This window comes from Paenibacillus sp. MABNR03 (assembly GCF_050455445.1).
GTDB classification, from domain to species: Bacteria; Bacillota; Bacilli; order Paenibacillales; family Paenibacillaceae; genus Paenibacillus; species Paenibacillus xylanilyticus.
In genome coordinates this window covers 57,672-115,342 of record NZ_JBCIYR010000006.1, presented here as the reverse complement: position 1 = coordinate 115,342, position 57,671 = coordinate 57,672, and the positions used below count along the sequence as shown (strand labels likewise).

Below are 57,671 nucleotides of genomic sequence, written 5' to 3'. Positions count from 1 at the left end.
TGAACAGCATCGACGATCTCTTGGTCGGCATCAACAAGTGCCTTTTTGTTGGCAGTGTCATAGATTGGACGCGCCTCAACTGCGGAGTCCACCACATTCCATTTGCCGTCTACCAGTTCCAGATCCAGGTCGATGATCCCGAGGTGGTCACCCCAGAAACCTGGCTCAACGGAAGGAACACCGTTAATAGTACCCTTTTCAAGATCTACGCCTTTTTTGCCGGCAAAATCAGCACTTGGGAACACTTTGTGGGCATGTCCAAACAAAATGGCGTTAATGCCTTCCACCTGACTCAGGTATAACACCGAGTTTTCCATCAGATCCGTTTGAGGAATATCCTCAAAACCGGAGTGGGGAATCGCCACGATAATGTCTGCGCCCTCAGCCTTCATTTGCGGGATGAACTTTTTAGCGGTAGCGATAATATCCTTGGCAATGACTTTGCCTTCCAGATTAGCGCTGTCCCACTGCATGATTTGTGGCGGTACAAATCCAATGACACCTACCTTGATGGTGTGCTCTTTGCCACTTTCATCCGTTACTTTTTTGTCCAAAATTTCATATGGCGTGAAGTAGTTCTTGTCATTGGTTTCATCGTCGTCACCGTCATCCACATAGACATTGGCATTAATATAAGGGAAGTTCGCGCCTTCAAGCGTCATGTCCAGGAAATCCAAACCATAGTTAAACTCGTGGTTCCCGATGTTTCCTGCATCATAATCGAGCAGGTTCATTGCTTTATATACAGGGTGAGTCTCACCCTTTTGAAGTGGATCGATTTTGGCTACATAGTCTCCAAGCGGGTTACCCTGAATCAGGTCACCATTGTCGAACAGCAGGCTGTTTTTCGCTTCATCACGCGCTTTTTTGATCAGCGTGGCTGTTTTGGCCAAGCCATACTCATCCGTCTTTTTATCGGAATAGTAGTCATAGTTAATCAGATTGTCATGAATGTCTGTAGTTTCCATGATCCGCAATTTTACCTTGGCAGCATCTGCAGCCGATACAGGTACCGGAAATACTGCAAGCACGTTTAATGCAACCAAAGCGGCAGTCAGGCTCGATAATACTTTTTTGTTCTTTCTCAAAATAACCCCTCCCGGTTATGTACATTGAATCATGCCTTAGTATGCAAACGAATAGGCGCAGAAATAGGATAGATTTCATGGGTTGTGCGTACTGGAACCCCCGGTCTCTACCAGCAGAATTTCAGGTTAGTTTATCTCACATGAACATCTATTCATATCTGTGCGTATCGTTTACATTCCAAATCATAACGCAATGTGAAGCGGTTGAAAAGCATTATTTTTTACTTTATCCGCACATATGGAGATAACTTTACATAATCATGCGGAATTTCGACATTTTTCTCGCTATTTTTGTTAATATATAGTTTACGTTTGGTGTTAAATACGTATATTACACGCGGCTTACATGTATATCCAATTTCCCTTGTTCTTTTCCATAGAAAAACCGTGAAGCCACTTGGCATCCACGGTTAATATGTCCTTTTAGATATAGCTGGGGCCGATCATCCCTTCTACTCCAAAAGGTGCTTTATTGGGATTATGTTACTGTTCCCACACCTGATGTTCATGATCCTTGCCTGTGTATTCAATCCGAACCGGTGTAATATCCAAAATGACATAATTCGGATCGTTCGGACCGTCAAACCAGGCTTTCAGTTCATCATTCCATACTTCTTCGCGCAGGTTCTCATTTTTGGTCACTTCACAGGTTCCCTCAATCTCTACCACTTCTTTGGAACCACCTGCCTCGTAGCCGAGCAAAAGACTTACATTCGGGTTGTTCTCAAGCTCCTCCACCTTATGGGTACGGCGGTTCGTCGCCAGATGAATATTCATGCCATCGTTAAAAAGCGCCATATAGCGTGATTTCGGTTTACCATTTTCCACAGTGGAGAAGCTGCAAAAAGGGTTGTTTTCCAATGCCTTTACAATGTTTTGTTCCAGTTCAGTCTTATTCATGGGACATGCTCCTTCCGGTTTGGGGTTTGTTTTGATGAGCATATGGGCAATTGTTACGGTTACGGATCGTTCTTCCGATCGCTGTTGTCTCTAAATTTTCTTGATTTGATCTTTATAAGGTTATAATTCAGAGACAAACGCGACCGCTCACGCTTCTTCAGAATCGATTCCGTCCCCTTCACTACTCCCCAGCTCTTCAAATCTGGGATTGCTAGGCCAAGTGCATTAAATATGCTTATTAATCACCCGTCTTGTGGGCTTCCTCAGTTCTTCATGTTATCGCATAACCATCGGCCTGCTTATATAAGTTGTTGTGACATAAAAGCCTGTACTTATAGTGTACCCACCCCACCTATGGTGAATCCATGAATCTGTTCTTAAACGTGACAATATTGGAAGAATACTAGTTCAGATCCCCCAGGTAAATCCGTGATGGCAAATGCTTCAGCAGCAATTCGCCAATGGTTTTGGGGTACAGCCGGACTGAAGGCAGATCTTCAAGTGCAATCCACTCCACCGCGACCTGATGATCATCCGGATTGGAGCCTTCGAACACTGTCGCGCCTGCATCTTTCAGGGTGCATTCGAAATAAAATTCAACCTGGTGGACGTCTGCGTCCCACTCGGCAAATTCATGATTTTTTCCGATATACTCTCGGATATGCAGCAGCTCTCCTACCGTCACTGCCTGTCCAATCTCTTCCAGACACTCGCGGGCAACTGCATCCTTGAGTTCTTCACCCTTCTCCTGTCCTCCCCCGGGGAAAACATAGGCTGTACCGTATTGGTCCTCCAGTCGAATCACAAGTAAACGTCCGTCCTGTACAATGACCGCCTTAGCTGAGTTGCGTATGGGTTTCATCGTGTTCATCTACTCCTATTCATTTCATATGTATTGCCGATAGTCCGCCTCCGAACCACTCTTAAGGCGTTCCGGCAGCAACGAGGATCATCCCTTCAGCTTCAAGTCGTATGCGGATCTCCCTCGCAAAAAAAAGGGCATGCTCCCCATCACCATGTATACATATGGTCTCAGCCTTTAGGGGAACCTGTGCGCCTTCCGTGGAAACAACGATTCCTTCCCTCACCATACGCAGAACTTGGGCCAGCGCCAGTTCGGTCTGCTGAATAACTGCCCCGGCTTGACTGCGAGGTGTCAGTTTCCCATCCGAACCATAAGTACGATCTGCAAACACTTCGCTCACACTGCGCAAACCGATGCGATCCGCTGCCTGTATGAGCTGGCTGCCTGCTAGACCATATAAGTACAGTTCAGGCCGCACGTTGTAAACAGCCCGGGCAATAGCCTCAGCAAGCACCATATTCTCTGCAGCCATATTGTACAAAGCGCCATGTGGTTTTACATGATGCATACAACCACCGTATGATCGGACAAAGGCATCAAGCGCGCCAATTTGGTATACCACCATGTCATAGGCTTCCTGTGGTGTAATTTCCATACGTCTCCTGCCAAATCCCTGCAAATCCGGCAATCCGGGGTGGGCTCCAATTGCAACCTGATGTTCCAAGGCCCGCTCCACGGTTGATCGCATGGTCGCCGGATCCCCCGCATGGTATCCGCAAGCGATATTGGCGGAAGTAATCAGCGGCAGTACCGCTTCATCCCACTGCATTCGATATACACCATAACTTTCGCCCAGATCACAATTGATATCCACCGTCTTCATTAATGGTCCCCCGTTTCAATTAATCTTCTGCGGATGAATGCTGCACTCAACTGTAATTCCCGTTCCTGGTAAAGGAACAATTGCTGGGCTTTTTCGTGTGTAATTGGCTGAAAAGCTACCCGTGTCCCTGGCCTCGCCTGGGCCAATACGGGCAAATCCACCCGGACCACCTGAGCAATGACAGGATACCCTCCAATGGTTTGATGATCTGCCATTAATATGATAGGCTGACCATCTGCAGGCACCTGTACTGTGCCGTAAGTAACGGCTTCCGATAACCGGCTCAGGGGTTGTTCAAGCTCTAGCCTCGCGCCTTCCAATCGGTAACCCATCCGATCCGACTGGGGACCAATGACATATCGCCCCTTATAAAATTGCTCCAGACTAGCCCCGGAAAACCTGGAGTCATCCATGCCTGGCATAACACGGATCACAGGCTCAGCCTGATATGAGGGCCATTCCCTGCTTGATAGAAACCACGCAGCTGCCTTCATTGGTAATTTTTCCATCTTGGCCTGTCTCAGCAATTGATTGAGCATGGCTTGCGCTTCGGGAGAGGCCTCTCCCGTTGGCAACATATCTCCTGCACGCAAGGCACGGCCGTCCAACCCACCCATACCGGTTTTGAGATCCGTACTTCGACTTCCCATAATCTCAGGCACCACAATCCCCCCGGCAATCGCCAGATATGCCCTTAATCCAGATCGGCACTTTCCTAATTTCAATACACTCCCAGCCATTAGCGCGACCGGACGCCAGAGCGGAACCGGCTGGCCATCTACAGATGCCGACAAGTCCGCTCCACATAAGGCGATCAGCTGATTCTCTTGAAATCGAAGCTCAGGTCCCGTCATGGTCATTTCCAGCACGGCTGCACTACGGCAATTATTAACCAGCATATTGGCCGCTCTGGCGGCAAATGTGTCCATGACCCCGCCGGGATGAACTCCATGCCGTCGATACCCGTATCTTCCTTCATCCTGAACCGTGGACATCAACCCTGGGCGAATGACTTCAATCCTCATCCTTCGCTCTCCTTCCATTCCTTATAATCCTGCTCGGTAATCGGTTCAAAACGAACCCGATCACCTGCCTGGAGCAGGCTTGGCGGATCATGTTCGGGGCGAAACAGCGTCAGAGGCGTTCGTCCAATACATTGCCATCCACCCGGAGTGGCTACTGGATATATTCCCGTTTGCTCGCCGCCGATGCCTACGGTTCCAGCCTCCACCCGCAGCCTTGGAGTTGCCCTTCGGGGTGTAGCAATCCGTTTAGATAAACCGCCAAGATAGGGAAATCCCGGTGCAAATCCGATCATGTGAACCAGGTAATCCCCCGATGTATGGATGGCAATGACTTCATCTGACGTCAACCCATGTTCTTCTGCAACATGCTTCAAGTCAGGCCCAAATTCACCACCGTAGCAAACTGGAATCACAACGGTTCTGGCGTGATCATGTACCGATTCTTCCAGCATGTTTAACCGGGCTAATAACATAGTGCACACATCTTGATAAGGGGAAGATATTCTTGCTCCTTTTCCTGCCGTTGATACAGCAGTCGATGCAATAATGAGAGGATCATAGAACAGTGCGACTGATGCAAACGATGGCACCAACTCGAGCATGCCCGGAAAAGGATTTTGTTCCAGTAAAGTACAGACCGAGATCACTCTGCGATGAACCTCATCCGATATCGTTTCTCCACACCGAATCATCACTCCAGCCTCACCCAGTGGAGACAGCATCTTTTCTGTCCACGAATACTTGGTTTTGCTCATGTCATCTCCCCCCTTGCCGGCAAGTTTAATCACATTCCGTTCTATTTCGGATTTAGATGCATACTGCAATTATACAGTTCACATGCCCAAGCTCCGGCTTTCTTTTCAATCCGGGTAATTGAAGTGTTGGACAACTTGGTACTAATATCGAGGGCAGGGACCAAGCCTCTGAGGGTATTCCGCAGAATCGCCCCATGACTGACTACAATCACTTTGCCATCAGGGTGCGCCTTACAAATATCCTCGATCGCTGCACTTCCGCGCACAGTTCCAGCCTCTGCAGCTTCCCGTCCCAGCTCAAGGCTGCTCCAGTCCGCGCCCCATTTGGCTATACGCTCTGCTTCCGTTGTTCCTTCCACTTGTCCACCGCCCATCTCACGTAACCTTGAGTCCAGGTGGATCTCGTTAATCCCCAGCCGCTGTCCAATGATCCTTGCCGTCTCACCTGCACGCTCCAAGTCACTCGCATATATCGCATCCCACGACTCTGTACTCAGCCTTTCAGCAAGCAAAACGGCCTGTTCTCTTCCTTCCTGATCCAGAGGATTGTCCGTCTGTCCCTGAGACCGCTTTTCCTTATTCCACGCTGTGCTTCCGTGACGTATTAATGCAAACTGTGTCATAATGTTCCTCACTTTGTTCTGTAATAGGCGTTTAATTCATATTTATCGATCAATCCTTGTCTAACTCATCCTCGGTAAAATGCCTGCGCGCTTTCGGCTTGGCAAATTTGCCGCCATTGTATACTGCGGATCCATTCCTTGGAATGGAAAGGCTGTTCCACGGTGTTTCTTTGAGCATTTTGGCCGCGTAGATGATCTGCCCCACATGGTATGGATAATGCGCCAATTGCCGTGTAATGGCCTCCATGAGGGTATGTCCTTCGTTGCGGATGTATATGTTATGTGAGAGTTGTTCCGGTGTAAAAGAACGAATGGCATTCAGCAAACAGTTCCAGCCTTCTTCCCATTTGTCCAGCAGTTCTTCACGGGTGGAGATGTCATTCACGAATTCGGCATCACGCTCCCGCCATGACTTTTCTCCATCCGTTGTGAGCACGTCCGTCCAACGGGATAACATATTGCCCCACAAATGCTTCACAATGACAGCAATGCTGTTGGTGTCTTCATGCCATGCCTGAAATAATTGCTCGGTCTCAAGCTGTTCCATTGCCTTTTCTCCGAGCTGTTTATAGTATTGAAATTGCTTCTCGGCTGTCTCCAGAAATGCCTGGTTCATATTCATATCCAATATGCCAACACCTTTCTGTATCAATGATCGCGTTTCAGGGATTGCATTACTCCGGAAAAGAAAGTACTCCCTCTTTATTGTGCTCAAAAGGAATAACCTTCTGCACCGCATCCAGATTAAGCTCTCCATAAATATGAGGGAACAGTTCATTCAATTCATACAGGTCTTCATATACAAGTTCAGGCTTCAATGCTTTCTCATCAATACCGAGCAATAGCAGATCCGTTCGCCCGGCGTAGTATTGTGCAGCTACCCATGGAATTTGCTCCTTGGTGGAACAATGAATGAATCCATCCGTCTTCAGGCTGTCTGGTGCGTACACGTTCTCCTTGGATACCTGCTCCCATACCGACCGGGAAATAATACTGTAGATCATTGTTCCGCCTCCTTATTATTTCTTCTATGTACTCTGTGCATCATTGAACGTATTATAGATCATCCCGGATACGGGAGTACAATTTCTGATCCGTGAACACACCTTTGATCTTCAATTGTTTGCGAAGCAAGCCTTCATATGACATGCCCAGTTTCTCCATAACCCGTGCTGATCCAATATTGCCTGCGTTGCACCTGCCTTCCAGCCGGTTGCAGTCCAATTCCTGAAAACAATAATTGACGATGGGCTGCATCGCTTCCGCAGCAATCCCTTTGTTCCAGTGGGCGCTGGCAATGGCATATCCCAGATCAGCACTCTGCATCAATTCATTAAAATGAAAAATCCCTCCTCGACCTATCAGGCGCCCGTTATCTTTCAGAACAAATCCCCACAGATATACGAACTTCTTCTCATAATTGTCCAGTGCCCGTTGAATGTATTGAACAGACTCATCCACCGTCTCATGACAGTTCCACAGACTTTGTGCACTCACTCTTGGATCGGAGGCAAATGCAAAGTAATCCTGTGTATCCTCCAGCGTAAGACGTCTCAGCCTCAATCTCTCGGTTTCGAATTCTGGTGACTCGGCAAACAGCTTTTCGATATTCATATTAACTCCTCCTATTGCTCAGGAAATAATGGTCTATCACAAACATGCACATAATTCCTACCGTGTACCTGATTAGATCTACCACAAGAAATCCGCGTCCCAAGATCAGAGCTCCGAACATCGTTGAACGCAACTCATTAAGCCAAGGGGTCTGGATCATTTGCGAGAACTCGATCGCCGAGCTGAATATTACGCCAAACATGATGGCCCAAACCCTGCTGCGACTGATCCAAATCATACGTATCCCGAAATAGACCATGCCTGCCCACAACGCGTCACCAGCATGTTCATGCAAGAAAACAGGCAGCATTCCCCCAAAATGCCGGGAGGCTAACCCGGCTGCCATTGTAATTACTGCGGCAATAAGATACATCAATCTTCCTCTGATCAGCATCACCTTCCTAGATGGTTGAATTCCAAATGTACTCTTACACAGGAGCCTGTTATTTAGCCGCCCTCCCTTTTGATCGGACTTCAAATGGTAGCCTGTTTTGTACTTTTTATATGCACTTTGCTTCATGCCTTCAACCCGGGTGCACAGCAGGCAATCAACCTCTGGGTGACTTCGAATTTTTGTATCTAAAAAGGGGCGTATGTCTACGCCCCCTCTGCTGTCTATTGCTTTAATAAAAAATAATGGTGTCAATCACTATTGTTAATGAAGCTTTATTTTACCGTTACCGGTATCGTCACTTTCTTGTTGTTCCATTTGGCCGTTATGCTTGTTTTTCCTTTGCCCACAGCCACAACTTTGCCATTCGTTATTGTAGCAACACTTGGTTTCGTACTGCTCCAGACTGCACTGTTTGTAACAACCGACGTTTTACCAGTGTCATATTGTGCCATGACCGTCAGCGTAGTGCTTCCCTGACGGGATAATACAAGCTTCTTTTGACTTGGAATCAGTTTTTTGAGCAGCGGAACAACAGTAACTTCTGTCTTTATTGTCTGATTTTGATAGGTTCCTGTCAAGGTCGCCTGACCTTCCGCCAGTGTTTTGACCGTCCCATTTTTAACGGTTGCCACCGCATTATTCGATGAAGTCCAGGTCACCTGCTTCGAGAGATTAATGGTTTTTCCATTCGCATATGTACCAATAACCTTAAGTGCTTTGGATTTCTTGATGTTCAGCTGCAATGCAGTAGGTGTTACCTCGACTTTGGTAATAATGTCAGTGATAGCGACTGGTACTTTAACGGTTTCCGAGCCGTATTTGCCTTGTAACAGCACTCTGCCAGGCGTATTGCCTTTGATCTTTCCATTTTCAAGCACTGCCAAATCATTCGATACCGTCCATACGATCTCTGACGTAACATCTTCTTCTTTGCCGTTCGCACGTACAATGTTGACTTTGGGCAGCGTGCTTTCACTGCCTTTGACAAAACTGTAGGATTTGGGCGAGGCTTTTATGCTTTTGATTTTCTCGGAAACCTGAACAAGGATCTGGGCCTTTGCTCCATCGACCTCGGCATATATGGTTGCCTCACCAGCTGCTACCGCCTTTACTTTACCCTTCACAAGGGTTGCAACGGCTGCATTACTCGTAGACCACGTGACACCTGCAGTCACATCCTGCTTGTTATCAAACCCTTCCACTTCAGCCATCACCTTAAGCGCAACGGTCTGTGACACACTTAACTTCTGCGGACTGCTGTTGGTAATTTCAATGGAGGTCACATCCCCCGCAGCCGCCAGAATGTGTGACGGAGCCAGTACGGTACATACTATGATGAGTGCAAGCAATCCTCGAAGTGTTATTTTGATTCTGTTCATTTCAATCTCCCATCTCCTATAATCCAATATTTTACTTCTATTATATTATATCGGAGATTGGATGCATAATAATGAATATTATAGCAATAAAATGATAAAAGGAGTGAGATTCGGCAAAGAATACAGGTGAACTATGGAACATATAGAACTGGCAGCTAGGCTTGAACAAGAATATCTGTGGGTAACAGACCATATTTTGATTAAACGGAACCCCGATTCGGGGTTCCGTTTAATTTTACAATTTTTCACAATACATTACTTCTGGTTTTCTTCATCTAGATTCGGCAAAATCAAATATTCAGCGCCGCCCATGTAAGGCTGGAGGGCCGCCGGAATGCGAATGCTTCCATCCTCCTGTTGATGATTCTCCAGCAAGGGGATAAGAATTCGCGGTGAAGCTGCAGCCGTATTGTTCAGCGTATGGCAGTACGCCAATTTACCCTCGGCATCACGGCAGCGAATATTCGAACGACGCGCCTGAAAATCATGCAGGTTTGACGACGAATGGGTTTCTCCATAAGCCCCCCGGCTCGGCATCCATGTTTCGATATCATATTGTTTATACGTTTTCTGGGACATATCTCCTGTGCACACCGCGACTACCCGATAAGGCAGCTCCAGCAGCTGCAGCAACTCTTCAGCGTGGCCGGTAATTTCCTGCAGCATGCGCTCCGATTCCGCCGCATCTGGTGCACAGAGAATGACCTGTTCGACTTTGGCAAACTGATGAACCCGGTATAACCCTCGCACATCACGACCGCCTGATCCAACCTCACTGCGGAAACATGTCGATACCGCAGCCAGCTTGATCGGCTTCTGTACATCCACAATCTCATCGGCATAGTACGATACGAGCGGCACCTCCGAGGTTCCGACCAGCCACTTGCCCTCACCTTCCAACTCATAGACCTGATCGCGTCCTGTCGGGAAAAAACCCGTGTTCACAAGTGCATCCTCTCTGACCATTAAAGGCACTTCCATGGGTGTAAATCCATGCCTCAGCAGCAAATCCAGCGCAAGCTGCTGTACAGCCCGGTGCAGAAGTAGCCCTGCCCCTTTCAGCACATAGCTCCTTGTTCCACCGATCTTCACCCCGCGCGGAATATCAATCAGATCGTGGAGCTCTCCGAGTTCCACATGGTCCTTGGCTGTGTAATCGAATTTCGGTGTTTCTCCCACGCGCCGCAGCTCCACATTATCCTCGTCGGATGCTCCGTTCGGCGTATCCGGCGATACAACATTGGGCACCAGCCATTGCAGCCTGGTCACTTCCTCCTGCACGTCTGCAAGCTTCGCTTCGACCTGTTCCAGCTGCTCATTCAGCTGTTTTACCCGAGCTCTCAGTTCTTCGGCCTGTTCCCGATCCCCGGATTGCATCAGTTTCCCAATATCCGCTGATAATGTGTTTCGCATTCTGCGCCCTTCTTCCGTTTCCTGCAAAAGAGCTCTGCGTTCCTCATCCCGTTCCAGCAATATGCGAATGCTGATATTGATTTTTTTCCCGTCGGCCGCTGCCTGTACCTCATCTGCATGTGCCCGAATCCACTTCATGTCCAACATGGTCACCGTCTCCTTTGGCTGTAAAAATGCAAAGAGCGCCCTCATCCCTTGGGACGAGGAGCGCTCTGCTCGCGGTGCCACCCAACTTGCCGAATCAGGATATCCTCATTCAGCCTCTTGGTCCGCGATAACGGGCGGTTCCGGTTAACTTGGGGATATATTCGCTCCCCTGGCGATAACGCCTCCGAGTTGGATGCTCTTCAACGGCATGGTTCCGATCTGTAATTGTTGTGTCTCAGTATATACGAACGCCGGACCTAATTGCAACCTTCTGTATCGATCCGGAATTCATGGCATAACTTAACATGTCCTGTTATGATAGACTTTGTCTCCAAGATTGCGCTTTATTGTGATCCTCATTTTATGTATAAAAGTAGAAGGAGTTCTTTATGAAAAAATTACTTTGGATCGGATGTCTATCCTATTTCCTGATTGGACTTGCCCACGTTGTGCTCGGTTCCATTCTGCCGGTTGCACTTGAACATTATGGCAAAGATTATAGCCAAGGCGGAACGCTGATCTTCGCTCAATTTGCCGGATTCCTGGGTGGTGTATTGTTATCTCCATGGCTGAACAGACGCTTTGGTAAACGGGGAGGCCTGTTAATCGCCACAGCACTGCTCTGTATCGCAGAATTATCCTATATGCTGCTGCCACCGTGGGGCTGGATGTACGTCATCGCACCCGCAGCCGGCTTTGGATTCGGAATGGTTGAAGCTGTCATTGGTACCATTATCATTGCTGCAATCAAAGACAATACAGCCGTTGCCATGAGTCGACTTGAAGTGTTATTCGGGATCGGGGCGATGGTCATGCCGCTCATTGCCAGCGGTCTGATTGCTGCCGGATACTGGCGCCTTTCCTTTCTCGTTGTTGCGATCTGCGCAGCGCTGACCTTTGTTTTCTGGGCGAAAGGATCATTCGGTGAACTCGATGAGGTTCTAGAGAGACGTAGTTCTAATAACGGTTCAATACATGCCCACACTGCCGGGGCATCAGGTGAGATGCATCCCGTAGCTGTCAGCACACCCGGTCCAACCTATCGTGGCCGTAACATGACTCTTCTGGTATTATTCGTGCTTTTCTTCTTCCTTTATGTTGGTACGGAGATGAGTCTTGCGAACTTCATGCCAGCGATTCTGATTGAGAAAATGAACATGAAGGAAGCCGGAGCAGCGCTTAGTGTCACCTGTTTCTGGATTGCCATGTCTGTGGGACGACTCTTCGCCGGGTATATCGCAGAGAAATTCCAATACCGCGTCTATGTCCTGTACAGTTGTCTCGCATCTGTTCTCTTGTTAATGGTATTTCCATTTACAAACCAAATCTGGTCTGCATTTCTCATCATCTTACTGCTTGGACTTGCGATGTCAGGCATCTTCTCCATTGCCCTTGTCTTCGCTAGTAAACTGCTGCCTGGAACAGAAGAATCCACACCAAGCATCTTGATTGCCTCAGGCGGGGTCGGCGGTGCTATTCTGCCTTTGACCACGGGATGGAGTCTTGATCATCTGGAGATTAATCAATCTGCATGGATGCTTGCCATATTTGCAGTTGGCCTGCTTATCATTAGCGTGATCACGCATCAATGGCAGAACAAACATATAGCGGATTCTGTGACATAACAGTTATGTGTTTATCCTTTCCTGAGGATTAGAAATACCTATTGTAGAGATTGAGATGTCCACCGCCATGACTTGGCAGTGGACATCTTTTTCTAGCGTTACTCTGTTCTAACGAACCTAGCACACGCTATCCCCCTCCATTTCTACATGTTTGAGATCTAACGAATCCTAGAGGCGTTATTTTAGGTAATTATCTCAAATTCAAGGTCTCGTTGCAGTTTCTTAGCATAATAACGCCGCTGAGATTCGTTAGATTTTTCATTCCCCTAAAAACTGGCCTAATAAGGTGTTCTCGATTCGTTAGCGCTGTAATTACGGTGGAAAGTGCCCCATCTTTGCCTCAGATCACCTTTCATTACAGGTGAGAATATGATCTATTCATTTGCACAAGATTGCCCAGGAAATACTTTGGGTCCAGCTGCATCACACACTCTTGTTAACAACAGGCATTACAGGCCCGTTATCCTTGATGAATTTACCGAATACATATCGCACGAGGGGCCCCAAAATGATCAATTGATATGGCAGCGCCAGGCTGAAGTTACGAGCGATTGTATGAAGGTACTTACGGAGTACGGATGCCCCATTTAATTGATCCGCCAGGTATGCTGAAACCATCCCATACAAGGACATGATCAGAACCATGCCAATCACCATGAAAAATGACATGGCGAGCACACTCAAAATCTTGTTGGACTTGTCAAAGGGCAAGGAAAAAGCAATCTTTCTCGCTACAGGTCCGACAATGAAGGACTCTACCACAAACGCGATGACAAAACATAATATGAATTGAAGCAGTATCTCAAGCGGGGACATCCTACCGAGTAACCCACTGTGCCATAAATTGAATGTCATCATGACGACAACCATTCCTGTACACATCATTAATCCGAAAATAATTTGTTCCTTCTTGCTTGTTGGCAATTCACTCATCCTCTCTGTTTACCTTCGTAATTATAGAGATGAGGAAACCCTCCACATAAGTGAACATTCTGTGAACATTCAGACGGGTACTCCAATGAAATTATATCTCCCGTGTGATGACTTGCCGGTTGGCGCGGTCCATACATCGCGAATACTAAATGAGATTTCTGAATCCATTGGTCTGGTTCTTCCCCGATACAGATCCATTTGTCTTGGCGCAAGAAATATAAGCAAGCTTTGATGAGCTGGAGCAAAAATTCAACTCAAAAAATGTGGGTTCTTTCCTACAACATAAATCTCCAGAGAAAAGACAGTTTGGATAAAGCTGTGATTGCCATTCGTTTGATAACAGAGCCTTTCTGATTCGTAGATTCTGCTGGATGCTCACCTTTATTCACACGCGTACTATGTGCACGTTTGATATCCATAGCCTCTGTTAGTTCGTTGGCGAATGCAGAACCAGAAATGACCACAGCAGATTCGGTATTTAGAAAGGCAGATCTGGGATCAAGATTATACGAACCAACCATGCTGAGGTAATCATCCATGACAAATGATTTGCCGTGTATGGAATAAGGGCCTTGGTATTCATAAATGGCCAGACTGGTATCAAGCAACCGTTTCTTAGAGCTTAAGTATCCCGCGAAAGCCAAAGGGTTAGGGGTCTGCTGGATTGAATTGGTTAGCATGACCCATTCTGCTTTTGGATTCATCGACAGATGTACTGCTTTCTTCATTTTCTTGGTAGGAATGGCATATGGCGTCTGAAGGTACACTTTCGACTTTGCTTGATTGGCGAAATGAACAAATGCTCTCCACATGGTCGGGTCTTTATACAGCCTTTTGATTGGATTGTGAATGAAAGCGACGTGGTCGGAATGAAGAGCTCCTTGAGCCCATTCCTTCGGCAACACTTTAACAAAAGGATCGCTCTGAGCCCGAGCTTTTTTATATAACTGAGCCAGCCGAGCAAGCTCTTTTACCCCCTTTGCATGATGCTGACGTTTTGCATGTTTTTCTGGTTTGGTGAATGGATGATTCCATAACCGATCTATATATTTTTTCATTTCAACAACCGTGCTGTTCGTATTATGGTTTGGATTGTAAACAAGGACATCCCGATCGAATACATAGTCTTTTTGGGGTTGCAATGCCATGTATTTATCACCAATATTTTGGCCGCCAATGATGCCATATGTGTTGTCGACAAGAAGGATCTTGTCATGCAGACGGTTATGCCATGTCCATGGCATAAATATGTGGAGTGGTTCATAATACCTTAACTCCACATTGGGGTGAGCTGCAATGGCATCTGGAATATCACGCAATTCTCCGCGCATGCTGTGAAAAATCCCGTCTAAAATGATTCGAACATGCACACCCCGATCAGCTGCATCGAATAAAGCAGCAAAAAAGAGTTGAGATGTTTTTCCCTTTTGGATGGAGTAATAAGCCACGTCGATGCTTGTTTTCGCCTCTCGAATGGTCTGGATTCTCACCTGACCGGATTGAAAGCCGTCCTCCAAGAGTAATACGCGATCTGTTGTACTTCCTTCTGTTACCGATTTTTGCATATCCGTATTTTCAATAGTAGTTGGAGACGGAACCAAAAATAAAAGGTAAGCTGTGAAAAAAACGTAGATACAATAGGACAGAATAATTGCGAATATGATTTTAAGGATCATTCAGTACGCCCCCATTTTTATGTAAAAAATAATTATTTGTATAGCAGTACTATCTCCTTTTGTATCTAAATTATGTTATTTAAATGAATCAAGCGACCCCGGTCAAGGTCAAACGATCAAAAGCTGATCGCTGAAATAGGGAAAGCAGCCCTTATGCGACGAGATATCAAACATCGGATTTGATCCAAGTTTTTGTTGGAAACCTTCCAGATCCTCAGCACTTAGGCTATGGCCCACTATCCGATGCTTTTGCACTAAGCCAGATCGCCTTATATTATTCGCCACGATAATTATTTACGTATCCCATCCAGTTCCTGACTGGACACGTTCCACCCGCTGGCCTATAATTACACCTAGTAATGCCCGTAACTTCATAGTTTCCCAGGGGAGTCGGAATTGGCCGGCTGAGAGTGTATCCCACGAAGATACTAACCCTTAGACCTGATCTGGATCATGCCAGCGTAGGAATCGGAGTATATTGAATAGGCCCAGCCATGTGCTGTACGCCACCTCTCTAACGCCTGCACGCGTCCCGGATTTCGGGGCGCTTTTTTTGATGTTATCAGAAAGATTAAGCTTCGAAGCTGACTTACTGATATTGCAAGAAAAAGTGCCGCCAAATCGGTCTGGCTTCTTTTTTTACATGGATAAGACATTTTTCTTAATTTCTTTTTGTATAAAAAAGGATGCCATCCGGATCATAGCTGGTATAAATCGAAGGATTTATGCACCATGCTTGGATATGAAGCCAAGGAGTACCCCGTGCCACTGGCCGGACAACTGAAGGAGAGAAATCAAGATGAGATGGCGGAAAATGATCGGCCTCCTGCTCTTGTGTGTGACACTGGTCACCGTCGCTGCATGCGGCAGCCAGGAGGCAGCACCCACAGGACAGAACGGCAGCAGCAACACTGAAAACACCAATGAAGGGGATAGCGCAGCACTGAAGGATGTCAAAGTCGTGCTCGACTGGACCCCAAATACAAACCACACTGGTCTGTATGCCGCCGTGGATCAAGGTTTCTACCAAGCGGAAGGCTTGAATGTTGAGATTGTGCAGCCGGGTGCTGGGGGCGCGGATACGATGGTTGCGTCGAACGAAGTGCCTTTTGGCGTAAGTTATCAGGAGAGTGTAACACAAGCCCGTACACAGGACGTTCCGCTTGTCTCCATTGCAGCCGTCATTCAGCATAATACGTCCGGTTTCGCCGCTCCGGCGGACCGAAACATTAAATCACCCAAAGATTTTGAAGGCAAATCCTATGGCGGCTGGGGTTCCCCTGTGGAAGAAGCAGTCATGCAATCCATCATGGAAGGCGAAGGCGCCGATGTGTCCAAAGTGAAAAATATTAATATGGGCGATGCCGACTTTTTTACCGCAGTGAAACGGGACATTGATTTTGCCTGGATTTTCTACGCCTGGACCGGAATTGAAGCCGAGCTGCGCGGAGAACCCATCGACATGCTGTATGTGAAGGATTATTCCGACGCGCTGGACTATTACACCCCTGTACTCGTTACGAACGAACAGACCATTCAGAACGACCCCGAGCTGGTTAAGGCGTTTATGAAGGCCACTTCCGAGGGGTACCAATACGCTATTGATCATCCCGAAGAAGCTGCGGACATTCTGATCAAGGCTGTACCGGATCTGGATAAGGACCTTGTCCTGGCAAGCCAAAAATGGCTCAGCCCTAAGTACAAGGACGATGCTCCGCGCTGGGGTGAGCAGAAACAGGAAGTATGGCAAAATTACACGGACTGGATGTTCGACAAAAAACTGCTCGATGAGCAGATTGATGTATCCAAGGCGTATACGAACGAATTTTTACCTCAATAAAATACAACTAACCCGAAAGGAGCCGTGATCTCTCATGGCAAGCACACTGCTTAGCATTCAGGTCATTCCCAAAACGCCAAATGGTGAAAATTCATACCCTTACGTGGATCGTGCCATTGAAGTTATTCAGCAATCCGGTTTGAAATACCAGGTCAACCCGCTCGACACCACGATGGAGGGAGAACTGGAGGAACTGCTCGAAGTTGTCCGCAAAATGCACGAGGTGCTCGTGGAGGCTGGCAGTCCAAGCATCATCTCCCAGATCAAAATTGCCCATAGCCCGAACGGCTTCAGCATGGATACCCTGACGGAGAAGTATCGCTAATGCATACCTATTTCAAAAGTGTATGGCCGCCCATTGTGGCGGTTATTCTCTTTATAGCGATATGGCAGGGCGCGGTGTCCCTGTTTCACATTGAAAAATGGATGCTGCCGGCACCTTCCGACATCGCGCATGAAGCGGCATCCCAGGCAGAACGGCTCGGCATGCATGCATGGGCGACCATTCAGCTCACGTTGATCGGCTTCGCGGCGGGCACACTGGTAGGACTGCTGATTGCGATGGTGCTGCATCTGATTCCATTCCTGAAATCAGCCCTCTATCCATTACTTATCCTTAGTCAAAATATACCTACCATCGCGCTCGCTCCGCTCTTGCTGATCTGGTTCGGATTCGGGCTGCTGCCCAAGCTGATTACCATTATCCTGGTCTGCTTCTTCCCCGTTGCTGTTGCTGCCATGGATGGTCTAACCCGAACCGATGCCGCAATGATGAATTATATGCGCATGGCGGGAGCAAGACGCGGACAGATCTTCTGGAAGCTGGAGCTGCCGCACGCATTGCCCTCGATCTTCTCCGGTGTCAAAATTGCCGCCACATACAGCGTGATGGGCGCCATCATTGCAGAATGGATCGGAGCGGATAAAGGGATCGGCTATTATATGATGCTTCAAAAGTCCGCCTACCGGACAGACCGTCTATTCGTTGCGATCATGATTATTGTAGCGCTTAGCCTGCTGCTCTTCCTTTTCATTGCCCTGCTGGAGAAGCTGCTCGTTCGCTGGCGACCACAGAAGCGTTGAATCGCATCATAAGCAATATACAAGGTTAGGAGGTGAATGCGAGATGACACTCAAACATAACGAACAGGCGCAAACAGTGCCAAGCGGAAGTACCACAATTAAGGGGTCAAATGAAGGATCACTCACTCCCGCTCCCGCTGCTATGTCCGTTTCCGGGACTAGGAATCTGCCTGCGCTGGAAGTACAGGACGTTCATGCTTCATTTCGGGAACGCAGGAGCAAGCTCCCGGTCCTGAACGGATTGTCCCTGACTGTGGAGCAGGGCGAATTCGCAGCCATCGTTGGTCCTTCCGGCTGCGGCAAGAGCACGTTGTTTCACATCATTGGAGGCTTGCTAAAACCGCAAGCAGGCCAGGTCCTGATGAACGGACAGAACGTTACCGGACAGCGGGGTAAAATCAGCTATATGCCACAGCAGCCTGCTCTCTTCCCATGGCGCACCATTGAAGAAAATGTGCTGCTTGCAGGTGAAGTATCGGCAAGTGCTCCGCCCAAGGCAGAAGCACTCGCGGAAGCACGGAAGTGGTTGGCCAGTGTTGGTCTCGCCGGATTCGAACAGGCCTATCCGCATATGCTATCGGGCGGCATGCAGCAGCGTGCTGCATTTCTTCGTGCCCTGCTCAGCCCACAGGAACTGATGCTGCTCGATGAGCCCTTCAGTGCGCTCGATGCATTGACGCGCAGCGATATGCAGCGCTGGCTGCTTGATATCTGGGAACAGAACCGCCGCTCGGTGCTGTTCATAACCCATAATATCGAAGAGGCACTGCTGCTTGCCGATCGAATCTATGTGTTATCCAATCGACCTGCTGCAGTGCTGCAGGAGGTAGATGTTCCTTTTGACCGTCCAAGACGTGAAGAAATTACGGAAGAACCTGCTTTCCTTGAACGCAAACGACAGATTTCCGAGTGGATGAGAGAAGAACAAAAGAAAGCCCGACTATCTCCATAGTACGGGTTTTTGGTTGTATTTACCTAAAGTGGTGATCCAGTTCAGCATCCTTTGCGTATCACTATTCGAAAGACCAAAGACTACAGGGGGGCACCTCCATGCATACTCAAGTTTTTGCACCATTAATCGATGCTCATATTCATCTCGATCAATACACACCAGAAGAGCGACGTGAGATGCTGCAATCCTTTTCGAACAAACAGGTTGAAGCACTCATCGCAGTTTCCATGAACATGGCTTCGGCCCAGGCCAATCTGGAGCTGGCGAGACAGAATCCCCGAACCGTGTATCCGGCCTTCGGCTTCCACCCGGAACAGTCCTTGCCTGCCGCGGCAGACCAAGACCTCTTCTTTGATTGGATTGAAAAGCACATCGGACAAGCTGCGGCCATTGGGGAGGTGGGATTGCCTTACTACAATCGCCAGGAAGCTGAACAGGAGGGGCAAGATTTTGACCAGAGCGGGTATATCGAGCTGCTTGAACGGTTTATCCAGCTTGCGAAGCGGCATAACAAACCCATCGTGCTTCATGCCGTATATGAAGATGCCGACATCGTTTGTGACATGCTGGAACGATATCAGTTCAGACATGCCCATTTTCACTGGTTCAAGGGCTCCCCCAAAACTGTTCAGCGGATGGCTGATAACGGGTACTTCATCTCATTCACACCTGATATTCAATACGAAGAGGAAATCCGTGATCTGGCAAGGCGATACCCTGCCGAACAGGTCATGGCGGAAACCGATGGTCCCTGGCCTTTTGAGGGACCGTTTCAGGGGCGCATGACACATCCCGCCATGACGAGACAGGTCATTCAGGCCTGGAGCGAGATTACCGGCATGGGAAGCGAGCAGGCGGCACGACTCTTTTACCAGAACACCAAGCGCTTTTACCGTTTGCCCTAATTCAGGGTGCAGATGACGACAACAAAAAGGTCAGCCGGACTCCCCGGCTGACCTTCTTCTATACAACTACTTTAGCGCTTCATAAATCCTCTGCCTTCGAGGTAAGGCTTCATCTGAAGACGTGCCGGCTCCGTAAGGCGTTTCGCCATCAACTCGGACCACGGTGTTGTACGTTCACCGTTCGTGCGAGCTTTCATGTATGCTATCGTTGTTTCGTCGTAGCTTTCCACGCCCTGGAGCGTCTTCTCGGCATCATAGCGATTGCGGTGAAGTACCGCATTCAGTGGCAGACGTGGGCGAATTCCGGTTTCCTGATCGGCTACACCGATACACATACCGAATACAGGGTAAACCCCTTCCGGCAATCCCAGTAATTCAGTCACTTCCTCAATCCGGTTACGCAGCCCGCCAATATATACAATCCCGAAACCAAGCGACTCAGCCGCCAGAGCGGCATTCTGGGAGGCCAGGGCCACATCGATGGTTGCAACCATGAAGTTCTCTGTGGAATCGGCATAGGATTCCTTCTCTGGCAGGTGGCGTCTTGCCGCATCACTCAATCGGTACAGATCCGCACACCATACGAGAAAAACAGGACATTCTTCCACATAGACTTGGTTACCTGCCAATGCAGCGAGTTTCGATTTTAGTTTCGAATCCGTCACGGCAACGACGCTATATGCCTGTACGCTACTGGATGAGGAAGCCATCTGCCCGGCAGCTACAATTGCCGCCAGCTGTTCCTCACTTACCGGGTCCGGCTTGAATTTCCGCACCGAGCGGTGTTTCATCATCAATTCAATCGTTTCATTCATGTCTATTCACTCCCAGTCCTCGTAGTACGAATTCAATCGTCTGTTCAGCCAGCTGATCTGTATCCATATCCTCATAGTTAAACGTAAACCGTGAGTTTTTGGCACGTTTGTGTGCCAGAGCCACACCCATGACCTGAAGCATTGCATAAGATACGGAATCGATCTGGAATATCCCTTGGTCCTTGCCTTCTTGCAACAAGTCCTTCACTTTGGTCCACACAGGGTCCAGGAAGCGAAATACGGTAGCCGTGCGATGGGTATTCAGCGTTATTTCAAGCTGTACAATATCGCTCATCTCCCAGTCATTCATCGTGAACTTTACGACTTCACCTACAATTTTGGTGATACCCTCAACAGGGGACATGGACTCCGCAGCCAAATCATTCAGCATGTGACCAGGAAAGAAGTGCTCGAATATGGCTTCAAACACCTTTTCTTTTCCGCCAAAATGATACGAGACCAGTGACACATTGGCACCTGCCTCATCACAGATTTGACGAACACTTGTCCCGTCATACCCCTGCTGTGCAAAAAGTTTCTTGGCTGCAAGCAAAATCCTCGTTTTGATGTCCAATTCCGGTTCCGTCATTCCGTCCGCTCCTCTTATCCGTTCTTTTCTATGCTCCAGCTTCCCGGGCTGCAGCCAGGCTGCTCCATCTATTTATTATGAAAGTTTGTATATCAAAGCGCAAGGCAAGATCAATGCCATGTAAAGAGCAGCAATCGTACTCGTGACGAACAGCAGGCACCCCGGGTGAAGTCCACCGGGGTGCCTGCTCCAATGCTATAGAGTCATGTACGTCTGTAATATTAGCCGTTCACTTGAGCCGGGCTTGGTGCGCCTGCTGGCATGCGCTGTTTTTTGAGCAGGGTCACAACCAGGGAGAGTGCAACCGCGATGGCTAGGACAATGGCAACAGAGCCTGCTGCCGACTGAACTCCAGGTCCACCAAGTTGAACGCTCAGAATACCCTGAACCGCGTAAGTTGCAGGCAAATACTGTCCAATTCCGCTGTAGAAGCTGTTAAGCAGTTCACGCGGCACCATAGCACCGGAAGATACCAGCTGCAGGGACAGTGAGATGATGTTGAACAGGCTTCCTGCAGGTCCGAAACAGATCAGGAAGAACTGGGAGAAGAACATGAACGTGCAAAGGAACAGAGCCTGGAACAACCAGAAAGCAACGAATCCTTGGGCAATCTGTCCCCCCAGCGCAACAATCAACGATGAGCCGAGAAGCGATACCACCAGAGCGGATCCAATGTTAATCACAATTCTTGCACCGAACAGCGTCAGGCGGGAGTGCGCAGCTGACAGCATCCCCATTGCTGTCTGCAGATTCATACCCATGATCATGGCGCCGACATAAGAAGCCAGTACCATCATCATCGGTACCATCTGATTATTCATTCCATTCACGGGGTTAATCGAAGTTGTTGTTCCTTCGACCCGGGAAGCCAGGTTGGCAGCAGCAGCTGCAGCCTGATCCGCAGGTGCTCCTGTAGCCGTCAGCAGGGTCTGTACACCTTGAGCTGTTGCTTGCTTGTTAATCGTGTTTGTTACACTTTGTGATACACCTTGCATCATGCTTTTGATCGTAACCGGGTTAGCCTCGTTAATCGTGTACTTAATTTCGGCGGTGGAACCCGCGGTCTGAAGCAGCTCGTTAAAGCCTGCCGGAATATTCAGCACCATATGCACTTCGTGATGATTCAATTGATCCAATGCTTCAGCAGAACTGAGATCGGATACCGTGTGGAAAGGCAGTGTCTTAGCCATACTATCCGCTATCCCTTGGGACATTTCTCCGTCTTCATTCACAATCGCAACCGTCAATTCATTCGTGCGGTCGTTCACGCCGGAGTATGCAGTCATCCAGATGACACTAAAGATCACTTGGAACATAAGTGCCGTAACGATCCCTACAATCACTGGCGGTTTTTTCAATAAAATGCGTAATGCCTGTAACATGAATAAGGTCCCCCATTACAAAATAGTTCTAATTTGATTTAAACGATCGTTTGAATCAAACAATTGTTTAAATTTTAATGGCATATGTCACTATTGTCAACTAATTTCTGAAATGTTCAGAAAACATAATTTACATTTCACAAATAGTGCTGTCCATTTTCATAAGAAGACAAGAAAAAGCACGGCTCGCCGCAGCAAACCGCGCTTCATCTCTCTTACATGTGACGTCAAGGATATTCCATTCACAGCCTATTTGTGATTACGTTCCAACTTCAACCGTTGCAGACGCAGCGAGTTCAGCACGACCGATACCGAACTGAATGCCATGGCCGCTCCAGCGAGCCAAGGAGCCAGGAAACCCACTGCCGCGATAGGGATACCGATCACGTTATAGCCAAGCGCCCAGAACAGATTCTGCTTAATATTGCCCATGGTGCGCCGACTCACTTCGATCGCATCCGCAATACTGTTAAGATCGCCACGCATCAGCGTAATATCCGCCGCTTCCATCGCTACATCTGTCCCTGTTCCGATCGCCATGCCGATATCTGCTGTAGCCAGAGCAGGAGCATCATTGATCCCATCGCCGACCATAGCCACTTTGAGCCCGCGATCCTGCAGCTTCTTCACTTCAGCAGCTTTGCCCTCAGGCAGGACCTCTGCCAGGACATTATGGATACCCGCTTGCTCCGCTACAGCACGAGCAGTACGCTCATTATCCCCCGTAATCATGATGACATCTATCCCCATGGCCTGAAGACGCTGAATGGCTTCTTGTGATGTATCCTTGATTGTATCTGCGACAGCCACTATACCTGCCCAGCGGCCATCTACCGCAACCAACATCGCCGTGCGACCGCGTTCCTCCAAATCGTTCATCTGTTGAACGGTCGCCTCCGGAACCTCCACATGAGCATCTGCAAGCAGCCGCCGTGTTCCAACCAGAACTTCCTGACCCTCGACTCTGGCCCGAACGCCATACCCCGGCACGTTCTCGAACTGCTCCGATTGGGTTAAGGTGTGTCCTTTGGCTCGAATTCCTGCTACAATGGCTTCCGCCAGCGGGTGCTCAGAACTCTGCTCTGCTGCTCCAACCCGTTTCAGCAGCTCCGCTTCTGCCCAATCAGATGCTGTGATTATATCTGTCAGTACCGGTTTGCCTTGAGTGACCGTGCCTGTTTTGTCCAGTACAACCGTCTGAATCTGCTGTGCCGATTCCAGATGTTCGCCGCCTTTGAAAAGGATGCCATACTCAGCTGCACGCCCTGACCCGGCCATGACTGAGGTTGGTGTCGCCAGCCCGAGTGCACATGGACAGGCTATGACAAGTACAGCAATCGCTTTTTCAAGCGATCCGGCGAAATCACCGGGACTTGCGAACAGATACCAGATCAGGAATGTCAATACAGCAATCCCGACCACAATCGGGACAAAGATTCCCGAAATGACATCCGCAATTCGCTGAATGGGCGCTTTAGAACCCTGCGCCTGTTCAACCACTTTAATGATTTGAGATAACGCCGTATCTGAACCGACTCGGGTCGCGCGCAGTCTCAGTGCACCATTTTTGTTCAGCGTAGCGCCCGTTACGGCGTCACCAGGCTTTTTATCGACAGGCAAACTCTCGCCGCTCAGCATGGATTCATCTACTGAGGACTGCCCTTCTTCCACGATACCATCCACGGGAATGCTATCCCCTGGTCTTACCAGAACAAGGTCACCTACCGCCACATATGCTGCAGGAACAACCACTTCCTGCCCGTCCCGGATTACCCGGGCTTCACGAGGAGCCAGTTCGATCAGGCTTTTAATTGCCTGCGACGAGCGGCCTTTTGCTACGGCTTCCAACCATTTGCCAAGCAAGATTAATGTAATCAGAATGGCACTGGTTTCATAATAGAGTTCTATTGAAGGCGTGGTGGCCGTTGTACTCGCCCCCATCCCACCATGATCCATTGTCGTTGGGGTTACAAATCCACTTGTGAGGGTCAGGTAAAGACTATAGAAGAATGCCGCACTTGTACCCAAAGCGACCAGGACGTCCATATTGGCACTGCCATTCCGCAAGGCCTTATAAGCCCCCACATAAAATTGCCATCCAATCACGAATTGTACCGGAGCTGCCAGTACCAGTTGGAACCACGGATTCATAAACAGCTCAGGCACCCATATCCAAGAAGTGAACGAGAAATGACCTACCATCGCCCATAGCAGAGGTATTGATAATAGAGCGGATATCATCCACTTCCATTTCTTGCGCTGCAGCTCACGCTCACGGACAGATGAGGTTTCTTCCTGTGTCTGCTGCAACTCAGCACCGTAGCCAAGCTGTTTGATTTTGGCCGTGATATCGGAAGGTTTCAATGCTCCGGCTGCATATTCAACATGCCCTGTCTCCAGCGCCAGGTTAACATTCGCACGCGATACGCCTGGCAATCGGGAGAGCCCCTTTTCAATTCGGGCAGAGCATGCGGCGCACGTCATCCCCGTAATGTCCAGATCAACAGACTCCGTCACTGTACCGTAGCCAAGCGCCTCCACCTTATCCCGCAATGCGCCTAGACTAACAGCTTTCGGATCGTAGGTCACGCTTGCTTGCTCTATGGCAAGATTGACACTGGCCTGCTGAACACCTTCCATACGTGATAATCCCTTTTCGATCCGTGTGGAACAGGCCGCACAGGTCATGCCCGTAATCTGCAGCGTTGTCTGCAAACCATCCGGCTGCGATCCGGCTCCTGGTGTATTATCCGTTGATGATGATTTATCCATGATGTCAGTCTCCTTTCATTTTGAATCGTTATCTCATAGTACCCCTAGGGGGTATAAAACAGACAAAAAATCAGGCTTAAACGATGCACCCTCTTGTGATCAACGCCTGTCGGCACTTTGGACTGAGCCATAAATCGAGAGAACACCATTTAAGCCAACTTCTTAGACTACATCGTATCCTTGATCTTCAATGGCAGCCTTGATCTGCTCCACATTGACTTGCTGTTCATCATATTCCACTGCAACGGTTCCCGCTGCCAGATCCACTTGTCCTTTGGCACCCGCACTTTTCACAGCTTCTTCGACTGATTTCACGCAGTGGTTGCACGACATTCCAGTAACATTCAGTGTAACGTTAGACATAATTCATTTCCTCCTTGGCATATATAAATGATTACTTCATTCTGCATATCATTACTTCATCAATTTCCTTACCGTAACCAACAGCTCATCTACAACCTCGTGTTCCCCCGCTTGGATCCGTTCAACGATACAACTCTTCATGTGACCTTCAAGCAGCAGCTTGCCCACTGAATTGAGCGCAGACTGCGCAGCCGCAATCTGGGTAAGCACATCGTCACAATACGTGTCCTTCTCGATCAGTCCCTTGATCCCGCGGATCTGTCCTTCTACCCGGTTCAAACGGGATATCAAGTTACCCTTCATCTCCTGCGAGTGATGGCTCTTGCGCACATGCTTCCCGTCACTGCCTTCAGAATGACATGCAGCCGCTTGTTGATCGGGCGGTACAGCCGCTTCCGGCTGGTTTGTTACTGATGGTTCCAAGGGTTCCTTGGGATGGCTCTGATGATCCATCATGAACACCCCTTTTCTTCGTTCTTTTCACAGTGTAACATACCCCATGGGGGTATTCAAGCGTTAAATATAAATTTATTTATTCGCCAAAAGTCCTCTTGTAATCCCGTATTATTTTAAAATGTGCAAGAAACTGCTACAGTATGTACTCCATCCTGCTGCTTCGGACAGACAGACCCATTTGTTCATAGAAGGCCTGTGCTCCCGTATTAAATGTAGATACCGTCAATTCAACACTGTCTGCCTGGAGCTCCCTGCCCATTTCAATCAGCGCGTGCATCAACTTCTTCCCTGTCCCCTGACCCCGCTGACCGCTTCCAACAACTAATTCATTGATATACAGTATTTTGCGATCACACAGCAGATCCACATTTTGTATCAAACTTAATTGTGCACTTCCGTAACCAAGAATTCTACCTGTGCTTGATGACTCAGCAACAAATAGATATCGCATGTCCGTATCCAGTAATTCTACAAACTCCTGCTTCTCCATCCTGGATTGCAATGCTCTATACACATCGGGCCGAGCTTCAACATGCATCTGATGCAATTCATTCATTAGCAGCGATACGCCCGGATAGTCTCGAGCCTCTGCCTTTCTGATATGGATACGATCCACTCTCATCACACCTTCCTTGCTTGAATTTACATTATTATATAACAAAATAAAGCAGATACCTCAGGCGGTATCTGCTTTGGTTAGAAACGACTCTTTCGTTTCGTCTTATTCTTTGGAGGACTTCCCCTCATCAAATGCAACCGGTGATGGCTTCGCAGCCCAATCATCCGCTTCGGGCTCGATATCTACGCCGTTCATGATTTTCTTTTTCTCCATCAAGGAATCCCCGTCTTCGTCCAGCTTGTTGCGAATTTCCGCCTCATCTTGAGGTTGATTATTCTGTGTCATTCTAGAGTCCTCCTTTATATTTCATCATCATAATGATGTTCCTTTATATAACTTACCCAATTTTTTCATTCCCATTCGCCATATGTGCTATTCGAAGTCCACCTGTTTGTCCAATATGACTTCTTCTATCTTATGTTCCAACTCCGGGATTGAAGGGATCAGTGAGAATTGAATATTTTCCAGAGAGGAAGGCAGGGCGGGAACCACGCGAAAACTCATTTGTGTGTCGCCACCCCCTCCACGACTGCTATGTCTCATCGTCATATAACCCTGCCCACTAATAATCTCTAGCGCCAGATGTGGTACCACATGTACACGCTCAGCTTCCTTCCCTTTATATTGAATCTCCAGATGAACTATGCTCTCTGTCTCATATTGCATGGAATGGGTTATGAGGTACTCGCATGAATCGATTACTGCTTTCTTCATAATTGACACCACACCGATCAATGGCAGTTCTTCGCGCGGGAAGAACTGCATCTGCGGCATGGGTTGAACATTACGAATAACATAACGGATGTCTTCTTCCTTCATATCCAGTGATGTTACCCATTCATCTATAATCTCTTGAGGCGGATGGTATTGAACCGCTCCCGTAATATTTTTCCGTGCAGCGACCAGTCTAAGCAGTTGTTCATCAATCTGCCGCACCTCATCATTATATTCAAAAGGAATTGCACGAAATTCACTCCACCCCATATTCCATTCGCCTCCTGTTTAATGAAATTCTATTATGTATCCGGTATAAGTCTGCGTCCAAGTTCGTGACCCAACATAACAATGGGCAGAACTACAAGTCCCACTGGTATGCTTACCAATACCTCCCCCCAAGTTACAATTCCCTCGTTCAGAAATCGGTAAAACAGATACATGCCGTACGGCAACGTGATACATACTGCGCTGACTACCCCCGGGGTGTACATTTTCAGGTACAAGCTTTGCCCGATATGTGTAAATACATGCAGCAAAAAGAGTGTATTAAAAGCCAAAAACATAAAATAATGTCCATACTCTGCAGCTATATACACAAAGGGTATGAAGACGACAAATTCCAGCAGTACAGCCACACCGAACTGGCTGCTGTTGATCCGCAGCATGGATTCCAGACGTTTGGAGACCCTTGGCGAGACACGCTGGAGAACTTTTGTTTTATTCTTCCGAATCCAGGGACCTACCCAAATGATTTCTTCGAGATCATGAAGCAGAAAAGTGACAAGAAATAACCAGATGAGTGTTGTAAGCGACATGGGTTAATAAAACACCTCCTCGTTAGATCATGTTAAATTCTGTATGCTCATAAACTAATTCGCTACTCCACACCTTCTCCCCCTTCTTGGCATGGAATTATAATTCATTCACTTAATAATAAAAAAGTGGCGAGCCTCCCGCCCAGCTGGAAAGCTGGATCGAGGAGGTTCACCACTAGCTTTTATATTTTTGCGACTTTGCTGCCCTTTACCTTTAGATTTACGAGCAGAATGCTGGCTATAATCATGACTAAACCTGCGATCAGATTGACCGTCACCGATTCCCCAAGGAACAGTACACTGCATAACAGAGCAATCAGCGGAATCAGAAATGTGAAGGATCCCACCTTGCTGGCTTCACCGGAGCTGACCAGTTTGAAGAACGCGAGCCATCCCATTGCAATGACAAACACTGAAATGAACAGCATATCCAGTATAAAAGGAAGTACCCACTGCACTTCAGCCCAGCTCTCTGTGGCTGTACCCGTTAACGTCAGGACAACCCCGCCAAGCAGAATCGGAATCGCCGTCATCCAGATCCCGTCCACCTTCGTTGATGTTCTCTTCATATATACGGTCCCAATCGCCCAGCTGATCGCACTAAACAGTCCAAGCATAACCCCTTCGGGGGATACTTTGCCTGTCATGCCGCCGATGCTGATCGTCGCCACACCGGCAAACCCGAGAACCAGTCCGGCGATTTTCAATCCATACATCGACTCGCCCAGCCACAGCCAGGCCCCGATCCCGAGCAGCACAGGCTGAAGGAACACAATGGAGGAAAATAAACCTGCGGGCACTTCCGTCAGACCAACGGTCTGAAAGCCGTAGAAGAAAATAATGTTCAGCACCGCAGAGATAGCATAGATATGCCAGGTTTCCCGGAGCCGCAGCGTTTTGTACCGTGGAAAAGCATAGATACCAAGCAACAGTCCGCCAATTAACAGTCGCATGCCTGCAAACAAAAGCGGTGGTGTGAAATTTAACGCATATTTGGTCAGGGGCCAGTTTACTCCCCACATAAGTACCAGAAAAGCCAGGACCCAGCCTGCTTTTGCACGTGATAAAGCCATAAGTCAATCTCTCCTATCCGTTGATCGTTTCCGTGTCTCCATGATACAATAGTCACCGAAATAATTGAAATGCATGTTAATCATAAGGAGCATACCATATTAGTTATGACCAATTCACAATTACAGTTGTTCGTGAAAGTTGCCGAAACCGGAAGTTTCACCCGTGCAGGACAGGAACTGAATATGACGCAGCCTGCGGTCAGCCGGGCCATCTCTTCTCTTGAAAATGAATTGGACGTCACCCTGATCATACGGGATCGGCGGAACGGAATTTTACTTACCGATGTGGGGCAGCGAATATTGGTCATCTTCCGTCGGATCTTGCAGCAATACGATAAAGTTCAACAGGTTGTTGCGGCTGAAAAAGGACTTGAGATTGGTACCATTCGCATTGGTTCTTTTCCCATGTCATCTGCCCATCTGCTGCCCAAAATTATCCGCTCCATCCGTGACCGCTATCCGCACATTGAGTTTGAGCTGCATGAGGGAAATATTCATGAGATTCAGGAGTGGCTTAATTCACGCTCTATTGATGTTGCTCTCATTATTGTGACAGATAAGGAACCATTGGATAGGGCTTATGAGACGCTGCCGCTGTATAATGAAGAGATGCTGGCTGTGTTTCGGGAGGATGAGCCATTTGCGGATCAGGAGATCCTGCCGGTGAAGAGGCTGAACCAACATCCGATGATTATATGCAATGGCGGATACGAAGTGCCCATTGTGGATTTGTTCAGACGGGCGGAAGCGGAGCTCAAATTCGGGTTTATTGTGCATAACGTCAACACTTGCCTTAGCATGATTGAACAGGGACTGGGTACCGCTTTGCTGCCTGCCATTTCTCTTTCCTGGCTGCCTCCTGGTGTAAAAGCAGTCCCTACCGAACCGAAGGCTTATCGCAATATTGAGATTGCTGTCCCATCCCTGGTGGAAGCTTCCCCGGCATCCCGTTTGTTTATCGAGACGGCGCAGCACTTGTTCGGGAAGTAACTCGCGATATAAAAAAGACGTTCACTACGTCATACAACATGACCAAGTGAACGTCCCTTTTTCAAACCAACCATTTCAGATGGAGCTTTACTTTACCTTACGTTGCACCCCGATGAGCGATGCCTACGCCTGATCTTGGCGTGCGAGCGCAGCAAGCGCACGTAGAGCCGCATTCATCTCGTGTTCAACTGCATGTGCTACTGCATCCGTATGCGGATCATACTCGGCCGCCAGATCGCTGTCCGCGAAACCATCGATCGCCACAATCGCTCCGGAACGTGCACCGCGCAATGTGCTGACAATGTAGAGTGCCGCAATTTCCATCTCGGCTGCAAGCGCACCAGCCTGTTTATACTTGCGGTGAGGAATCTCCTCCACCCCTGTGAAGAACGCATCCAGTGTCACTGTGATGCCTACGCCGACTTTGCCTGCAGCAGTTGCCGCGTCGGCATTCCCTTTCTCCTGTGCAGCTTCAATCAATGCCTGTGTAACTCCGATATCAGCAACCGCAGGGAAACCATCCGGCACCAGTTGACGGGTCAATCCGTCCGAGCGGACCGCTGCCGTACTGACAATCAAACTGCCTGCCGGGTAATCCGCAGTATACGAACCTGCTGTTCCGACACGAATCAGGGTAGTCACCCCAGCACGAATCAATTCTTCGAAGCAGACAGCTGCCCCCGGTGAACCAACGCCATGGCTGACAACAGCCATCTCCACACCTTCATACAGCCCCACGAATGTGCGATACTCCCGGCTGAACGCCAGTTCTCTTGCCTGCTCCAGCTTACGGGAAATCTTCTCGGCACGAGCGGGATCACCACAGACAATGGCATAAGCAGGCATGTCCTCCGAATGAATCTGTAAAATGGGCATCAACATGTTAATCAAACTCCTTCTTCGTCCATTCGTCTTCCGGAATCGGCAGATCTTCGCCCGAGAAGCGCTGCTCTTTGAACGGATCGGCAAAGTGGTGAAACCCGTTGCTCTCCCAGAATCCGTTACGATCTTCTGTCATGAATTCCAGACCGCGTATCCATTTGGCACTCTTCCAGAAATACAGCTGCGGCACCACCAGGCGCAGCGGGTAGCCATGCTTCGGTGTAAGCGGCTCGCCGTTATATTTAAAAGCAAGCAATACGTCGTCGTGCAGCAATTCTTCGAGTGGAACATTCGTCTCATAATCATGATCGGCATGGATCATGACATATTTGGCCTCCGGTTTGACGCCCAAAAGCTTGATGAAATCCGAAAAACGAATGCCTTCCCACGGTGTATCGAATTTCGACCAGCGGGTTACGCAGTGAATATCACTTACGGTATTTACCTGCGGCATGGCCTGAAGCTCGGCGAAGGAAAACACTTTCTCTTCCTCTACCTCGCCGAACACTTTCAGATCCCACGTGGACAAGTCGTATTCCGGAACTTCACCTTCATGCAAAATCGGGAATTTCTCGGTTAGCATCTGTCCCGGCGGCAGCCGATCTCCATGCTCAGCACCCGCTTTGGGTGCTGGAGTTTTGGTTTTTTTCAGACGTTCAGCCTTGTTATGCAATGTTAACCCTCCTTCTTTTTACATTAACGCGAGCTTCCGCCCGCTTTCAGTGCATCTTGCGCGTAGGTACGGTCTTTGAAAAAGAACATCGCAACCAGCGTCACAATATACGGCAGCATCAACGTAAAGTGCGTTGGCAGGGAGAAGCCCTGCAGACGAATGCTGAGTGCTTCCATGAAGCCGAACAGTACACTGGAGCCCATTACACCAAGCGGATTTGCTTGTCCGAGCATGGTAGCGACCAATGCGATAAAGCCGCGGCCTGCGGTCATACCCTCGGTGAACATTGTAACCTGACCTAGAGACAACTGAGCGCCAGCAAGGGCACACAGGATACCGCACATCAGAACTGCACCATACTGAATACCGCGCACCTTGATACCGATGCTCTGCGCCGCGATGGGATTCTCACCCACGGAACGCAGGCGGAAACCGGACACACTTTTGAACAGATAAAATTGTAATGCAATAACGAGTATGATTCCGAGATACACGAGCGGGCTATGCCCCGAGATTACATCGCCAACCCAAGGAATGTCCTTAATGAGGGGAATATCCCATTTTGGAAGTCCCACCATATCCTTGTCGTAGTATGCACCCTTCACATCAAAAATGGCCCGCAGTGCAAAGGTCGTTAATCCTGTCGCCAGGAAGTTCAGTGAGATCCCGACCACGATGGCGTTGGCCTTCAGATTAATACTGATAAAGGCAAACAGTGCCGAGAATAACATGACGATAATAATAGAGAACAAAACGGCCAGAAGTACGTTACCGAACAAATAGTTACCGACGATCGCGGAGAAGGCGCCGATCAGAACAAGTCCTTCAAGACCCACATTGAAAAGGCCGACACGGGAGCATAATGCTCCGCCGAGCGCTGCAAGCAGGATCGGAGTCATAATCCGCAAGGTAGAGCCAAACATGGCTGCATCAAACAGTTGCTGCATTGGACTTTTTCTCCTTTCTCCGCTTCAGGAATGAATACCCGATCTGGGCTGATACAAATAACGTCAGCACGGCCTGGATCACACTGCCCACTTCAAGTGGCACATCCGTATTCCGTTCCATGCCCATTGCGCCTGTCTGCAGAGCAGCAAGGAGGATCGCCGCTACAGCGGTACCGAGCGGGTGCGAGCGGGCAAGCAGTGTCGCCATGATACCGCTCCATGCATAACTTGCGGATGACAGTGATCCGTCCAGGAAACGATACTGCGTTCCCAGCACTTCGCCAGCACCCGCCAGACCCGCCAGTCCACCGCTGATCACCATGGACAGCATCATCATCCGAATTCGGCGTACCCCGCCGTAAGTCGCGAACGATGGATTGCTTCCGAGCATTCGAATCTCATAACCGGTTACGGTTTTGTGTGTGAACCAGTAGATCAGGATTGCAGCTACGATGGCAATGATAAATCCGGCATGAAGCCCCATGCCCTGAAAGAGCTTCGGCAGCCAGACAGCCTGATCAATCATCGGAGTCTGAGCCATTGCTGCGGATCCGGTACGATCTTTGAATGGGTAGGATACCATGTATCCGCCAAAATAAATGGCAATATAGTTGAGGAGCAATGTTGTAATCAACAGGTTCATGCCAAACCTGGCATCCAGCCAACCTGCAAACACCGACCAGATCCCTCCGGCCAGGATTCCCGCCACAATGGCTGCAATGCAGACAAACCAGCCCGGGCCTGGCAGATAGAGCGCCGTCAGCGCGGCACTGAGTCCCCCGAGAATCATCTGGCCTTCCGCCCCCATGTTGAAAAATCCAGCACGGAATGCAAGTGCTACGCCCAGTCCAGCAAGTATAATGGGTGTCGAACGAGCCAGTGTATTGGTGAAGAAGTAAAAGTTGCCGAAGGCCCCTTTCCACATCTCTGCGTACGTATCCAATACATTCCCGCCAACGACCAGAATGGCCACAGCTCCTGCAAGCAAACCAATCAATATGGCAAGCAGCGGCTGTACGAGACCGCGAAGTGTTTCTTTTACCCGATTCATATCCGCTCTTTCCCTCCTGCCATCAACAAGCTAATCTGTTCTTCTGTGGCTTCGTCCGCCTTCAGTTCCCCGGCGATCTCACCTTCATACATCACAATGATCCGATCGGATAATTGCAGAATCTCGGACAACTCGGAGGAAACGAGCAGCACGCCAGCACCTTCATTGCGCTTGCGAAGCAGCTCGGCATGGATTGTCTCCATTGCTCCGATATCCACACCCCGAGTAGGTTCCGCCGCAATCAAAAACGGTGCATCCTGTGCGAATTCACGCGCAGCAATCAGCTTCTGCAGATTACCTCCGGACAAGAACTGTGCCTTCGTCTCCGCTGAACCTGTCTTGATGCTAAATTGCTTGATCCAGCCCTCCACCATGGCTCGTGCGGCCTTGGCCTTGATGACACCCCTCGTCTGCAGCCGGTGATGATGTCCCATGAGTCCGTTCTCACGAACACTCGCATCCTTGGCCGCTCCCCACATATACCGATCCTCGGGAATGTGAGCAAGTCCATGCTCGCGAATGCGGCGGACAGGCCAATTCGTTGTATCCTGCCCTGAGAGCAGAACACGGCCGCTGTCTGCATTGCGCAGTCCGGCAATGACCTGGATCAGTTCGGACTGACCGTTACCTGAGATGCCCGCAATGCCAACGACCTCGCCTTTTCGAACTTCCATATGGATATCCTTAAGCGCAGACCGGTCCTTTGCTCCGGACAAGCTTACTCCGTCCACCTGAAGTACCGCTTCTGCAGGAACGGATGGCTGCTTGTTCAGTCGGACCAATTCACGGCCAACCATCAAGCGGGATAACTCCTCCACATTGGTGTCCTTCGCTTCCAATGTTCCCGTTACCTGACCATCTCGAAGAACGGTGATCCGGTCTGCTACGTCCATGACTTCCTGCAGCTTGTGCGTAATCAATACAAACGTCTTGCCCAGCTTGGCAAGGGATTTCATATTCGCCAGCAATTCTTTGACTTCCAGCGGTGTTAATACCGCTGAAGGCTCGTCCAATATGATGATATCTGCACCCTGATGCAGCACCTTGAGAATTTCCACACGCTGCTGCAAGCCGAGAGGACACTCGGATACTTTTTTCCACGGGTCAACCGGCATGCCATACTTCCTGCCCAGTTCGTTCACCTGAGCGGCTGCCTGTTTGCGGTCAAACACGCCCGCTGCCGCCGGCTCGCGGCCAATGACAATGTTTTCGGCCACCGTAAAGGAAGGAAACAGCATGAAATGCTGATGCACCATACCAATGCCGCTTGCCATGGCCTGAGACGGGGTGGCGAAGCTGACCTCGCGCCCACGGACTTTGATCGTACCTGACGTTGGCTGCTCCATTCCGTAGAGCATGCGCATCAGGGTCGTTTTACCCGCTCCATTCTCACCAACGAGAGCATGAATCTCTCCCTCACGCAAATTAAAACGGATGTCCCGATTGGCGGTGAAGCCGCCGTATTTCTTCGTAATCTGATCCATCTCCAACAGCATATCTCGCGTTCGCTCCTCTCGGTCGATATAAGTTCAACTAAAGATATTACACTGGCCACTACGATGACAGAACAACCTTCCGATCACTGTTATCCCCAGATTTTTTGATTCCTTTTTAAAAGGTAAAATCCGCAGATAAACGCGAGCGCACCGCTTCTTCAGGTTTTTTCTGTCCTCTCCGTTGTCGTGTAAACGGTTATTTGAACATATACAGGTTATTTAATAGCAGCAAAACCGGCTGCCTGATCGGGCAGCCGGCTGATCATTACAATTCCATGAAACAATCAATGCTATTGTTGCAATGGATCTTTCACAACGATTTTGCCGGATACGATATCGTCCTTGATTGCTTTCACCTTGTCGATAACCTCTTGTCCAACAAAATCACTCAGTGCGGACTCGCTATCACGTGTAACGAAAGTTAAACCAACACCATCTTCTTTCAGGCCGTAGTTTACAGCGCCTGCTTGGAAGTTTCCTTCCACGTAATCCTTCACGGTTTGATAAGCAACCGTATCTGTAGATTTCAATTGAGATAATACGATATGCTCCGGATCTTCAACCGTACGGTCCGTATCCTGGCCGGAAGTATAGAAGCCTTTTTCCTTCGCCGCTTCAAATACGCCCAGATCACCTACAGCAGATGCACCAGCGATGAAGTCAGCACCTTTGCCGAATTGAACCAAAGCCAGCTCTTTCGCCTTGGCTACGTCATTGAATCCACCAACGTAGTTTACGAGGAATTCTGCATCCGGATTAACGGATTCCAGTCCCGCTTTGAAACCTTCGGTATATTTCTTGATCAATGGAACGTCCATCGCTGCGATCATGCCGACTTTATCCGTTTTGGTGGACAGTCCGGCAGCCGCACCAAGCAGGTATGCTCCTTCATATTCACGGAAACCAACGCTGCGTACGTTCGGCAGATCAACCGTTGTATCCACGATGGCAAAGGACTTGTCCGGATTCTCGGCAGCAACCTTTTTCAGTGCATCCTCTGCCTGGAATGTTGCCGTAATAATCAGATCATAGTTCTCCGCAACCGCAGCACGCAGATTTTGCTCAAATGCTGCCGGGTCTGTGGATTCAATCGTTTTGGTATCTACCTTAAACTCTTCACCTGCTTTTTTGAAACCTTCATCCATTTGTACAAAGAACGGGTTTACCCCGATTTTTTCAGGAAGTACGAGTGCCATGCGCAGTGATTTTTCACTTTCGCCACCTTGGGCCGATTGTTCGTCTTTGGAAGCCGAAGTCCCACAAGCCGCCAACAAAACTGCCAACATGATGATCGATAAGACGAACGATAAGCCTCTTTTCATTTTGAAAATTCCCCTTTTCCACATTCTTTTTTTATATCCTAGCGGATACTGTCGATCCTTGTCAATAAATCTTTGAGCACAAAGACTCAAATTAAATATAATTGTTTATTTGCATGCCGAGACACTCTCGAAAGCGCTTTATAACAGGCTTTTTTCCCGTTGACATGAAGAGCTTCTCCATGCTAAAGTCAATCCAATTATTGAATCCTTATCGGTTTTGTCAGAATTATAGCGCAAACCACTTCATTTTCCAACCACATTTTAAGGAGGCTATTCATTTGAAAAAGATCACCCAGTTCACCTTGGCGGCCCTGCTCGCCGCTCCGGTTACCATCGGAAGCCTCAGCTTGCCCGCTTCTGCTTCCACAGCATCCGCTTCACCCGTCACACCATCCGCATCACTGACTGCAAAAGCAACCGTAACTCCAACTCCATCTGTATACACCGAGAGTGCGGCTGATTACGCCCAGTTCCTGCAAGCCAAGTACGGCATCCAATTGCCGCAGCAGTTAACCAAGGGTGATTTCATTCAGGCCATAGCAGCCATTATTGAAGGGGAGCAACCTGATGAAGCTTCGGAAGAAAACAGTGACAGTCAGACCCAGGCTCCTGCCTTTACCGATCTGAGCTTGGGAGATTCAACTTATGATGCAGCAGTTACCTTACATAACAATGGTGTCCTGTCCGGAACGGAAGTGCGTGCTGGTGACACCCTGAGCACCTATGCTGCCGTATTCATCGCCGTCAAGGCCGCTGGATTCAAGGAACTTGCGTATACATACCCAGCAGAAAAAACAACACAGGCTCTCACCAAGCTCGGCATTAGCCCCGGCCGCGTCCAAGGCCAAGCTGCTCAGGAACTCGCCGCCGCCATTGATACCGGCCTGATCCCGGAAAGTCTGTACCCTGCTCTGCGTAAGGGCGGTGCGGCAAGTTCCGATTTTGCCAACGTCCTGCTTGGACGGGTATTGACCAGTCAAGGGAAATACAAGCATGAGATTGGGCGTTCTGGCGATGCCGATATCTATTCGAAACTGTATGCCGCTTATCGCACAGCGGATCTGATTGAAGCACCAGAATTAAGAGAGATTGTAGATCAGGCGCTCCGGGATGACCTCGTTACAGGTTACAACCTGAAGGACAGCCGCTTCGATTCCAACTTTATTGATGAGCTGACTCTGACTTACGGACATGACGATATCAAACACGCCGTACAATTGATTGGTCTGCTTCGGAGCGAGGGCATTGACGCCGATGTGCAATTCCAGCCGAAGACATCTGCCTTCATTTATCTGAAGGAATGGGGCGAGCCCAAAGAAACGCCGGATTACAAAGTGACCCAAATCGAGAACGGCAATTATATTGCTTATGCCAAGGAATATGACATTCAATTTGAATTTAACAACACGGCAGACAAAACCCGCTTCAACGACATTATTCTAAAATACGCCAAAAAGAACAGTGACGATGCCTCTGCTCTCATTCATGCCTCTTGGTGGCAGCCGCTGTATTATTCACCGACAGCTATTCAGGACTACCCGGTCATTACCAACAACAAAATCTCACTCGGCAACTATTATGCACAATCCTTCTCATTGAAGGAGAATGCCTCAGCAATTCAGCAAGGTTTCCGGAAACTTGCTCCTGATGCCGACATTACCCGTTACAACTTCTGGGTGGATCAGCCATTCTTCAATTATTTGAACGGGGAATCGGAGTAACAGAATAAGCATTGCCCTTGATATTCTCGTATTTTGGCGTAAAAACAGCCATTTTTACCGAACTGTGCGGTGAGATTCATCCGTTGGTTCGTAAAGATGGCTTTTCATTTATTTTTTTGCAAATTTCTTCTTAAAAATCGTTCTCCCTTTGCAGGATTTACCAGTAAAAGGTCGAATAACATAGGTACAACAATAAGAAACCGCAATCAAACATAACTGTATGACAGGAGTTAATCATGGTATATGACGGCATTCTGCTCGGTTTGATCATTGGACTGTTCCGGGGCGGGTACCGGTATGGTCTCCATCAGTTCGCAACACTTCAACTTCGCGGCGGGTGGATTTTCCCACTGTTGCTGCTTGCCCAGTTCCTGATCTTTTTCTTGCAGGAGAGACTGGACTGGATTGCATCCATTAATGGGTACCTTTTTGCGGCAGTTTACGTCACAGGTCTCGCCTTTTTGTGGCTGAACCGGCATCACCGAGGTTTTACGCTGATCTGGATCGGCGTGTTCCTCAATTTCATCGTCATGGCGGTGAATGGTGGACGCATGCCTGTTTCCGTAGAGGCTTCTGCTGTACTCGGACCTTATTATGTGGACATGCTTCGCGAAGGTGGAGCGGTGTCGAAACATTATATGATGGATGCATCTACCCACCTTTCCTTCCTGGGTGATATCATCCCGCTCTCCAGCCCCTACCCGCGGACCCAGGTGATCAGCATCGGCGATGTGGTCATGAACATTGGTATATTCCTGTTTATCCAGTACATGATGGTGAATCGTTCCGGCAAGGCTGTACCGCCAGCGGCATCCATCCGGCCTGAAGAGATTAGGACAGACTCCAAGGAAGGGAGGTCTTTTCCATGAAAAAATTCGAAGGCATTAAATATTCCCGAATCGTCATCAATGCAATCATCGTAGCTTCAGTCGTTGTCGCGTTGACTTCGGGATACAAGCTGGGCGGCTAGTATATACTCGCCAACCAAGACAAACAGGCTGCCAACGGCCTGTTTTTTCTTTCTGGATTTTTGCCAAGTAACTTGTTATGTTATACATCTATATAGTACAAACCGATATCTATACATCAAGAGCCGACTAAACCAAGCAGGAGAATTTTTATGAACTTTATTCGTAACCTTATCCATAAAGCAGACCGAAGCAGCATGTACGTTGTTTTGCTGAGCTGCGCAGGCATCGGTATTTTTCTGTATATGAACAAGTTATCTTACCTGCACCTCTCCACGGAGGAATGGGTTATGGTCTATACGATGCTGGGTGCCGCGCTGATCCTGGATTACTTCACCTTCCAGATTCCTCCCAAAGGCAATCAGCAGTCTATGGACTCTTCCGTGTATCTTGCCTGTATCTTCATGTTTGGCGGCGCGTTCAGCCTGTCTGTGCTGTTGCCCGTTTCCCTCATTTTGTTAATCAAGGATCGCAAGCTTGCCTGGTGGAAACACATCGTTAATTTCAGCATCTACAGTCTTATGATAGCTGGAGCAGCCTCTGTATTCATATGGACCGGCGGTGTTCCAGGCACACTCGATGGGTATAACCTGCTGCCTTATTTTGCTGCACTCGCAGCATACTTCATCATTAATACGATCACGCTCGGCTTGTTCTTTCATTTCTCCACCAAGGATGCCCTGCAGCAGATGAAGCGTGCATTCGTGACCGAGTCGCTGCTCGTGTATCTATGTACACTCATATTGGCACTAGTGTTGACGATACTGGTCATCCATAACGGGATTCTGGGTCTGCTGCTCTATCTAAGTCTCAGTATTCTGTTATCCCATGCATTCAAACAGTTGTTCCTGATGTATCAGAGTATTGAAGAAAAGGCGAATACGGATCAGCGAACCGGCCTGTTTAACCACAGCTATTTCGAAAACATGCTGGAGAATGAACTGGCTGCTGCCCGTGCTGAAGGAACCCCGCTCTCGCTGGGACTAATTGATATTGATGATTTTAAAAAGTATAATGACCGCTTCGGTCACCTGCAGGGCGACAGTCTGCTCGCTCTTCTGGGAGACTTTCTCAACCGCAAGACGGAAGGCACGCAGATTACCGCGTTTCGCTACGGCGGGGAGGAGTTCACGTTACTCATGCCCGGCATGGAGCTGGACGAGGCTTATACATTTATGAACAGGCTGCGTAAGCAGCTGAATGATACCCCTTTTGAAGGAGTCGAGGTATTTCCGCACGGCTGTCTCTCCTTCTCCGCTGGAGTAGCACGATATCAGGTGGATATGTATAACAAATCACAGCTTGTGGATCAAGCGGACAAAGCACTCTACTATGCCAAAAAACAGGGCAAAAACAACGTGCACCGTCACGGCAGCAATGACGGCATGGAGCATGAGATTGATCTGGTACAGGATGTGCGGGATATCGAGCAGCAGCTCAACCTGTTCAGATACAAGGATATCGATACATTTAAGCACTCCAAAAGAGTGTACAAATATGCCCTCGACCTTAGCGAGCAGCTGGAGCTCGACAACGTGGAGAAACGGCGGTTTGTACTGGGTGCACTGATCCATGATATCGGTAAACTTGAAATTCCGTGGTCCATCCTGAACAAAAAGGAAAAGCTTACTGCGGAGGAATGGGAAACGATCAAGGGACATGTCACCTGGGGCAAAAAAATGGTGATGACCAACGAACGTTTCACGGATCTGATCCCGTATATTGAATTGCATCATGAGCGGTTTGACGGCAAAGGATATCCCTACGGTTTAAGAGACCGTGAAATTCCCCGCTTGTGCCGAATGCTGACGGTCATTGATTCATTCGACGCCATGACCACCGAACGACCGTATCAGAAAACTAAAACCGTGGATGAAGCGATCAACGAACTTCGGGCATGTTCGGGCTCCCAATTTGACCCTGAGCTGGCGGAGCTTTTCATCCGTTACATTCAGAAAAAAACGGCGCAGCAGCTGCTATCCTAACGTTTGCCTAACTACAAAATCCCTAGATAATGCCAAAGCGCTACCCCCGGTCCATTGGGGATAGCGCCATTTTCATTTTATCGTTGGATAAATCATTGAAATCCAGAGCGGTTCCTGAACCGATTCCAATTAACGAGCAGTATTCAGTTCATGTGAAGTTTGATGCAGCTCTTTGATCATCTGCTGCAAAAACATGTTATCCTGGCGACTGATTCCGTGCTGATTGTCTTGAAGAAGCATTTGATGAATATTCTTCTTGAGCAACTCACTACGACGTTCCAATACCTCTTGATTCATGTTGTTGCGTTCACTCCTTAACATGGTTTGTCATGAATTCACGTTCTATATAAGTATAAAGAACCTTCCGCCTCAGGGAAAACGGGCACAGCTCCCCTCTGCCTCATGCATCAAGCCTCACACTCCGTGACATTCTGTCACGACATGTCGTTCTTAGATATCCTTCTATATACTCCCTGATCCACCCACAAATCCTTCGAGACCTACAGACTAGGTACCCGGGACAGGTTGGGTTATAATGGGGCATAGATTCGAACAAAGAGTCGATATCAAAGGAGTTCTTGATACATGTCCTACAAACAAATCAAGTGGATGATCCTGCTGATCCCTACATTAACCGTTGGTCTATGGGAATACATACGTCACCAATTTTTGATGCCCTATCTCTCCATGGATGCGGGAAATTGGCTGACTCCCGTTATCGTATACCTCGTTAGCGTCACCCTGCTGAGCCGTCTGTTCAAGATGCTGGAAGGCGCAAGAGCAGCGCTGGAACAGGAACGCGCCTCCAAGGCCGCTCTTGAGGCGCGTGACCAGCTGGCTCGCGAGCTTCATGACGGCATTGCCCAATCGCTCTTTCTCCTGTCTGTCAAAACCGATAAGGCCGAGCGTGGATTGGCCGGCAGCGGCCACGAGCATGAAATCCAGGAAATTCGCAAGACCGTGCATGAAGTAAATGCCTATGTCAGGCAGGCGATCGCACAGCTGCGATATGTCCCCGGGAATGCTGCCGTGCTCACAGGGGCCTCTCTTCATGAACAGGCCGAATCATTAATTCAGGAAACTGTACCGGGAGCCCGGGTCCATTGGGTCCTGGATAGCACCTTTTTTTCACCCAAAGAACAAGTTGAGCTCCTTGCCTGTATTCGAGAAGGCTTGATTAACGTGCGTAAACACGCCCAGGCCACCGAAGTGCGGGTGGAGGCAGAGGGCAACCCCTTCTCCTGGTCTGTTTGCATTCAGGATAACGGAGTAGGAGTCAGTGGCGATCCGATGCATCTTAAGGACCGGTATGGATTACGGATTACGAAGGAACGAGCCATTCAGATGGGCTGGTCCTTTACTCTGGATTCCAAACCCGGCTTAACACGAATGACGATTGGTAAGGGGGACGTTTGACATGGAACATGTACGTGTACTGGTTGTCGATGACCACGCACATGCGCGTGAAGCGATATGCAGCATTTTATCGGAAGACCGTCTGTTTGAAGTGATTGGTACGGCATCGAATGGACAGGAAGCATTGGAGCTGACCGAACAGTGGATGCCTGATCTCATCCTGATGGATGTGCAGATGCCCGATATGGATGGATTGGAGGCTACCCGGCTCATCAAGCTGCGTTTCCCTTACGTTATCATCGTTATGGTGACGGTCTCGGATGATGTAACGTATCTGTTCGAAGCACTGAAGCAAGGGGCACAAGGGTATTTGCTTAAAAATCTGTCTCCCTCCACCTGGCTTGAATATTTGCGTGCCATTGTGTCAGATGATGCACCGCTCAGCAAGGAACTGGCGTACCGGATATTGCAGAAGTTCCCTGCGCCACGCAGTGAAGATGTGCCGAATAACCCGCTGACTACGCGGGAATTGGAGATCCTTCAATGGGTATCTGCAGGTTATACGAACCGAGAAATTGCTGACCAGCTTGGTATTTCGGATCAAACGGTAAAGAACCATCTCAAAAATATTTTGCAGAAGCTGCAGCTCGAAAATCGGGTTCAACTGACCCGGTATGCGCTCGAAAGCGGCCTCGCTGGACGCAAACTGCGCAAATAGCAAGCATTCATGCTTTTGTCACAATTCATGGAATATAATCGTTTTTTTATAGCCCGATGTAGTCATACGCCGTTATTTTGGACAAAGTTATAATGGTATAGATTGTTATCGGCATCCGAAGAATAACTACAATTCTATAACCCGAGGGTGATGTTTTTTTGAGTTTAGGAAGTTTTACGATGAGATTGGGCAAACGGCACTGGACCGTAATGGTCTCTCTCCTGCTTCTGTGTTGTCTTGTCATGCCGCAATGGGCATCAGCTCATGCTTATATTGTTAAGGCTTCACCAGGAGAGAACGAGCAGGTGGCCACTGCTCCAGAGCGTCTGACGCTGGAGTTTAATGAATCGTTGCAGACGGCCTTTTATGATATTAAAATTACCGCACCTGACGGTACACAGGCCGATGACGGCAATGTACAGATAGATGCAGAGCGTCCCCACATTCTTGAAACGGGACTGCGCACCGGACTTGGCAACGGTACATATGCCGTCAGCTGGAAAGCTGTATCGGCTGATGGTCACCCCATTCAGGGAGCCTATGTGTTCCATATCGGTGAACCCTCAGGCTCGCCTGCCGGACTGGCGGATCTGACCTCCGGCACAGGTCAGGCTGGCGGGCCGATCAAATGGATTCTGTCCCTGACCGATTGGATCCAGTATCTTGGATTATCCGTCATCCTGGGCACGCTCGCCTTCCTGCTCTTCCGGATCGCTCCGGCATCCATGGCGAGAGAACCCATGGAAGTGCCCGGCAGCTATAAGCTGTTATGGATCAGCTATGCCGCTGCTTCTGTCGCAGCGATCATCAGTTTGCCGCTGAATACCCTGTATGAATCAGGGGTATCTCTCAATGAATTCAGCTGGGGACTGATGGGCAGTGCCTTGAAGCTGACGTCCTTTGGCCTGATCTGGATGGCACAGATGCTCATTCTGATGCTGCTTGCAGTCACGATCCTGTCAGGATATGACCGGGATCGTTCTTTACGGGTTCGTATATGGTCCTCTTACGGATCACTGATCCTGGTGCTTGGATGGCTGCTCACGCACGCCATGACAGGTCACCCTGCCGCAGCTGAGCAGCGTGTGCTCGCCATCACCATGGACTATGTTCACCTGATTGGAGCTGCGTTCTGGATTGGTGCCCTGACGGCTATGGCGATTTGTCTGCCTCCACTCGCAGATAAACTTCCGCCAAAGGTGCGAGGTGATGTGTACTGGGGAGCCATCCGTCGTTTCACTGCTTGGGGCATAGGCGCCGTTGCCGCTCTTGTTGCTACAGGGATCTACAGCAGTCTGGTCATTTTACCCGAACCAGCACTGACATCCCTGTTCACCACAGCATACGGCTACGTACTGATTGCGAAGATCATCCTGCTGCTGGTCATGATCGCATTCGCTTGGCGTCATGCTCGCACGGCCAGACACGGAAAAGGCAACCGTCTGGCAGGCAGTCTTAAGGCAGAACTGGCTGCAGGTGCGGTTGTTCTGGCTCTGGCCGCCATTCTTACCCACCTGTCCCCCGGACAACCTGAGGCTGTTGGCCCTTACAAGGAAGTACAGACAACGGAGGATGGCTCAGCGATCACACTCCAGGTCAGCCCGAATGTTACGGGCGAGAATCAGTTTGAGGTTGGCGTAAAGAGACCTGACGGCAGCATTGTGAATGATCTGGAACAAATCACGTTAACGCTAACCCATCTGGATATGGATATGGGTATCTATGAAGTCACCATTCCGAAAAATGATACCGGAGTCTATCAGGCTGAAGAATACATCTCCATGCCTGGACGATGGAGCATTAAGGTTCACCTGCTGACCCGGTCACTGGATTCGCTGGACGCCGAGTTCGAGATCGACACAGCCAATCCATAGTTTCTAATAAAAGAGAGGGGTAATTTATTTTGAAAAGAACATCCTGGACTTCCAAACTTACATCCACTATAGCAGCAGGTGCTGCAGCGCTGATGCTGTTCGCCGGCTTCGCAAGTGCACACGTCACTGTCAGCCCAACGGCTGCACAGACGAGCGCATGGCAAACGTACACAATCAAAATCCCTTCGGAGAAGGACCTGCCAACAACCAAAATTACGATGAAGGTTCCGGAAGGTGTGGCGTTCAAGCAATATCAGCCACTGGCTGGGTGGAAAATCACAACAGAGAAAAACAGCTCCAACGAAGTGACATCGATTACTTGGGAAGTGGATGGCGATAACGAAGGTATCCTCGCTGGACAGTTCCAGCAATTTAACTTTGTTGTCCAAAATCCAGATACAGCAACGGAAGTAGCTTGGGACGCCTTCCAATACTATAGCGATGGCAGCATCGTGGAGTGGACAGGCCAGCCGAGTGACAGCACACCTCACAGTATTACGACCATTAGTGAAGATCCTGCAGCGGCAGGCAATCAAGCCACAACGGGCGGTCATGATAGTGCAGGTACAGCCGGAAATGCAAACGATGACGAAGCAGCCGCTGGAGACAACAATGCTGCAGATGATACCAAGGCAGACGATGATACCACTCTTGGCGATGCGTTGAACGACACGGTTACAGGCGAGCCAAATAATACGGATTCAGATCCAGGTACATTGAAGCTGCAGCAGGCCACGCTGATTGTATCCATTCTGGCATTAATCATGTCCTTCCTGGGCATTGCGCTTGCAACACGCCGCAAAAAGAGATAACACGGTCTTTATATATTGTTGGTCAAAACAAAAGGAGCCTTGGCAGATCTGCCAAGGCTCCTTTTGTAAGGATCGGACGCTGTGCTCCCGCTCTACCTAGGAAAAGTTCAACGTTCCTGATCCGTCTGAATCATGATCTCAATGTATTGCAGCAAGTTCTTTTTCTGCTGTTCAATCGAATGGATCCGACTGGACAGCCCTGCGAAGAATCCTTCGATCTGCTGCCTGGTGTAGTCGGCCGATTGTCCCTTCCAGTCATTCAGCCGCGCGTACAGGGCCCTGGCTTCCTGCTCATCTGCCTGCAGACGGGCAAGCAGCTGTGTCAGCTCTTTCTCCGCAATTCGAAGATCATTCAGTTCCACCAACAATTGTCCGCTCACGCCTATCCCCTCCCCTTATGTACATATCGCTATCGATCTCCTGGCAGCTCCGGTGTTTAATTAAAATGAACCGGACTCTCATCAGCCTGGCGGAAAGCATCAGCCTTTTGGTCAATGAAGTCGAGGAACTGACTCGTATGCTTCATATGCCATGTACTTAACTCACTAATGGATGCATCGAGCTGGGTCACAATGGGCTCCAATCTGCGACTCCGGCTTGTATGCAGATATTGAGCCATACGGCTTCGAACCTGATTCAGCTCTGCATTGCACTGCTGTGCATTCTGCTTCCACCGGGAAGCGACGCTCTTCAGTTCTTCCGGCGTTACCTGAATCAGACCGGAAGCAGCAGCCACTGCAGCCATGTTCCTCACAAGGTTACTTGCTTGAGCCCCCATATTTCTCATAAAGGCAGCGAGGTCCAACAAAGAATTCGATGGTTGACGAGGAGAGTACCCAACCCTCTCACCTGTCACCGGATCGTACAAATCATTGGATATGTAGCCATTCTCGAACTGGTATTGTTTCAGATCATGGTACTCTTTTCCACCGAATGTATTGTTAATTTTATCCATCATACTCATGTTGTCATTCATGTCTTTGTAGTTTGAATTTATGTAATACATTGACCCAACATGACGATCATATCCTCCGAAAAAACCACTTGTTACAAAATCCCCTGGGTGTCCATAGTTGATAATCTGATTATCAAATCCACCCTCCTCTGCCTTTCGTTTCATCTCTGGCGTGAGGCTTGAGATCACGGATGGAGCGCTGAAAGTAACTGCCGGAAGCCCTGTATATGCAGCTGCATACTGTGCATTCCCTCCTCCGAGTGAATGTCCAGTCAGCGTAAAGTCCAAATTCTTGTATTTATTCTGCATATCTTTAGCATAGTCTTCTGCTTCATACATTTGGTTGGGACCTATGCTGAATGTCTTATCCAGCTTCTTATCCAGTTCGCCCACAGCATTCTCCACCTTGGTTATCCCCGTCACATCCCTGACTTTCTGTATTCCACTAGATAACCAATCGGGTGTGATGTCTGTGCTCTGCTCAATTTTCCTTCCCAGCTCAGGAATGGCAATCTGTCCATCCGCGTAAAAGTCTCGACCTTTTCGATCCCATCCGGCACTTCCCTCTGTACCCCGATAAGCAATGACCGCCTGTTCGGTTTCCGGGTTATAAAAGGTCACGGCATCGAAACCGGAATAAGAATTACCATGCGTATCTTCGAGAACTTGCCAGCCAGGAAGATTCGCATACTCTGTGCCTGCTTTTGCATTTTCATAGGCCAGTTCAGACATTAAACGGTATGTTTCATCATCAATTCTTTGAGCGTCCCCCACGCTGCTTCACCTCCAAAAGGAATCATTGGACTTCTATTTTTCAAAAGGGTCATAGCCTTTAGCTATAATTGCTTCCTTGATAGCAGGGCTCATGCCAAAATTTTTCATCTTTTTCTCGTTATAGTCATATGAAATCGTAAATTCCTGATCCTCATGCTCGGCCACATGTCCCTCCAGCGCGATGGAATCCAGCGCCATCTCAGGTAGCAGTTCCTTATTTGTAATAACGACGTTCAACTCAAACTTATCTTTAAAATACTTTATTGCTTCCGTCTCCGCCTCAGTAAAATAGGCTTGTTTTTCACTTTCCTTCATATTCTGACACCCTCCCAAAATAAAAGCAGATAATATGGTTAATAAGCATAACCATGATAATTGGCGTATCCACCGCACGATGATCACCTTCTCTTTAATTTTCAATAATTCAATTTATTTTTGTTAATTGCATCATAGTACAAAATCAACATGACTACATCGGCTCACGGCATCGTTTTTATGTAACTTTCCTCCTAAATGGTTCCAGCAAAGGATTCGGGTTACATTACCCCATTTCCTGATTTTTGCAACAATTTTGCAGGATTTGCGCAGACACGCAAAAGAGAGCCTGCTCATGAAAGAGCGGCCCTCCAACTTGCTGCGTATATGATCTTTTTATTCCAGCACCATTCTTAAGGCAGTAAGCGCAATACCAATAACGAATCCGGTCACAGCACCGTTGATCCGAATCCATTGCAGATCCTGACCTACCTTGTCCTCGATTAACGAGATCAATGAGGCATTATCCATTTTATCGACATTCTCACGAACCAGGTTACCGATCTTGGAATGGTTTTTCTCAAGCAGCGTTGTTACGCCTTCCACAATCTTGGCGTTCATACCTTCCAGCAATGCATCGTCTGAACGCAAATCGGATAATACCCGTTCGATTGCAGGAAGAGCATATGTCTCCACATACTTCCCATCTTCCATAGCAGCGCGTGCTCTCTCCCTCAGTTGGGTGAGCTTGTTCAGCACGGTTTCTTCGGCATCCCAGCTTCCCAGTATGCTGTCTTTCCACCCGTTGACTCCATCCTGTACACTCTCACTCATGGCAAGACGTACCGCTTGGGTTCGAACCAAACCTAATACTTTATACCGGAGGGCACTCCCCTCACGCTTCATATCTTCCACTTGGTCAAACAGATATCCCTGCAAGATGCTGCCAAGTCTCTCTTCATTCATATAACCAAGGAAAGCGTTCATGGCAAATTGCATTAAGCCATTCATCTGAATGCCACTAATCGCCTTCATGCCACTTTCACCCAAAAATCTGATGGTCTCCGGCTTCACCAGCCACTCTTCCGCCTGTTTCAATCCGTAGTCCAGTGCTTTCGCATCATATCCGCGATCGCTCAACTGAATGGACGCCCGTTCCAGGATGGGTCCAAGATCAAAGGCGCCAGCTTGTGATTTGATCTCGCTCGCAACCAGTGGCGCAATCTGCTCCAGAGGCAGGCCTGCCAGGATCCGTTTGCACAGCGTGTCAATCATCGTTTTGACGCCATCATTATGAAGTTCCCGCGACATGATATCCAGAACGGTTTCCGCTGCTTTGAAGCCTGCAATCTTTTCGGTAATGCTGTCTTTATTCAGCAGATTGTTCTCCACCGCAAAGACGAGACCCTCAGTCATTTTGTCCCGGTTCTTCGGCAGCAATGCCGTATGGGGAATCGGAATGCCGAGCGGATGACGGAACAATGCCGTTACAGCGAACCAATCGGCAAGTCCACCTACCAATCCTGCTTCAAATGAACCCACCAGCAGTTTGCCTACAACACTGCCCTGAAACGGCAATGATGCGGCAAAGCCCGCTCCCATTACCACGAGAGACCAGGCTGCTGCCTTTTTGGTTTGTTTAGGTTTAGCCATCACACTTGCTCCTTTATCGTTAATCACACGTCTGAACCCAACCGAACTCATTCGTGCATATCCGTTCTATTTTCAAATGTATTTTATCAAAACTCATTTGTGGCAAGTAGCCTGCGCTTCCATATTCCGTATACTTCATCTTATCACCCACAAGCGCCAAAACCAAACCTCTGGCTGCCAAAAAAGAGCAAAAGAGATTCATTTTCCATAAAGTGACGTCTATCTTTTTCCATTCCCTAAAAGCTTTTAGTATAATCAGGGAAGATGGCCTTTGAATTACGATTGGCCGCCTGGCAGCAGGGTAATTACATATGGAATTCAATGATGGAACAGAGGAGGAATTTCGGAACATGAAAAACGTGCAGGACACAACGACACTCTATAACGGAGTCAAAATGCCTTGGCTGGGTTTTGGCGTATTCAAGGTCAAAGACGGAGAAGAAGTGGTTGAAGCCGTCAAAACAGCCATTCACGCAGGGTATCGCAGCATTGATACAGCCAAGGCGTATAACAACGAAACAGGTGTAGCCCAAGGTATTCGTGAATCCGGAGTGGCCCGCGAGGATCTGTTCATTACCACCAAAGTATGGAACAGCGATCAAGGGTATGAATCCACATTGGACGCCTTTGAAGCCAGTATGCAGCGACTCGAACTCGAATATCTCGACCTCTATCTGATTCATTGGCCAGTCAAAGGCAAGTATAAGGATACATGGAGAGCGCTGGAGAAACTGCACAGGGAAGGACGCATTCGCGCCATCGGTGTGAGCAACTTCCAGATTCATCATCTGGAGGATCTGATGACGGATGCCACCATTAAGCCAGCTGTGAATCAGGTTGAGCTGCATCCTCTGCTGATCCAATCGGAGCTGCGAGACTACTGCAGTAAACACCAAATCCAGATTGAAGCCTGGTCTCCACTCGGCCAAGGGAATCTGCTGGAGCACCCGCTTCTCCAGGATATCGCAGCCAAGTATGGAAAATCTCCGGCACAGGTCATTTTGCGCTGGGATCTGCAGAATGGCATCGTGACCATTCCGAAATCTGTTACACCGCAGCGTATTCGCGACAACGCTGATTTATACGATTTTGAACTGACTGCCGAAGAAGTCGAACAAATCAATGGACTGAACGAAAACAAACGTTTTGGTTCCGATCCGGATAACTTCAATTTTTAGAAGTATGTACATGCTTGATGAAGTTCTGAAAAACTAAAAAATCCCGGTTCGGATGCATATATCCGAACCGGGATTTTGCCCATTCATTCGTTGTCAGATTAACCTTTGGATACCAGCTTGAAATCATCATAGTGGAAACCTGGCGCAACTACACACGTTACCAACACAGGTTCGTCTCCCAGCGGACGCGCCGTTTGCCATACACCCGCTGGAACAAGCACCTGCGGTGATTGCCCTGCAGCAAGATCCATGCCAAGCACGAGCACTTCCTCTTCCCCTGGGTTCTCCCCTTTGCCACCCAGTTTCAATTCAATTGGACTGCCGCTGTGCCACAGCCACAGCTCATCGGACAGGACCGTGTGCCACTCGGAAATTTCATGCGAGTGCAGCAGAAAATATGTCGAGCTTGCAGAGAATCTTGGGCCCGAATATGCTTCCGGCAGAACGGATTGCGGAATCTGATAAGAAGCCTTCCATACTTCCTTATACCAACCGCCTTCAACGTGAGGCTGCATATCCAGCGCAGCAACCAGAGGCGATAATTCATGTGTCGTCATAACCAGTTCCTTCCTTCCAAATCATATTGGAGACCCCCTATCCAGAGTTTGGCCTCACTCTCCCTACTGTAAAACATCGTTGGTCGTTTGTCACCCTTGATACCTTTTCATCCCTTTTGTACACATCATTTGATAGCGTTTACAACAAACTGGATTTTCCGTTATGATATGGATATAAACGTAAAGCAGCCGAAGCAGAGAGGAGTTTGATTATGAGCATTATAGAGGATCGAATCGGACCCAAATATCGCATTGGGGAAAATTCATTCACCATTGAATACATGCGCAGACATGAAGGCAATGCCATGCCGCAGCCTCACGCTCATCCATTTTACGAGCTGTATTACCTGCTTGAAGGAGAACGGGTGTATTCCATGAACGGCCAGCTCCTGACCGCCAGCAAAGGTGATCTGATCCTCATTAATCCGCATGATGTGCATACAACGTCCAGAGGAAACAGGCCCGGATTCGAACGAATTCTTATCGGCTTCTCTCCTTCGTTTGCCACCGGGATGGAACTCGGTGTGTGCGGTCTGCTCCCTTTCGAACGATCAAGGCTGCTTCACTTCCCCGAATCAGAGCAGCAGGAGATGGAACGCATGCTATGGCAGATGCTGCGCGAATGCAAGGAGCGCCGCCCACACTATGAAATGGTTGTACGTAGCCTGCTCGCCCAGCTCCTTATTCATATCCATCGGGTAGAGGAGAATAACCGCCTGGTGTCACCCGGCCCCATTCATCCGATGCAGGACAAAATCAGCGAGATTGCCTCTTACGTAAACAGACATTATAACGAACCCCTTACACTTGAAGATGCAGCAGCACGCTTTTATATCAGTCCATCCTATTTGAGTCGGATGTTCAGTCGGTTTACCGGATTTCGATTCAGCGAATATTTGCGGGTGGTGAGGGTTCGGGAAGCACAGAGGCGTTTGCTGTCCACTCAGGAGCGGGTGCAGTTAATCGCGGAGAAAGTCGGGTTTGAGCACACGGCTCATTTTAACAAAACATTCAAACAGGTTACAGGAACCACCCCTCTTCGCTATCGCAAAGAGCATCGATGATCAGCGACCGGTCTTGGCTTCTTCGAGCCGGATTTAAGCCAGAGATAGGTAATGGAAAGGAAGCCGTGTGGGTAGCCATGCTCAAAAGAATGCGTATCCCTATATCGAAGATAAATCAGGATAACTGGATATGCGGCTACGCCACTGCGGCTGAAATTGAATCATTGTAGTCGTTCCTATGTCAGGGCCTGTTATCTCCGGATGAGCACACCGCTTCTCACCTCAGGTCCGATGGAAATCTGACGCCCCTCTTCATCTGCATCATCTTCCCGGCACACAATCCCGGCAGACTCATGCCCGGTTACAATCAAAAGCCGCCCATCCGCGCCCCTGCCCCCAATCCCTTCTACTTCAGCTCCCTTGCACTGATGCAGATGGATCAGTGATCCTTCGGTAATTTGGGCGTTCAGCCCAGCAATTCTAAGGTGCTTCGCATGAGCACACTGTACCCCGTTTCTCGCAGTGACGTTATACCCCTCAATGACCAAACCGTCCAATGGCATCTCGGGCAGCCCACTTACCAATAAAGCTGTCTCCGCACCTGCACAGACAACATCCGATATGCGAATATCCCTGAACACCGGCGTCTCTTCGCTAATCTCCTGAAACAGATCGCTGCCGCGGGCCGATCCCTCCAGATTGGCATAGAAAAAGGAAAACGAAATGGCCTCCATGATGATATCTTTCATATAAATGCGCTGTATCTCAATATCTTCGACAACCCCGCCTCGCCCGCGGGCGCTCTTGAATCGGAGCCCAATGTCCGTTCCAATAAACGTACAATCTGACACTCTGACATGCCGCACACCCCCAGACATCTCGCTGCCAATCACGAATCCGCCATGTCCGTGATACACGGTGCAGTCCCGAATGGTAATATATTCGGATGGCAGACCGAGTTCGCGGCCTTCGGCATCCTTGCCAGATTTCAGGCAGATGGCGTCATCCCCCACATCGAACACACTGCGTTCCACGACAACATGACGGCATGATTCAATATCCAATCCATCCCCATTCTGAGAAAACCACGGATTTCGTACACTCACGTTCCGTATAGTAACATGCTCCGATGCCCAAGGATGCAGATTCCATGCAGGCGAATTCTGGAACGTCGGACCGTCCAGCAGTACCCGCTTGCATCTGCGCAAACTAACCATGTTCGGACGTAAAAAGTCCCTGACTCCTTCGTAAGCCGTAAGCTCACGCACCTGCTCCATGTGCAGACGACTCGCTATAGCTCCACCTTCGAGAGCCGCAATAGAAGGCCACCAGATTTCTTCATTGCCGTCTCCGTCTGAACGCTCCACCACTCCACCTGAAGCAACCAATCGATCCCACTGCGAAGCGGTCATCTTGGATCGCTTGACAGGACGCCATGCTTCACCGCTGCCATCCCATATTCCCTCACCCGTAATCGCAATGTCCTCGAGAAGCTCGCCATCGATTGGAGATTGGCACCTCACCACCTGCCAGCCCTCAAAGCTTGATGCAATCAGAGGATAATGATCAAAATGGCGGCTAAACGTAACCAATGCTCCAGCCTCTGTATGAAGCTCGGTTCGGCTGCGCAGCACAATCGGACCTGTCAGCCAGACACCTGCCGGGATGACGATTCGACCTCCGCCCGCTTCCGCGCAAGCCGCTATAGCAAGCCTGAACACCTCGGTATTGTCCGTCACGCCGTCTCCTTTTGCTCCATAGTCCGTAATCCGAAAATCTCGAGCAGGAATGACAGGCAGAGCAACCTCATAGGCTTTCATATCCGATTGGATACCTTCTCCTGTACTTAATGGGGAGTTGTATGTATTCATCGTTCAGAACATCCTCTCTTCTCTGTAATTGGGATTGGACTGTGATTGGTATTATATAGTTTCCATAAATGTGTATTATCCCCATCATATCAACGCGATCTGGCCCAAGGTTGCGCTTTTTTGCCATGTAGAGTTGGAACTTGAGGTTATATGCTCCATTACCTTGGACATATGATGGGTATCAACATCAGTATACTCTATACATCTATTCCAATGGTTGTAAATCCACTAGGAGATTCGATTCATTTTTCTGTCAGGATTCGTCACAAACCACTCCATAATATAACAAACACATAACACAAATTCTGGCTACAGCCCTACTCAACCCCATACTTATGTCATGTTTTATCACAAACCAATTGCCATAAGCAGGATGACTATGTATGATTAAATAACTAGTTTCAATTTATTCCTTTTTATTCCTCTTCAAACAGACGCTCGTAGAAAGGATGGGGTGTACTCTTGATTGAATTTAGGGGTGTGCAGAAGCACTTTGGTCATTTTCATGTCCTCAAAGATATTCATCTTCACATTGAAGAAGGAGAAGTCGTTGTCATTATCGGCCCTTCCGGCTCCGGCAAAAGTACGCTGCTCCGTTGTATTAACCGTCTGGAGACTATCACAGAAGGCGAGCTAGTCGTCAGCGGTGTCCCTTTACATCAGAAAAAGGTGGACATCAACCTCTTCCGCCGTGACATTGGCATGGTATTTCAGCACTTCAATCTCTATCCTCACAAAAAAGTCATTGATAACATCACTCTTGCACCTGTGAAGGTTCGTAAACAGCCCAAAGAACAGGCAGCCGCCACAGCAATGAAATACTTGACCCGGGTGGGCATCGCCGATAAGGCCGACAGTTATCCCTCCCAGTTGTCCGGTGGACAGCAGCAGCGGGTAGCCATCGCGAGAGGGCTCGCCATGGAGCCCAAAATCATGCTTTTTGACGAACCGACTTCTGCGCTTGATCCCGAAATGATCGGGGAAGTTCTGGATGTCATGCGCTCTCTCGCTCATAACGGAATGACCATGGTGGTTGTCACCCATGAAATGGGGTTTGCCCGTGAAGTTGCAGACCGGGTTATCTTCATGGACGAAGGCCGAATCGTGGAAGAGGCCGCTGCCGCCGAATTTTTCGATAATCCGCGAGAAGAGCGGGCACAGCAGTTCCTCAGCCGCCTGATTCATCATTGAGAATTATAGAATATTCCATTTTGAAAGGGGTCTTTATTCATGAAGAATGTATTGAAGTGGCCGTCATTTGTCCTTGTGTTGATTCTCTCGGTGGTCTTGTCCGGCTGTAGTACGGGAGAGGAAACAACCAACAGCAGTGGAGGTGGTGAGAATGCTGCTGCCAAAGGTACGATTGAGCAGATCAAGGAGCGCGGCAAACTGATTGCCGGGGTTAAATACGATACGAAGCTCTTTGGCTTGAAAGACCCGGCAAGCGGTGAGGTGGAAGGGTTCGATATTGATATCGCCAAGGCACTCGCCAAACAGATCCTTGGAGACGAGACCAAGGTCGAGCTGAAAGAGGTCACATCCAAAACCCGTATTCCCATGCTGCAAAACGGTGATATTGACATCATCATTGCGACGATGACCATCACCGACGAGCGTAAGGAGCAAGTGGACTTCAGTGACGTTTACTTCGAGGCAGGGCAGTCACTGCTTGTTAAAAACGATAGTGCGATTACCGGACTGGAGAGTCTGGGAGGCGTGAAGGTGCTTGCCGTTAAGGGCTCAACCTCTGCACAAAATATCCGTGAGAAAGCCCCTGATGCTGAGGTACTCGAATTCGATAACTACCAGGATGCCTTCACTGCGCTCAAAGCAGGTAAAGGTGAGGCACTGACCACGGATAACATCATCCTGATCGGCATGCAGCAAACGGACAACAACTACAAACTGGTGGGCGGCAATTTTACCAGTGAACCTTATGGAATGGCGATTCGCAAAGGCGACTCTGCCTTCGTAGAAGAAGTGAACAGCCTGCTCAAAAGTATGAAAGACAGCGGCGAATACGATACGTTACATGAGAAATGGCTTGGCAGCAAGCCCGAGTAAACTCGATTAATTGATGAGGGAGCGGCGGTTTCATCTGTAAGGAGCCGAATCATCTTCACAGCATAAATCGCCGCTTCGCCATCTGGAGAACGGAGGCTTCGCCTATATGGGCAAATTGGATTTCGATGTTCTGTTCAAACATTCAGACCGTTTCTTGGAAGGGTTCCTCAATACGATTCAGGTAAGTATCATGGCCTTGATCGGCAGCTTTATCCTTGGAGCAATCATGGCGATCTTCCGGATTTCTCCGATCAAACCGCTGAACTGGATAGGTACGGCTTTTGTGGAGTTCATCCGGAATATCCCTCTCCTGCTGGTCGTCTTTTTCTTCTACCTTGGACTGCCTGCGCTCGGCATTTCGCTGGATGGGTTTGTCTCGGGTACGCTGGGTCTGACCATCTATACGGCAGCTTTCATTGCAGAGGCCATCCGTGCAGGCATTCAGACCGTACCCCGGGGACAGCTGGAGGCTGCAAGGTCTTCCGGTCTTTCTTACGTACAGGCCATGAACCTGGTCATTTTGCCGCAGGCAATCAAGATTGTACTGCCTTCGATCGGCAATCAATTTATCAATCTGGTCAAAAACTCATCCATTCTTGCGGTTGTTGCCGGCATGGATCTGATGTATTTTGCCGACCTGGTCAATTCGGATACGTTCCAGCCGCTGAGTGTATATACCATTGTTGCGCTGTTCTATCTGGTGCTGACGCTGCCACTCAGTTTCCTCGTTCATTATTTGGAGCGCAGATTCGGACAAAGTGACGCCGAGGCACGCAGTACCAAGGGTAAGACGAAGAAAAACAAACCAGCAGGACAGGTTACGATGTAATATCAGCCAACTATTCAGCCATTGTTCCACTCACAGAAGGAGGTCGATGTACGATGGACTTTAGCGGGGCCTATGCCTGGCCCAACCTTCGTTTC

59 protein-coding genes and 1 riboswitch (2 of these 60 cut by a window edge) are annotated in these 57,671 nt (G+C 48.8%); of the genes, 20 read left to right on the top strand and 39 right to left on the bottom strand.

Features of this window, described 5'->3' with window-relative positions; all coding sequences use genetic code 11:
- The 13 genes from AAIH57_RS24780 to serS form a co-directional block, all read right to left on the bottom strand.
- On the bottom strand, positions 1–1,088 hold the 5' end (the start) of the coding sequence (locus AAIH57_RS24780; RefSeq protein ID WP_430023382.1) for a bifunctional 2',3'-cyclic-nucleotide 2'-phosphodiesterase/3'-nucleotidase. Its footprint begins 1,174 nt before the window's first position; 1,088 of the gene's 2,262 nt are visible here — the first part of the coding sequence; the start codon lies at positions 1,086–1,088; the stop codon falls past the left edge of the window.
- 483 nt (positions 1,089–1,571) lie between these two features.
- On the bottom strand, positions 1,572–1,988 hold the full coding sequence (locus AAIH57_RS24775; RefSeq protein ID WP_095291705.1) for a pyridoxamine 5'-phosphate oxidase family protein: 417 nt from the start codon (positions 1,986–1,988) through the stop codon (positions 1,572–1,574).
- 403 nt (positions 1,989–2,391) lie between these two features.
- Positions 2,392–2,850 carry an NUDIX domain-containing protein gene (locus tag AAIH57_RS24770; protein WP_430023381.1) on the bottom strand — a complete coding sequence of 153 codons (459 nt, stop codon included), beginning with the start codon at positions 2,848–2,850 and terminating at the stop codon, positions 2,392–2,394.
- A gap of 61 nt (positions 2,851–2,911) precedes the next feature.
- Positions 2,912–3,676 (bottom strand): 5-oxoprolinase subunit PxpA, encoded by a 765-nt coding sequence (locus AAIH57_RS24765; RefSeq protein ID WP_430023380.1) that lies wholly within the window; start codon positions 3,674–3,676, stop codon positions 2,912–2,914.
- Positions 3,676–4,701: a biotin-dependent carboxyltransferase family protein gene (locus tag AAIH57_RS24760; protein WP_430023379.1), complete on the bottom strand. Its 1,026-nt coding sequence runs from the start codon at positions 4,699–4,701 to the stop codon at positions 3,676–3,678. Before AAIH57_RS24760 ends, AAIH57_RS24765 begins: the two co-directional genes overlap by 1 nt.
- Complete coding sequence (pxpB, locus tag AAIH57_RS24755) at positions 4,698–5,456, bottom strand: 5-oxoprolinase subunit PxpB (RefSeq protein ID WP_175395834.1); 759 nt, start codon at positions 5,454–5,456, stop codon at positions 4,698–4,700. The genes AAIH57_RS24760 and pxpB overlap by 4 nt, the downstream gene beginning before the upstream one ends.
- Positions 5,457–5,497: 41 nt before the next feature.
- Positions 5,498–6,079 (bottom strand): histidine phosphatase family protein, encoded by a 582-nt coding sequence (locus AAIH57_RS24750; RefSeq protein WP_430023378.1) that lies wholly within the window; start codon positions 6,077–6,079, stop codon positions 5,498–5,500.
- A gap of 49 nt (positions 6,080–6,128) precedes the next feature.
- Positions 6,129–6,701, bottom strand: coding sequence for a DUF1572 family protein (locus AAIH57_RS24745; protein WP_430023490.1), 573 nt, complete (start codon positions 6,699–6,701; stop codon positions 6,129–6,131).
- A 52-nt stretch (positions 6,702–6,753) separates the two neighbouring features.
- Entirely contained in the window at positions 6,754–7,083 is a 330-nt protein-coding gene (locus tag AAIH57_RS24740; protein ID WP_430023377.1) for a DUF952 domain-containing protein, read from the bottom strand.
- Between the two features lie 52 nt (positions 7,084–7,135).
- Positions 7,136–7,693, bottom strand: a complete 558-nt coding sequence (locus AAIH57_RS24735) for a GNAT family N-acetyltransferase (protein WP_175395838.1) — start codon at positions 7,691–7,693, stop codon at positions 7,136–7,138.
- A 1-nt stretch (position 7,694) separates the two neighbouring features.
- Entirely contained in the window at positions 7,695–8,087 is a 393-nt protein-coding gene (locus AAIH57_RS24730; protein ID WP_430023489.1) for a DUF2809 domain-containing protein, read from the bottom strand.
- Positions 8,088–8,359: 272 nt separating this feature from the next.
- Complete coding sequence (locus AAIH57_RS24725; protein ID WP_430023376.1) at positions 8,360–9,466, bottom strand: Ig-like domain-containing protein; 1,107 nt, start codon at positions 9,464–9,466, stop codon at positions 8,360–8,362.
- A 255-nt stretch (positions 9,467–9,721) separates the two neighbouring features.
- Positions 9,722–11,026, bottom strand: coding sequence for a serine--tRNA ligase (gene serS / locus AAIH57_RS24720; protein WP_430023375.1), 1,305 nt, complete (start codon positions 11,024–11,026; stop codon positions 9,722–9,724).
- 389 nt (positions 11,027–11,415) lie between these two features.
- Here serS and AAIH57_RS24715 point away from each other — a divergent pair, with 389 nt between their 5' ends.
- The gene (locus tag AAIH57_RS24715; RefSeq protein WP_430023374.1) at positions 11,416–12,651 is read left to right on the top strand and encodes an MFS transporter; all 1,236 of its coding nucleotides are present in this window, start codon (positions 11,416–11,418) and stop codon (positions 12,649–12,651) included.
- Between the two features lie 423 nt (positions 12,652–13,074).
- On the opposite strand, the gene AAIH57_RS24710 is transcribed toward AAIH57_RS24715, so the two are convergent.
- Both AAIH57_RS24710 and AAIH57_RS24705 read right to left on the bottom strand, forming a co-directional pair.
- On the bottom strand, positions 13,075–13,584 hold the full coding sequence (locus AAIH57_RS24710; protein ID WP_430023373.1) for a hypothetical protein: 510 nt from the start codon (positions 13,582–13,584) through the stop codon (positions 13,075–13,077).
- A 275-nt stretch (positions 13,585–13,859) separates the two neighbouring features.
- Complete coding sequence (locus tag AAIH57_RS24705; protein WP_430023488.1) at positions 13,860–15,149, bottom strand: phospholipase D-like domain-containing protein; 1,290 nt, start codon at positions 15,147–15,149, stop codon at positions 13,860–13,862.
- 484 nt (positions 15,150–15,633) lie between these two features.
- A riboswitch (TPP riboswitch) is annotated at positions 15,634–15,746 on the top strand.
- A gap of 313 nt (positions 15,747–16,059) precedes the next feature.
- Here AAIH57_RS24705 and AAIH57_RS24700 point away from each other — a divergent pair.
- From AAIH57_RS24700 to AAIH57_RS24680, 5 genes are all read left to right on the top strand, one after another.
- Positions 16,060–17,100 (top strand): ABC transporter substrate-binding protein, encoded by a 1,041-nt coding sequence (locus tag AAIH57_RS24700; RefSeq protein ID WP_430023372.1) that lies wholly within the window; start codon positions 16,060–16,062, stop codon positions 17,098–17,100.
- 34 nt (positions 17,101–17,134) lie between these two features.
- Positions 17,135–17,425 carry an MTH1187 family thiamine-binding protein gene (locus tag AAIH57_RS24695; RefSeq protein ID WP_095291668.1) on the top strand — a complete coding sequence of 97 codons (291 nt, stop codon included), beginning with the start codon at positions 17,135–17,137 and terminating at the stop codon, positions 17,423–17,425.
- A complete protein-coding gene (locus tag AAIH57_RS24690; protein ID WP_175395847.1) occupies positions 17,425–18,183 on the top strand; it encodes an ABC transporter permease in 759 nt (252 codons plus the stop codon). Before AAIH57_RS24695 ends, AAIH57_RS24690 begins: the two co-directional genes overlap by 1 nt.
- A 142-nt stretch (positions 18,184–18,325) precedes the next feature.
- Positions 18,326–19,135: an ABC transporter ATP-binding protein gene (locus AAIH57_RS24685; protein ID WP_430023487.1), complete on the top strand. Its 810-nt coding sequence runs from the start codon at positions 18,326–18,328 to the stop codon at positions 19,133–19,135.
- 98 nt (positions 19,136–19,233) lie between these two features.
- Positions 19,234–20,040 (top strand): TatD family hydrolase, encoded by an 807-nt coding sequence (locus tag AAIH57_RS24680; RefSeq protein WP_430023369.1) that lies wholly within the window; start codon positions 19,234–19,236, stop codon positions 20,038–20,040.
- Positions 20,041–20,111: 71 nt separating this feature from the next.
- Here the strand turns inward: AAIH57_RS24680 and nfsA are convergent, their stop codons facing one another.
- The 11 genes from nfsA to AAIH57_RS24625 form a co-directional block, all read right to left on the bottom strand.
- Positions 20,112–20,855 carry an oxygen-insensitive NADPH nitroreductase gene (gene nfsA, locus AAIH57_RS24675; protein WP_430023367.1) on the bottom strand — a complete coding sequence of 248 codons (744 nt, stop codon included), beginning with the start codon at positions 20,853–20,855 and terminating at the stop codon, positions 20,112–20,114.
- Positions 20,848–21,444, bottom strand: coding sequence for a TetR family transcriptional regulator (locus AAIH57_RS24670; RefSeq protein WP_175395850.1), 597 nt, complete (start codon positions 21,442–21,444; stop codon positions 20,848–20,850). Before AAIH57_RS24670 ends, nfsA begins: the two co-directional genes overlap by 8 nt.
- A gap of 221 nt (positions 21,445–21,665) precedes the next feature.
- On the bottom strand, positions 21,666–22,826 hold the full coding sequence (locus AAIH57_RS24665) for a YhgE/Pip domain-containing protein (RefSeq protein ID WP_430023365.1): 1,161 nt from the start codon (positions 22,824–22,826) through the stop codon (positions 21,666–21,668).
- Positions 22,827–23,075: 249 nt separating this feature from the next.
- Positions 23,076–25,598: a heavy metal translocating P-type ATPase gene (locus AAIH57_RS24660; RefSeq protein WP_430023363.1), complete on the bottom strand. Its 2,523-nt coding sequence runs from the start codon at positions 25,596–25,598 to the stop codon at positions 23,076–23,078.
- Between the two features lie 162 nt (positions 25,599–25,760).
- Positions 25,761–25,961 carry a copper ion binding protein gene (locus AAIH57_RS24655; protein ID WP_175395853.1) on the bottom strand — a complete coding sequence of 67 codons (201 nt, stop codon included), beginning with the start codon at positions 25,959–25,961 and terminating at the stop codon, positions 25,761–25,763.
- Between the two features lie 51 nt (positions 25,962–26,012).
- A complete protein-coding gene (locus AAIH57_RS24650) occupies positions 26,013–26,414 on the bottom strand; it encodes a metal-sensitive transcriptional regulator (protein ID WP_175395950.1) in 402 nt (133 codons plus the stop codon).
- Positions 26,415–26,550: 136 nt separating this feature from the next.
- Complete coding sequence (locus AAIH57_RS24645) at positions 26,551–27,039, bottom strand: GNAT family N-acetyltransferase (protein WP_175395854.1); 489 nt, start codon at positions 27,037–27,039, stop codon at positions 26,551–26,553.
- Positions 27,040–27,138: 99 nt separating this feature from the next.
- Positions 27,139–27,321, bottom strand: coding sequence for a hypothetical protein (locus AAIH57_RS24640; protein WP_175395855.1), 183 nt, complete (start codon positions 27,319–27,321; stop codon positions 27,139–27,141).
- Positions 27,322–27,408: 87 nt separating this feature from the next.
- Positions 27,409–28,020, bottom strand: a complete 612-nt coding sequence (locus tag AAIH57_RS24635) for a hypothetical protein (RefSeq protein ID WP_430023360.1) — start codon at positions 28,018–28,020, stop codon at positions 27,409–27,411.
- A 32-nt stretch (positions 28,021–28,052) separates the two neighbouring features.
- Positions 28,053–28,568 (bottom strand): HXXEE domain-containing protein, encoded by a 516-nt coding sequence (locus AAIH57_RS24630; protein WP_430023358.1) that lies wholly within the window; start codon positions 28,566–28,568, stop codon positions 28,053–28,055.
- Positions 28,569–28,750: 182 nt separating this feature from the next.
- Positions 28,751–29,641 carry a DMT family transporter gene (locus tag AAIH57_RS24625; protein WP_175395858.1) on the bottom strand — a complete coding sequence of 297 codons (891 nt, stop codon included), beginning with the start codon at positions 29,639–29,641 and terminating at the stop codon, positions 28,751–28,753.
- 105 nt (positions 29,642–29,746) lie between these two features.
- Between AAIH57_RS24625 and AAIH57_RS24620 the strand changes: the two genes are divergently transcribed.
- Entirely contained in the window at positions 29,747–30,631 is an 885-nt protein-coding gene (locus tag AAIH57_RS24620) for a LysR family transcriptional regulator (RefSeq protein WP_175395859.1), read from the top strand.
- Positions 30,632–30,754: 123 nt separating this feature from the next.
- Here the strand turns inward: AAIH57_RS24620 and AAIH57_RS24615 are convergent, their stop codons facing one another.
- The 6 genes from AAIH57_RS24615 to AAIH57_RS24590 all read right to left on the bottom strand — a co-directional run bounded on the left by AAIH57_RS24615 (position 30,755) and on the right by AAIH57_RS24590 (position 37,002).
- Complete coding sequence (locus AAIH57_RS24615; protein ID WP_430023355.1) at positions 30,755–31,513, bottom strand: nucleoside phosphorylase; 759 nt, start codon at positions 31,511–31,513, stop codon at positions 30,755–30,757.
- 1 nt (position 31,514) lies between these two features.
- Positions 31,515–32,186 carry a sulfite oxidase-like oxidoreductase gene (locus AAIH57_RS24610; protein WP_430023353.1) on the bottom strand — a complete coding sequence of 224 codons (672 nt, stop codon included), beginning with the start codon at positions 32,184–32,186 and terminating at the stop codon, positions 31,515–31,517.
- Positions 32,187–32,209: 23 nt separating this feature from the next.
- Positions 32,210–33,133 (bottom strand): ABC transporter permease, encoded by a 924-nt coding sequence (locus tag AAIH57_RS24605; RefSeq protein ID WP_413037138.1) that lies wholly within the window; start codon positions 33,131–33,133, stop codon positions 32,210–32,212.
- The gene (locus tag AAIH57_RS24600; protein WP_430023351.1) at positions 33,117–34,184 is read right to left on the bottom strand and encodes an ABC transporter permease; all 1,068 of its coding nucleotides are present in this window, start codon (positions 34,182–34,184) and stop codon (positions 33,117–33,119) included. The genes AAIH57_RS24605 and AAIH57_RS24600 overlap by 17 nt, the downstream gene beginning before the upstream one ends.
- Complete coding sequence (locus AAIH57_RS24595; RefSeq protein WP_430023349.1) at positions 34,181–35,680, bottom strand: ABC transporter ATP-binding protein; 1,500 nt, start codon at positions 35,678–35,680, stop codon at positions 34,181–34,183. The genes AAIH57_RS24600 and AAIH57_RS24595 overlap by 4 nt, the downstream gene beginning before the upstream one ends.
- 290 nt (positions 35,681–35,970) lie before the next feature.
- Positions 35,971–37,002: a BMP family lipoprotein gene (locus AAIH57_RS24590; RefSeq protein WP_430023347.1), complete on the bottom strand. Its 1,032-nt coding sequence runs from the start codon at positions 37,000–37,002 to the stop codon at positions 35,971–35,973.
- A gap of 278 nt (positions 37,003–37,280) precedes the next feature.
- Between AAIH57_RS24590 and AAIH57_RS24585 the strand changes: the two genes are divergently transcribed.
- The 3 genes from AAIH57_RS24585 to AAIH57_RS24575 all read left to right on the top strand — a co-directional run bounded on the left by AAIH57_RS24585 (position 37,281) and on the right by AAIH57_RS24575 (position 41,676).
- Positions 37,281–38,723 carry a hypothetical protein gene (locus AAIH57_RS24585; RefSeq protein ID WP_430023345.1) on the top strand — a complete coding sequence of 481 codons (1,443 nt, stop codon included), beginning with the start codon at positions 37,281–37,283 and terminating at the stop codon, positions 38,721–38,723.
- Positions 38,724–38,959: 236 nt separating this feature from the next.
- The gene (locus AAIH57_RS24580) at positions 38,960–39,592 is read left to right on the top strand and encodes a DUF5317 domain-containing protein (RefSeq protein WP_413037143.1); all 633 of its coding nucleotides are present in this window, start codon (positions 38,960–38,962) and stop codon (positions 39,590–39,592) included.
- A 251-nt stretch (positions 39,593–39,843) separates the two neighbouring features.
- Positions 39,844–41,676, top strand: coding sequence for a bifunctional diguanylate cyclase/phosphohydrolase (locus AAIH57_RS24575; RefSeq protein ID WP_175395868.1), 1,833 nt, complete (start codon positions 39,844–39,846; stop codon positions 41,674–41,676).
- Positions 41,677–41,805: 129 nt separating this feature from the next.
- On the opposite strand, the gene AAIH57_RS24570 is transcribed toward AAIH57_RS24575, so the two are convergent.
- Positions 41,806–41,973, bottom strand: a complete 168-nt coding sequence (locus tag AAIH57_RS24570; protein ID WP_175395869.1) for a hypothetical protein — start codon at positions 41,971–41,973, stop codon at positions 41,806–41,808.
- 288 nt (positions 41,974–42,261) lie between these two features.
- Here AAIH57_RS24570 and AAIH57_RS24565 point away from each other — a divergent pair, with 288 nt between their 5' ends.
- The 4 genes from AAIH57_RS24565 to AAIH57_RS24550 all read left to right on the top strand — a co-directional run bounded on the left by AAIH57_RS24565 (position 42,262) and on the right by AAIH57_RS24550 (position 46,436).
- On the top strand, positions 42,262–43,092 hold the full coding sequence (locus AAIH57_RS24565) for a sensor histidine kinase (RefSeq protein ID WP_430023342.1): 831 nt from the start codon (positions 42,262–42,264) through the stop codon (positions 43,090–43,092).
- A gap of 1 nt (position 43,093) precedes the next feature.
- The gene (locus AAIH57_RS24560; protein ID WP_430023340.1) at positions 43,094–43,750 is read left to right on the top strand and encodes a response regulator; all 657 of its coding nucleotides are present in this window, start codon (positions 43,094–43,096) and stop codon (positions 43,748–43,750) included.
- A 179-nt stretch (positions 43,751–43,929) separates the two neighbouring features.
- Positions 43,930–45,624, top strand: coding sequence for a copper resistance CopC/CopD family protein (locus tag AAIH57_RS24555; RefSeq protein WP_430023338.1), 1,695 nt, complete (start codon positions 43,930–43,932; stop codon positions 45,622–45,624).
- 29 nt (positions 45,625–45,653) lie between these two features.
- Positions 45,654–46,436: a YcnI family protein gene (locus AAIH57_RS24550; protein WP_246310866.1), complete on the top strand. Its 783-nt coding sequence runs from the start codon at positions 45,654–45,656 to the stop codon at positions 46,434–46,436.
- A gap of 107 nt (positions 46,437–46,543) precedes the next feature.
- Here the strand turns inward: AAIH57_RS24550 and AAIH57_RS24545 are convergent, their stop codons facing one another.
- The 4 genes from AAIH57_RS24545 to AAIH57_RS24530 all read right to left on the bottom strand — a co-directional run bounded on the left by AAIH57_RS24545 (position 46,544) and on the right by AAIH57_RS24530 (position 50,073).
- Complete coding sequence (locus tag AAIH57_RS24545; protein WP_430023335.1) at positions 46,544–46,816, bottom strand: hypothetical protein; 273 nt, start codon at positions 46,814–46,816, stop codon at positions 46,544–46,546.
- Between the two features lie 56 nt (positions 46,817–46,872).
- Positions 46,873–48,165, bottom strand: coding sequence for a lipase family protein (locus tag AAIH57_RS24540; RefSeq protein ID WP_430023333.1), 1,293 nt, complete (start codon positions 48,163–48,165; stop codon positions 46,873–46,875).
- A gap of 33 nt (positions 48,166–48,198) precedes the next feature.
- On the bottom strand, positions 48,199–48,480 hold the full coding sequence (locus AAIH57_RS24535) for a hypothetical protein (RefSeq protein WP_127539116.1): 282 nt from the start codon (positions 48,478–48,480) through the stop codon (positions 48,199–48,201).
- A gap of 336 nt (positions 48,481–48,816) precedes the next feature.
- Positions 48,817–50,073 (bottom strand): DUF445 domain-containing protein, encoded by a 1,257-nt coding sequence (locus AAIH57_RS24530; protein WP_430023331.1) that lies wholly within the window; start codon positions 50,071–50,073, stop codon positions 48,817–48,819.
- Positions 50,074–50,423: 350 nt separating this feature from the next.
- On the opposite strand from AAIH57_RS24530, the gene AAIH57_RS24525 reads away from it, so the two are divergent.
- Positions 50,424–51,251: an aldo/keto reductase gene (locus AAIH57_RS24525; RefSeq protein WP_430023329.1), complete on the top strand. Its 828-nt coding sequence runs from the start codon at positions 50,424–50,426 to the stop codon at positions 51,249–51,251.
- 98 nt (positions 51,252–51,349) lie between these two features.
- Here the strand turns inward: AAIH57_RS24525 and AAIH57_RS24520 are convergent, their stop codons facing one another.
- Positions 51,350–51,808 carry a cupin domain-containing protein gene (locus AAIH57_RS24520; RefSeq protein ID WP_430023327.1) on the bottom strand — a complete coding sequence of 153 codons (459 nt, stop codon included), beginning with the start codon at positions 51,806–51,808 and terminating at the stop codon, positions 51,350–51,352.
- Between the two features lie 212 nt (positions 51,809–52,020).
- Here AAIH57_RS24520 and AAIH57_RS24515 point away from each other — a divergent pair, with 212 nt between their 5' ends.
- Positions 52,021–52,872 carry an AraC family transcriptional regulator gene (locus AAIH57_RS24515; protein ID WP_430023325.1) on the top strand — a complete coding sequence of 284 codons (852 nt, stop codon included), beginning with the start codon at positions 52,021–52,023 and terminating at the stop codon, positions 52,870–52,872.
- Positions 52,873–53,063: 191 nt separating this feature from the next.
- On the opposite strand, the gene AAIH57_RS24510 is transcribed toward AAIH57_RS24515, so the two are convergent.
- Complete coding sequence (locus AAIH57_RS24510) at positions 53,064–54,683, bottom strand: glycoside hydrolase family 28 protein (RefSeq protein WP_430023323.1); 1,620 nt, start codon at positions 54,681–54,683, stop codon at positions 53,064–53,066.
- 462 nt (positions 54,684–55,145) lie between these two features.
- Between AAIH57_RS24510 and AAIH57_RS24505 the strand changes: the two genes are divergently transcribed.
- The 4 genes from AAIH57_RS24505 to AAIH57_RS24490 all read left to right on the top strand — a co-directional run.
- On the top strand, positions 55,146–55,874 hold the full coding sequence (locus AAIH57_RS24505) for an amino acid ABC transporter ATP-binding protein (RefSeq protein ID WP_175395880.1): 729 nt from the start codon (positions 55,146–55,148) through the stop codon (positions 55,872–55,874).
- 39 nt (positions 55,875–55,913) lie between these two features.
- Entirely contained in the window at positions 55,914–56,747 is an 834-nt protein-coding gene (locus AAIH57_RS24500; protein WP_175395881.1) for an ABC transporter substrate-binding protein, read from the top strand.
- A 106-nt stretch (positions 56,748–56,853) separates the two neighbouring features.
- Positions 56,854–57,576 (top strand): amino acid ABC transporter permease, encoded by a 723-nt coding sequence (locus AAIH57_RS24495; RefSeq protein WP_175395882.1) that lies wholly within the window; start codon positions 56,854–56,856, stop codon positions 57,574–57,576.
- A 53-nt stretch (positions 57,577–57,629) separates the two neighbouring features.
- Positions 57,630–57,671, top strand: the 5' portion of a protein-coding gene (locus AAIH57_RS24490; protein ID WP_413037157.1) for an amino acid ABC transporter permease. Its footprint extends 609 nt past the window's final position; only the first 42 of its 651 coding nucleotides appear in the window; its start codon is at positions 57,630–57,632; its stop codon lies off the right edge, out of view.

Coding starts and splice junctions, on each gene's coding strand:
- AAIH57_RS24570 (WP_175395869.1), bottom strand. CDS start 41,973: ATGAATCAAGAGGTATTGGAACGTCGTAGTGAGTTGCTCAAGAAGAAT.
- nfsA (WP_430023367.1), bottom strand. CDS start 20,855: ATGAATGAAACGATTGAATTGATGATGAAACACCGCTCGGTGCGGAAA.
- AAIH57_RS24640 (WP_175395855.1), bottom strand. CDS start 27,321: ATGACACAGAATAATCAACCTCAAGATGAGGCGGAAATTCGCAACAAG.
- AAIH57_RS24600 (WP_430023351.1), bottom strand. CDS start 34,184: ATGAATCGGGTAAAAGAAACACTTCGCGGTCTCGTACAGCCGCTGCTT.
- AAIH57_RS24670 (WP_175395850.1), bottom strand. CDS start 21,444: ATGACGGAACCGGAATTGGACATCAAAACGAGGATTTTGCTTGCAGCC.
- AAIH57_RS24500 (WP_175395881.1), top strand. CDS start 55,914: ATGAAGAATGTATTGAAGTGGCCGTCATTTGTCCTTGTGTTGATTCTC.
- AAIH57_RS24510 (WP_430023323.1), bottom strand. CDS start 54,683: ATGAATACATACAACTCCCCATTAAGTACAGGAGAAGGTATCCAATCG.
- AAIH57_RS24730 (WP_430023489.1), bottom strand. CDS start 8,087: ATGCTGATCAGAGGAAGATTGATGTATCTTATTGCCGCAGTAATTACA.
- AAIH57_RS24735 (WP_175395838.1), bottom strand. CDS start 7,693: ATGAATATCGAAAAGCTGTTTGCCGAGTCACCAGAATTCGAAACCGAG.
- AAIH57_RS24575 (WP_175395868.1), top strand. CDS start 39,844: ATGAACTTTATTCGTAACCTTATCCATAAAGCAGACCGAAGCAGCATG.
- AAIH57_RS24745 (WP_430023490.1), bottom strand. CDS start 6,701: ATGAATATGAACCAGGCATTTCTGGAGACAGCCGAGAAGCAATTTCAA.
- AAIH57_RS24520 (WP_430023327.1), bottom strand. CDS start 51,808: ATGACGACACATGAATTATCGCCTCTGGTTGCTGCGCTGGATATGCAG.
- AAIH57_RS24775 (WP_095291705.1), bottom strand. CDS start 1,988: ATGAATAAGACTGAACTGGAACAAAACATTGTAAAGGCATTGGAAAAC.
- AAIH57_RS24590 (WP_430023347.1), bottom strand. CDS start 37,002: ATGAAAAGAGGCTTATCGTTCGTCTTATCGATCATCATGTTGGCAGTT.
- AAIH57_RS24710 (WP_430023373.1), bottom strand. CDS start 13,584: ATGAGTGAATTGCCAACAAGCAAGAAGGAACAAATTATTTTCGGATTA.
- AAIH57_RS24635 (WP_430023360.1), bottom strand. CDS start 28,020: ATGGGGTGGAGTGAATTTCGTGCAATTCCTTTTGAATATAATGATGAG.
- AAIH57_RS24750 (WP_430023378.1), bottom strand. CDS start 6,079: ATGACACAGTTTGCATTAATACGTCACGGAAGCACAGCGTGGAATAAG.
- AAIH57_RS24680 (WP_430023369.1), top strand. CDS start 19,234: ATGCATACTCAAGTTTTTGCACCATTAATCGATGCTCATATTCATCTC.
- AAIH57_RS24555 (WP_430023338.1), top strand. CDS start 43,930: ATGAGATTGGGCAAACGGCACTGGACCGTAATGGTCTCTCTCCTGCTT.
- AAIH57_RS24560 (WP_430023340.1), top strand. CDS start 43,094: ATGGAACATGTACGTGTACTGGTTGTCGATGACCACGCACATGCGCGT.
- AAIH57_RS24695 (WP_095291668.1), top strand. CDS start 17,135: ATGGCAAGCACACTGCTTAGCATTCAGGTCATTCCCAAAACGCCAAAT.
- AAIH57_RS24530 (WP_430023331.1), bottom strand. CDS start 50,073: ATGGCTAAACCTAAACAAACCAAAAAGGCAGCAGCCTGGTCTCTCGTG.
- AAIH57_RS24690 (WP_175395847.1), top strand. CDS start 17,425: ATGCATACCTATTTCAAAAGTGTATGGCCGCCCATTGTGGCGGTTATT.
- serS (WP_430023375.1), bottom strand. CDS start 11,026: ATGTTGGACATGAAGTGGATTCGGGCACATGCAGATGAGGTACAGGCA.
- AAIH57_RS24660 (WP_430023363.1), bottom strand. CDS start 25,598: ATGGATAAATCATCATCAACGGATAATACACCAGGAGCCGGATCGCAG.
- AAIH57_RS24655 (WP_175395853.1), bottom strand. CDS start 25,961: ATGTCTAACGTTACACTGAATGTTACTGGAATGTCGTGCAACCACTGC.
- AAIH57_RS24625 (WP_175395858.1), bottom strand. CDS start 29,641: ATGGCTTTATCACGTGCAAAAGCAGGCTGGGTCCTGGCTTTTCTGGTA.
- AAIH57_RS24765 (WP_430023380.1), bottom strand. CDS start 3,676: ATGAAGACGGTGGATATCAATTGTGATCTGGGCGAAAGTTATGGTGTA.
- AAIH57_RS24515 (WP_430023325.1), top strand. CDS start 52,021: ATGAGCATTATAGAGGATCGAATCGGACCCAAATATCGCATTGGGGAA.
- AAIH57_RS24650 (WP_175395950.1), bottom strand. CDS start 26,414: ATGGATCATCAGAGCCATCCCAAGGAACCCTTGGAACCATCAGTAACA.
- AAIH57_RS24665 (WP_430023365.1), bottom strand. CDS start 22,826: ATGTTACAGGCATTACGCATTTTATTGAAAAAACCGCCAGTGATTGTA.
- AAIH57_RS24535 (WP_127539116.1), bottom strand. CDS start 48,480: ATGAAGGAAAGTGAAAAACAAGCCTATTTTACTGAGGCGGAGACGGAA.
- AAIH57_RS24770 (WP_430023381.1), bottom strand. CDS start 2,850: ATGAAACCCATACGCAACTCAGCTAAGGCGGTCATTGTACAGGACGGA.
- AAIH57_RS24525 (WP_430023329.1), top strand. CDS start 50,424: ATGAAAAACGTGCAGGACACAACGACACTCTATAACGGAGTCAAAATG.
- AAIH57_RS24630 (WP_430023358.1), bottom strand. CDS start 28,568: ATGTCGCTTACAACACTCATCTGGTTATTTCTTGTCACTTTTCTGCTT.
- AAIH57_RS24645 (WP_175395854.1), bottom strand. CDS start 27,039: ATGAGAGTGGATCGTATCCATATCAGAAAGGCAGAGGCTCGAGACTAT.
- AAIH57_RS24565 (WP_430023342.1), top strand. CDS start 42,262: ATGTCCTACAAACAAATCAAGTGGATGATCCTGCTGATCCCTACATTA.
- AAIH57_RS24700 (WP_430023372.1), top strand. CDS start 16,060: ATGAGATGGCGGAAAATGATCGGCCTCCTGCTCTTGTGTGTGACACTG.
- AAIH57_RS24685 (WP_430023487.1), top strand. CDS start 18,326: ATGTCCGTTTCCGGGACTAGGAATCTGCCTGCGCTGGAAGTACAGGAC.
- AAIH57_RS24760 (WP_430023379.1), bottom strand. CDS start 4,701: ATGAGGATTGAAGTCATTCGCCCAGGGTTGATGTCCACGGTTCAGGAT.
- AAIH57_RS24580 (WP_413037143.1), top strand. CDS start 38,960: ATGGTATATGACGGCATTCTGCTCGGTTTGATCATTGGACTGTTCCGG.
- AAIH57_RS24740 (WP_430023377.1), bottom strand. CDS start 7,083: ATGATCTACAGTATTATTTCCCGGTCGGTATGGGAGCAGGTATCCAAG.
- AAIH57_RS24715 (WP_430023374.1), top strand. CDS start 11,416: ATGAAAAAATTACTTTGGATCGGATGTCTATCCTATTTCCTGATTGGA.
- AAIH57_RS24495 (WP_175395882.1), top strand. CDS start 56,854: ATGGGCAAATTGGATTTCGATGTTCTGTTCAAACATTCAGACCGTTTC.
- AAIH57_RS24705 (WP_430023488.1), bottom strand. CDS start 15,149: ATGCAAAAATCGGTAACAGAAGGAAGTACAACAGATCGCGTATTACTC.
- AAIH57_RS24620 (WP_175395859.1), top strand. CDS start 29,747: ATGACCAATTCACAATTACAGTTGTTCGTGAAAGTTGCCGAAACCGGA.
- AAIH57_RS24725 (WP_430023376.1), bottom strand. CDS start 9,466: ATGAACAGAATCAAAATAACACTTCGAGGATTGCTTGCACTCATCATA.
- AAIH57_RS24605 (WP_413037138.1), bottom strand. CDS start 33,133: ATGCAGCAACTGTTTGATGCAGCCATGTTTGGCTCTACCTTGCGGATT.
- AAIH57_RS24615 (WP_430023355.1), bottom strand. CDS start 31,513: ATGTTGATGCCCATTTTACAGATTCATTCGGAGGACATGCCTGCTTAT.
- AAIH57_RS24595 (WP_430023349.1), bottom strand. CDS start 35,680: ATGCTGTTGGAGATGGATCAGATTACGAAGAAATACGGCGGCTTCACC.
- pxpB (WP_175395834.1), bottom strand. CDS start 5,456: ATGAGCAAAACCAAGTATTCGTGGACAGAAAAGATGCTGTCTCCACTG.